This is a genomic window from Mucilaginibacter sp. P5_A4 (assembly GCF_056400605.1).
The window spans coordinates 1-57,671 of record NZ_JBFUKX010000028.1 but is presented as its reverse complement, the minus strand read 5'-3'; the positions used below and the strand labels follow the sequence as shown (position 1 = coordinate 57,671).

At 41.3% G+C, this 57,671-nt stretch carries 51 protein-coding genes (1 of these 51 running past the window's edge); 21 read left to right on the top strand and 30 right to left on the bottom strand.

The window, feature by feature from the left end; genetic code table 11:
- From AC1DQW_RS16945 to AC1DQW_RS16910, 8 genes are all read left to right on the top strand, one after another.
- Nucleotides 1–442 carry the final stretch of a FecR family protein gene (locus tag AC1DQW_RS16945; protein ID WP_477455167.1) on the top strand. Its footprint begins 758 nt before the window's first position, so the window shows 442 of its 1,200 coding nt (coding positions 759–1,200); its start codon lies beyond the left edge, outside the window; the stop codon is at nucleotides 440–442.
- Between the two features lie 220 nt (nucleotides 443–662).
- Entirely contained in the window at nucleotides 663–4,136 is a 3,474-nt protein-coding gene (locus tag AC1DQW_RS16940; RefSeq protein ID WP_477455166.1) for a TonB-dependent receptor, read from the top strand.
- A gap of 30 nt (nucleotides 4,137–4,166) precedes the next feature.
- Nucleotides 4,167–6,140 (top strand): RagB/SusD family nutrient uptake outer membrane protein, encoded by a 1,974-nt coding sequence (locus AC1DQW_RS16935; protein WP_477455165.1) that lies wholly within the window; start codon nucleotides 4,167–4,169, stop codon nucleotides 6,138–6,140.
- Between the two features lie 184 nt (nucleotides 6,141–6,324).
- Nucleotides 6,325–7,725 carry a glycoside hydrolase family 88/105 protein gene (locus AC1DQW_RS16930; protein WP_477455164.1) on the top strand — a complete coding sequence of 467 codons (1,401 nt, stop codon included), beginning with the start codon at nucleotides 6,325–6,327 and terminating at the stop codon, nucleotides 7,723–7,725.
- A 198-nt stretch (nucleotides 7,726–7,923) separates the two neighbouring features.
- Entirely contained in the window at nucleotides 7,924–9,348 is a 1,425-nt protein-coding gene (locus AC1DQW_RS16925; protein ID WP_477455163.1) for an inorganic phosphate transporter, read from the top strand.
- 20 nt (nucleotides 9,349–9,368) lie between these two features.
- On the top strand, nucleotides 9,369–10,190 hold the full coding sequence (locus AC1DQW_RS16920; protein ID WP_477455162.1) for a universal stress protein: 822 nt from the start codon (nucleotides 9,369–9,371) through the stop codon (nucleotides 10,188–10,190).
- A gap of 351 nt (nucleotides 10,191–10,541) precedes the next feature.
- Nucleotides 10,542–11,873, top strand: coding sequence for an L-lysine 6-transaminase (gene lat, locus AC1DQW_RS16915; protein WP_477455161.1), 1,332 nt, complete (start codon nucleotides 10,542–10,544; stop codon nucleotides 11,871–11,873).
- Nucleotides 11,874–12,071: 198 nt separating this feature from the next.
- On the top strand, nucleotides 12,072–12,509 hold the full coding sequence (locus AC1DQW_RS16910; RefSeq protein WP_477418935.1) for a hypothetical protein: 438 nt from the start codon (nucleotides 12,072–12,074) through the stop codon (nucleotides 12,507–12,509).
- Between the two features lie 79 nt (nucleotides 12,510–12,588).
- Here AC1DQW_RS16910 and bshB1 read toward each other — a convergent pair whose 3' ends face one another.
- Genes bshB1 through AC1DQW_RS16895 form a run of 3 tightly spaced genes read right to left on the bottom strand, consistent with a single transcriptional unit; the run spans nucleotide 12,589 to nucleotide 14,443 of the window.
- Nucleotides 12,589–13,311 (bottom strand): bacillithiol biosynthesis deacetylase BshB1, encoded by a 723-nt coding sequence (gene bshB1 / locus AC1DQW_RS16905; RefSeq protein WP_477455160.1) that lies wholly within the window; start codon nucleotides 13,309–13,311, stop codon nucleotides 12,589–12,591.
- Between the two features lie 14 nt (nucleotides 13,312–13,325).
- Nucleotides 13,326–13,826: a glutathione peroxidase gene (locus AC1DQW_RS16900; RefSeq protein ID WP_477455159.1), complete on the bottom strand. Its 501-nt coding sequence runs from the start codon at nucleotides 13,824–13,826 to the stop codon at nucleotides 13,326–13,328.
- A 2-nt stretch (nucleotides 13,827–13,828) separates the two neighbouring features.
- Entirely contained in the window at nucleotides 13,829–14,443 is a 615-nt protein-coding gene (locus tag AC1DQW_RS16895) for a DUF4294 domain-containing protein (RefSeq protein WP_477455158.1), read from the bottom strand.
- A gap of 110 nt (nucleotides 14,444–14,553) precedes the next feature.
- Between AC1DQW_RS16895 and AC1DQW_RS16890 the strand changes: the two genes are divergently transcribed.
- From AC1DQW_RS16890 to AC1DQW_RS16865, 6 genes are all read left to right on the top strand, one after another.
- Nucleotides 14,554–16,776, top strand: coding sequence for a RelA/SpoT family protein (locus tag AC1DQW_RS16890; protein ID WP_477418943.1), 2,223 nt, complete (start codon nucleotides 14,554–14,556; stop codon nucleotides 16,774–16,776).
- Between the two features lie 110 nt (nucleotides 16,777–16,886).
- Nucleotides 16,887–17,354, top strand: a complete 468-nt coding sequence (locus tag AC1DQW_RS16885) for a Fur family transcriptional regulator (protein ID WP_477418945.1) — start codon at nucleotides 16,887–16,889, stop codon at nucleotides 17,352–17,354.
- 45 nt (nucleotides 17,355–17,399) lie between these two features.
- A complete protein-coding gene (locus AC1DQW_RS16880; RefSeq protein ID WP_477455157.1) occupies nucleotides 17,400–18,677 on the top strand; it encodes an adenylosuccinate synthase in 1,278 nt (425 codons plus the stop codon).
- A gap of 102 nt (nucleotides 18,678–18,779) precedes the next feature.
- Entirely contained in the window at nucleotides 18,780–20,042 is a 1,263-nt protein-coding gene (locus AC1DQW_RS16875) for an anthranilate synthase component I family protein (protein ID WP_477455156.1), read from the top strand.
- Nucleotides 20,043–20,112: 70 nt separating this feature from the next.
- A complete protein-coding gene (locus AC1DQW_RS16870; protein ID WP_477455155.1) occupies nucleotides 20,113–20,349 on the top strand; it encodes a hypothetical protein in 237 nt (78 codons plus the stop codon).
- The gene (locus tag AC1DQW_RS16865; RefSeq protein WP_477455154.1) at nucleotides 20,331–20,708 is read left to right on the top strand and encodes a type II toxin-antitoxin system VapC family toxin; all 378 of its coding nucleotides are present in this window, start codon (nucleotides 20,331–20,333) and stop codon (nucleotides 20,706–20,708) included. The genes AC1DQW_RS16870 and AC1DQW_RS16865 overlap by 19 nt, the downstream gene beginning before the upstream one ends.
- Nucleotides 20,709–20,721: 13 nt before the next feature.
- Here AC1DQW_RS16865 and AC1DQW_RS16860 read toward each other — a convergent pair whose 3' ends face one another.
- The 6 genes from AC1DQW_RS16860 to AC1DQW_RS16835 all read right to left on the bottom strand — a co-directional run bounded on the left by AC1DQW_RS16860 (nucleotide 20,722) and on the right by AC1DQW_RS16835 (nucleotide 24,636).
- Complete coding sequence (locus AC1DQW_RS16860) at nucleotides 20,722–21,168, bottom strand: DUF2071 domain-containing protein (RefSeq protein WP_477455153.1); 447 nt, start codon at nucleotides 21,166–21,168, stop codon at nucleotides 20,722–20,724.
- Between the two features lie 4 nt (nucleotides 21,169–21,172).
- A complete protein-coding gene (locus tag AC1DQW_RS16855) occupies nucleotides 21,173–21,454 on the bottom strand; it encodes a DUF2071 domain-containing protein (RefSeq protein ID WP_477455152.1) in 282 nt (93 codons plus the stop codon).
- Between the two features lie 78 nt (nucleotides 21,455–21,532).
- Nucleotides 21,533–22,333, bottom strand: coding sequence for a M48 family metallopeptidase (locus AC1DQW_RS16850; RefSeq protein ID WP_477455151.1), 801 nt, complete (start codon nucleotides 22,331–22,333; stop codon nucleotides 21,533–21,535).
- A 5-nt stretch (nucleotides 22,334–22,338) separates the two neighbouring features.
- Entirely contained in the window at nucleotides 22,339–22,986 is a 648-nt protein-coding gene (plsY, locus tag AC1DQW_RS16845; RefSeq protein ID WP_477418959.1) for a glycerol-3-phosphate 1-O-acyltransferase PlsY, read from the bottom strand.
- Nucleotides 22,987–23,115: 129 nt separating this feature from the next.
- Nucleotides 23,116–23,961, bottom strand: a complete 846-nt coding sequence (gene nadC, locus AC1DQW_RS16840; protein ID WP_477455150.1) for a carboxylating nicotinate-nucleotide diphosphorylase — start codon at nucleotides 23,959–23,961, stop codon at nucleotides 23,116–23,118.
- A 276-nt stretch (nucleotides 23,962–24,237) separates the two neighbouring features.
- Nucleotides 24,238–24,636: a DUF4783 domain-containing protein gene (locus tag AC1DQW_RS16835; RefSeq protein WP_477455149.1), complete on the bottom strand. Its 399-nt coding sequence runs from the start codon at nucleotides 24,634–24,636 to the stop codon at nucleotides 24,238–24,240.
- Between the two features lie 192 nt (nucleotides 24,637–24,828).
- On the opposite strand from AC1DQW_RS16835, the gene gpmI reads away from it, so the two are divergent.
- Together gpmI and AC1DQW_RS16825 are read left to right on the top strand one after the other, a co-directional pair.
- Entirely contained in the window at nucleotides 24,829–26,352 is a 1,524-nt protein-coding gene (gene gpmI / locus AC1DQW_RS16830; RefSeq protein ID WP_477455148.1) for a 2,3-bisphosphoglycerate-independent phosphoglycerate mutase, read from the top strand.
- A 40-nt stretch (nucleotides 26,353–26,392) separates the two neighbouring features.
- The gene (locus AC1DQW_RS16825) at nucleotides 26,393–26,899 is read left to right on the top strand and encodes a hypothetical protein (protein WP_477455147.1); all 507 of its coding nucleotides are present in this window, start codon (nucleotides 26,393–26,395) and stop codon (nucleotides 26,897–26,899) included.
- A 37-nt stretch (nucleotides 26,900–26,936) separates the two neighbouring features.
- Here AC1DQW_RS16825 and AC1DQW_RS16820 read toward each other — a convergent pair whose 3' ends face one another.
- Nucleotides 26,937–27,578, bottom strand: coding sequence for a tetratricopeptide repeat protein (locus AC1DQW_RS16820; protein ID WP_477455146.1), 642 nt, complete (start codon nucleotides 27,576–27,578; stop codon nucleotides 26,937–26,939).
- 366 nt (nucleotides 27,579–27,944) lie between these two features.
- Between AC1DQW_RS16820 and lon the strand changes: the two genes are divergently transcribed.
- The 3 genes from lon (at nucleotide 27,945) to AC1DQW_RS16805 (ending at nucleotide 32,388) form a co-directional block, all read left to right on the top strand.
- Nucleotides 27,945–30,422, top strand: a complete 2,478-nt coding sequence (gene lon / locus AC1DQW_RS16815) for an endopeptidase La (RefSeq protein WP_477455145.1) — start codon at nucleotides 27,945–27,947, stop codon at nucleotides 30,420–30,422.
- Between the two features lie 273 nt (nucleotides 30,423–30,695).
- Complete coding sequence (locus AC1DQW_RS16810; RefSeq protein WP_477455144.1) at nucleotides 30,696–31,298, top strand: hypothetical protein; 603 nt, start codon at nucleotides 30,696–30,698, stop codon at nucleotides 31,296–31,298.
- 136 nt (nucleotides 31,299–31,434) lie between these two features.
- Nucleotides 31,435–32,388, top strand: a complete 954-nt coding sequence (locus tag AC1DQW_RS16805) for a lipid A deacylase LpxR family protein (protein WP_477455143.1) — start codon at nucleotides 31,435–31,437, stop codon at nucleotides 32,386–32,388.
- A gap of 173 nt (nucleotides 32,389–32,561) precedes the next feature.
- Here AC1DQW_RS16805 and arfB read toward each other — a convergent pair whose 3' ends face one another.
- Nucleotides 32,562–32,972 carry an alternative ribosome rescue aminoacyl-tRNA hydrolase ArfB gene (gene arfB, locus AC1DQW_RS16800; protein WP_477455142.1) on the bottom strand — a complete coding sequence of 137 codons (411 nt, stop codon included), beginning with the start codon at nucleotides 32,970–32,972 and terminating at the stop codon, nucleotides 32,562–32,564.
- 165 nt (nucleotides 32,973–33,137) lie between these two features.
- On the opposite strand from arfB, the gene cmk reads away from it, so the two are divergent.
- On the top strand, nucleotides 33,138–33,827 hold the full coding sequence (cmk, locus tag AC1DQW_RS16795; RefSeq protein ID WP_477455141.1) for a (d)CMP kinase: 690 nt from the start codon (nucleotides 33,138–33,140) through the stop codon (nucleotides 33,825–33,827).
- Nucleotides 33,828–33,894: 67 nt separating this feature from the next.
- Here cmk and AC1DQW_RS16790 read toward each other — a convergent pair whose 3' ends face one another.
- Together AC1DQW_RS16790 and AC1DQW_RS16785 are read right to left on the bottom strand one after the other, a co-directional pair.
- The gene (locus AC1DQW_RS16790; RefSeq protein WP_477455140.1) at nucleotides 33,895–34,317 is read right to left on the bottom strand and encodes a deoxycytidylate deaminase; all 423 of its coding nucleotides are present in this window, start codon (nucleotides 34,315–34,317) and stop codon (nucleotides 33,895–33,897) included.
- A 114-nt stretch (nucleotides 34,318–34,431) separates the two neighbouring features.
- Nucleotides 34,432–36,105, bottom strand: a complete 1,674-nt coding sequence (locus AC1DQW_RS16785; protein WP_477455139.1) for an MFS transporter — start codon at nucleotides 36,103–36,105, stop codon at nucleotides 34,432–34,434.
- A 168-nt stretch (nucleotides 36,106–36,273) separates the two neighbouring features.
- On the opposite strand from AC1DQW_RS16785, the gene AC1DQW_RS16780 reads away from it, so the two are divergent.
- The gene (locus tag AC1DQW_RS16780) at nucleotides 36,274–36,930 is read left to right on the top strand and encodes a LysE family translocator (RefSeq protein ID WP_477455138.1); all 657 of its coding nucleotides are present in this window, start codon (nucleotides 36,274–36,276) and stop codon (nucleotides 36,928–36,930) included.
- Nucleotides 36,931–37,107: 177 nt separating this feature from the next.
- On the opposite strand, the gene AC1DQW_RS16775 is transcribed toward AC1DQW_RS16780, so the two are convergent.
- The 17 genes from AC1DQW_RS16775 to AC1DQW_RS16695 form a co-directional block, all read right to left on the bottom strand.
- Nucleotides 37,108–39,015: an amidophosphoribosyltransferase gene (locus AC1DQW_RS16775; protein ID WP_477455137.1), complete on the bottom strand. Its 1,908-nt coding sequence runs from the start codon at nucleotides 39,013–39,015 to the stop codon at nucleotides 37,108–37,110.
- A 238-nt stretch (nucleotides 39,016–39,253) separates the two neighbouring features.
- Nucleotides 39,254–41,230: an amidohydrolase family protein gene (locus AC1DQW_RS16770; protein ID WP_477455136.1), complete on the bottom strand. Its 1,977-nt coding sequence runs from the start codon at nucleotides 41,228–41,230 to the stop codon at nucleotides 39,254–39,256.
- Between the two features lie 72 nt (nucleotides 41,231–41,302).
- Nucleotides 41,303–41,668, bottom strand: coding sequence for a hypothetical protein (locus AC1DQW_RS16765; protein WP_477455135.1), 366 nt, complete (start codon nucleotides 41,666–41,668; stop codon nucleotides 41,303–41,305).
- A 165-nt stretch (nucleotides 41,669–41,833) separates the two neighbouring features.
- Complete coding sequence (locus AC1DQW_RS16760; RefSeq protein WP_477455134.1) at nucleotides 41,834–42,460, bottom strand: alpha-ketoglutarate-dependent dioxygenase AlkB family protein; 627 nt, start codon at nucleotides 42,458–42,460, stop codon at nucleotides 41,834–41,836.
- Between the two features lie 261 nt (nucleotides 42,461–42,721).
- The gene (locus tag AC1DQW_RS16755) at nucleotides 42,722–44,029 is read right to left on the bottom strand and encodes an ammonium transporter (protein ID WP_477455133.1); all 1,308 of its coding nucleotides are present in this window, start codon (nucleotides 44,027–44,029) and stop codon (nucleotides 42,722–42,724) included.
- 106 nt (nucleotides 44,030–44,135) lie between these two features.
- The gene (locus AC1DQW_RS16750; protein WP_477455132.1) at nucleotides 44,136–45,635 is read right to left on the bottom strand and encodes an NADH-quinone oxidoreductase subunit N; all 1,500 of its coding nucleotides are present in this window, start codon (nucleotides 45,633–45,635) and stop codon (nucleotides 44,136–44,138) included.
- Entirely contained in the window at nucleotides 45,635–47,239 is a 1,605-nt protein-coding gene (locus AC1DQW_RS16745; RefSeq protein ID WP_477455131.1) for a complex I subunit 4 family protein, read from the bottom strand. The genes AC1DQW_RS16750 and AC1DQW_RS16745 overlap by 1 nt, the downstream gene beginning before the upstream one ends.
- A gap of 5 nt (nucleotides 47,240–47,244) precedes the next feature.
- Nucleotides 47,245–49,356 carry an NADH-quinone oxidoreductase subunit 5 family protein gene (locus AC1DQW_RS16740; protein ID WP_477455130.1) on the bottom strand — a complete coding sequence of 704 codons (2,112 nt, stop codon included), beginning with the start codon at nucleotides 49,354–49,356 and terminating at the stop codon, nucleotides 47,245–47,247.
- Between the two features lie 27 nt (nucleotides 49,357–49,383).
- Nucleotides 49,384–49,689: an NADH-quinone oxidoreductase subunit NuoK gene (nuoK, locus tag AC1DQW_RS16735; protein WP_477401493.1), complete on the bottom strand. Its 306-nt coding sequence runs from the start codon at nucleotides 49,687–49,689 to the stop codon at nucleotides 49,384–49,386.
- Nucleotides 49,686–50,234, bottom strand: coding sequence for an NADH-quinone oxidoreductase subunit J family protein (locus AC1DQW_RS16730; RefSeq protein WP_477455129.1), 549 nt, complete (start codon nucleotides 50,232–50,234; stop codon nucleotides 49,686–49,688). The genes nuoK and AC1DQW_RS16730 overlap by 4 nt, the downstream gene beginning before the upstream one ends.
- On the bottom strand, nucleotides 50,231–50,821 hold the full coding sequence (locus tag AC1DQW_RS16725; protein WP_477401495.1) for a 4Fe-4S binding protein: 591 nt from the start codon (nucleotides 50,819–50,821) through the stop codon (nucleotides 50,231–50,233). Before AC1DQW_RS16725 ends, AC1DQW_RS16730 begins: the two co-directional genes overlap by 4 nt.
- 71 nt (nucleotides 50,822–50,892) lie before the next feature.
- Nucleotides 50,893–51,963, bottom strand: a complete 1,071-nt coding sequence (gene nuoH, locus AC1DQW_RS16720) for an NADH-quinone oxidoreductase subunit NuoH (protein ID WP_477455128.1) — start codon at nucleotides 51,961–51,963, stop codon at nucleotides 50,893–50,895.
- Nucleotides 51,964–52,158: 195 nt separating this feature from the next.
- Entirely contained in the window at nucleotides 52,159–53,001 is an 843-nt protein-coding gene (gene murI, locus AC1DQW_RS16715; protein ID WP_477455127.1) for a glutamate racemase, read from the bottom strand.
- 66 nt (nucleotides 53,002–53,067) lie between these two features.
- A complete protein-coding gene (locus tag AC1DQW_RS16710) occupies nucleotides 53,068–53,580 on the bottom strand; it encodes an OmpH/Skp family outer membrane protein (protein WP_477401498.1) in 513 nt (170 codons plus the stop codon).
- A 55-nt stretch (nucleotides 53,581–53,635) separates the two neighbouring features.
- The gene (locus AC1DQW_RS16705) at nucleotides 53,636–54,166 is read right to left on the bottom strand and encodes an OmpH/Skp family outer membrane protein (protein WP_477401499.1); all 531 of its coding nucleotides are present in this window, start codon (nucleotides 54,164–54,166) and stop codon (nucleotides 53,636–53,638) included.
- Nucleotides 54,167–54,180: 14 nt separating this feature from the next.
- The gene (gene bamA, locus AC1DQW_RS16700; RefSeq protein WP_477455126.1) at nucleotides 54,181–56,733 is read right to left on the bottom strand and encodes an outer membrane protein assembly factor BamA; all 2,553 of its coding nucleotides are present in this window, start codon (nucleotides 56,731–56,733) and stop codon (nucleotides 54,181–54,183) included.
- 63 nt (nucleotides 56,734–56,796) lie between these two features.
- A complete protein-coding gene (locus tag AC1DQW_RS16695) occupies nucleotides 56,797–57,537 on the bottom strand; it encodes an isoprenyl transferase (protein ID WP_477455125.1) in 741 nt (246 codons plus the stop codon).
- Nucleotides 57,538–57,671 lie beyond the last annotated feature (134 nt).

Genomic DNA, 57,671 nt, shown 5'->3' with positions numbered 1-57,671 from the left:
TGCAAACAACACAGTGGTACAGGTACTGGGTACACATTTTAATGTACATGCCTACAACGATGAAGAAGCTGTAAAAACCACTTTACTTGAAGGCTCGGTTAAAATATACCAGGATGGTCATAGTAAAACGATACTGCCCGGACAGCAAGCCTATATCAAACGAAACTCTTCAAAAATTAAAATTCAAGCTATTGATGTTAACGAATCTGTGGCCTGGAAAAATGACCTTTTCATTTTTGACAAAGAAGATATGGAAAGCGTAATGAAGAAAATTGCCAGATGGTACGATGTTGAAGTTGAATACAAAGATGAAATACCTCAAACACATATTTCGGGAAGCATTTCACGCAGGAATAACCTATCACAAATATTAAATATGCTTGAACTGACAGGAGGAGTTCATTTCCGTATTGATGGCCGGAAAATTACTGTAACCAGGTAACGGCATCTCCCCAAATTAAATAGAATAAACAAATAAAAAGCTTTGAACAAAAACCGGGAAGCGTTGGCGCGCCCCCGGCAGATACAGGATCAATAGCTGGCCGTATGCAATTACTAACCAATCGATTATTCAACCTATACAATGCAAAAGTATGAATTTTAATTTTTACTATGAATGTTTTTGCCGGATGCGCAAGCCGGTATTTAAAACACTCCTGATTATGAAATTAACCACTGTTATTTTACTGGTATGTAGTATGCACGTAAGCGCAATTTCGTATTCGCAAACTGTTACGCTGTCAGAAAAAAATGTTTCATTACAGAAGATATTCCAGCAAATTAACAGGCAGGTTAATTATAAATTTTTATATGCCGATGAGCTGCTTCAAAAAACAAAAAAGATTTCCATTAACGTGAAAGATGTTCCGTTGGAAACAGTACTGAAGGACTGTTTTGCGGGCCAGCCGTTTACTTACCAGATTTTTGATAAAACCATTATTTTAAAGCCTAAGGCAGATGTTATGGATAATGCCCCGCCGTTGCCTCCTGTGGTTATAACCGGTAAAGTTACTGATGAAACCGGCCAGCCATTACCGGGTGTAAGTGTCAAACTAAAAGGGACAAACGCTGCTACCGTTACTGATGGCAATGGTTCATATAGCCTGCACGCTCCAGATGGTAATGTTCAGGGCAGTGTTCTGATATTTAGTTTTATAGGCTTCAAAACAGAGGAAGTTACCGTAGGCGCCGGCCTTGTTGTGAATGTTAAATTAATACCCGAATCAAAATCATTAAGCGAAGTGGTGGTAATTGGCTATGGTACACAAAAAAGGGGCGATGTATCAAGCGCTATAGCATCGGTTAATGTGGAAAAAATGGATAAAGTACCGGCAGCTAACCTGAGCACTGCTTTACAGGGACAAGCACCGGGCCTGGTTGTACGGCCAAGTTCCTATCGTCCTGGTGCAGGTTCTGCTATCCGCATCAGGGGCAACCGCTCATTAAATGCTACTAACGACCCATTATTTGTGGTAGATGGTGTTCCTGTATCTTACAGTATTGATGATATTAATCCCCTGGATATCGAATCTGTCGATATATTAAAGGATGCTTCGGCTACAGCAATTTATGGCTCAAGAGGCGCCAACGGGGTTATACAGATTACTACAAAAAAAGGAAAAGCAGGTAAGGTAACGGTTAACTACAGTGGCAGCACATCATTTGATAATATATTAAGAAAGTTAAACGTATTTAATGGGCCCGATTATGCGCAGTTTAAAAGGGATGCTTATGTAGGGGGCAAATCATATAATCCGGGATTAAGTACCACAAGCAGCAGCCAGCGGTATTTTCCGGATCCTGCATCAGATTATAAACTTTTTGGTGCAGATCCCAACGTATTAGGTAAGGTTTTGGCCGGATATACCTTTACCAAGTATGATCCTGCAAACGGCGTATTTGATGTAGCTACAAGGCCCACTACAGATGCCGAAAAGGCCTTGCTTTCAAGTTTGGGTTATCCCATACTGGATAACGTTGCTATTTATGATGCTTCCAAAGTATCTACCTATGACTGGCAGAAAAAGGCATTAAGAACAGGTTCAACACAAAACCACAACTTTTCCATATCAGGTGGTTCAGAAAAACTCAGCAATGCTTTTTCATTGGGATATTTAAAACAGAAGGGAATTATACCGGGGCAGGATTATACCAGGTATAGCATATCAAATAGTGCAAGTTTCAGGCCGATAAGCTATTTTTCTGCAGGTAGTAATATCACTTACGCCAATGCTATACAAAATACAGGTTCTGATATATATAGTGCTGCCTCGGGGCAATTACCTTTGGCCGAACCTTATGACAGCAACGGCAATTTTGTGCTGTTTCCGGGTAATGATAGTAACATTCTTAATCCTCTTAATGATGTTACCAATATCATTAATGAAAATCGCATAAGCCATTTTTTAGCCAACGTATACGTACAAGCTAATATTTTTAAGGGATTAACATTGAAAAGCACTTTTGGTGCCGATGTAACGAGTGTAAGAAACGGCACATTCAATGGTTCCATTTCCTCGTCGAGGGCTGGCGGCGCGGCAAACGCCTCTTTTAACACAAGTTCAAACCTAACCTGGACACTGCAAAACCAATTGTCATACAGTACTACTGTTGCAAAAAAACATGACATCAGTATAACCGCGGTACAAGAATTGGTGAAAGACCGAAGAGACTCCACCAATGCTTCGGCCGCCGGCCTTAACTATGAATCGCAAAAATGGTACTCCTTACAAAACAATGCCACGGGGGTGGTAACCTATAAAGGAGGCTATTCGCAATATCAGTTAGCATCATTTTTAGGAAGGATAATTTATGCATATAACGGTAAGTACATTTTAACTTTAGCAGAAAGGTATGACGGATCTTCTGTACTATCTGAACAGCATAAGGGTAAAGCTTTCCCATCAGGTTCTGTAGCCTGGCGTATCGACCAGGAAAATTTCATGAGAGCGGTGAACTTTGTTGATCAGCTAAAGTTACGTGGTGGTATAGGTTCTGTAGGTAACTCAGGTATCCGGCCATATTTAACCAATGGTACTTTAAATTTATCCTACTATAATTTTGGTGTCAGCCCGGCCCAGGGTTACGCACCCAATGGTTTACCACTCCCCGATTTAACCTGGGAAAAAACCGTAACCAAAAATATAGGCCTGGACTACGGTTTATTTAAAGGTCGGATTTCGGGTTCAATTGATGTTTATGAATCTAATTCAAATGAAATTCAACCTCAGAAATTACCTGACGCATCGGGTTATAGTAACATAACTGTTAATCTGGGCAAAGTAAGAAACCGTGGTATTGAGGTAGCCCTTTCTACTGTCAATATTAACCATGGTGGATTTAAATGGACAACCGACTTTGTATTCTCTAAAAATAAAGAGGCTATTACATCGCTTGATGGTTCAGGTAATAATAACATTTCGAGCCAGTGGTTCTTAGGTGCCCCCATCAGGTCATATTACGATTATAAAAGGCAGGGCATATTCCAGAACAGCGATGCGCAGCCAGGTGGTATTTTATATGACTATTACTGGAAAAAAGCCGGAAACAAGGCCAATACCGCATTGCAACCCGGCAGGATTCGCGTACAGGATATGAATGGTGATACTACTATTACCGAAGCCGATAAAATGCTGCTGGGTTCGCCAAACCCGCAGTGGACCGGTAGTATTAATAATACAATTAGTTATAAAGGTTTTGAATTATCAGCCTTTGTGTATATCAGCCATGGCGGATTGGTGCGCGATCCACGCCCTTCGCTTGTTGGCCGTTATCAGTCAATACAGTTAAATTATTGGACACCAACCAACCCATCAAATGATTATCCTCAGCCTAACCTCACCAGTGATATACCGCTTTACTGGCAGGCAAATGGTTTCAGAGACGGATCATTTGTACGGGTAAGGAGTATTTTGCTTTCGTACCAGCTACCGGCTTCTATACTTAATAAAATAAAGATGCGGAGTTTATCATTCTCAGTTAATGCGGTTAATCCCTTCTTATTCAGCAAATATAAAACCTACGATCCTGAAACAATGCCATATTCGAGCTCATATCCATCAAGCAGTACCAATAACCCCGGTCCTACATCATACAGTTACAGAAGTTTAGTATTTGGGATAAAAGCGGGCTTATAAGCAATTGGTTATAATTAAAAGATAATAAAAATGAAAAAATATATCATTCCGGTTATTGTATTCGTGATGAGTTTAGGCATCACATCGTGTAAGAAGTACCTTAAAGAAGATTTGGTAAGTACCCTTACGCAGGAGCATTATAATACTGACCAGGGTTTAGAGGACCTGGTACGGTCAGCTTACACTCCTCTTCGTAACAAATTTGAAGGTGAGCAGGCTTATGCTTTATATAATTTTGGCACTGATGAGTTTATAGAAGGCGATCAGTTTAACTATGAATACTATAACAGTTATGCTGCAAGCCTTAACCCTGCCGAAGGTTTATTAAATGGTTTATGGGTAAATAATTACCAGGGTATCGGGCGTTGTAACCTGGGGATCCAGCAGCTACCGCTTTTCAAAAGCACAACATCAAAAACATTGAGTACGCCGGCACAGGTTACCCAGCGAATGGCCGAGTTAAGGTTTCTGAGAGGGTATTATTATTTTCAGCTGGTACAGCAGTTTGCCGGCGTGCCCTTAGTATTGCAGCCGATTACAGGTAAGCAAACTGATTTTACGCGTGCATCTGCCGCCGATGTGTATAAACAAATTATTAATGATCTTCGCTATGCGGCAGATAATCTTACTCCAACCACAACAGATCAGGGTAGGGCTACCCAGGGTGCAGCGCAACATTTCCTGGCCAAGGTGTACTTAACCCGCGGCAGCGCGGTTACCGATGCCCGGGGTCAAAAGCCAACGGATATGGATAGCGCGGCCTATTACGCCACACAGGTAATTAACAGTCCATACTACGCCCTTGAGAACGATTATATGAATATCTGGAACGGTGTTTATCCTGCAGGCTATCCAAAAGTAGTTACACCGGCTGTTGGTCAAAATGGGTCTGCGCCCTCCGGAGACATCAGCAGGTTCCAGACAGCACAAGCCAGTAAAGAGATCATTTTTGCGGTTCAGTTCATCAAAGACCTTACATTGAATGGCAGCAGCGGTAACCGTACACATGAGTATTACATTTGCCAGTATGATGTTGGCATCCCCGGTATGGCCCGGAATGCCGATAATTTTAACGGCAGGCCTTTTCGCCGTTTAGGCCCTTCAGATTATACCATAGATCTGTTTGACCGTAAAAACGATTCCCGTTTTTATAAAAGCTTCCGTACAGCGTTTTACTCTAACACAAACGCGGGGACGCCTAAATTTACAGCTGCTAATGCACCTAACCCATCATTGGCAGGGGCTTACAAATTTGGTATTGGCGATACTGCCGCGTTATTTATCGTAAATACCAAAAGCAATCCATTAACTACAGCACAATTGGCTAAATACAGGTATACCGTTTATGCCCGGTATTATACTACTGCGCCAGGCGGGGCTATACAACAGGGCTTTAACAACAACAAGTACCTTACTTTGGTAAAAATGCTGGATCCGGTACGTGTAACGAGCGATTATAATGAAGAAAGAGGGATACGTAACGGTATAGTTGCCCGCTTAGCCGAGACTTACCTTATTGCTGCCGAAGCCTATGGGCGAAAGGGTGACTATACCACCGCGCTAAATTATATTAATAAGATACGGCAAAGGGCTGCGTATCATTCCGGTGAATTCAGAAATCCGCAAACTTATATATTTGACGGCGGCACACCCGGCGACGTATCCGATACGTATCCGCAATTGATGGCTACAACTGATTTATTTACAACTAACGCGGCAAGTGAAAATTATCCGCCTACCGCTGTCGGTGCATCTGATCGTTTTATCCATTTTATGCTAAATGAGCGTACACGTGAACTATGTGGTGAGTTTTACAGGTGGGAGGACCTGGCGCGTACGGAAACATTATATGACAGAACAAAGCTATTTAACAAGGATGCTACAAGTATTGCGCCCAGGGATAAGTTAAGACCTATACCTCAGATACAGATTGATGCCACAACCGTAAATGGCCAGCCCATGTCGCCCAGCCAAAAAAGTGGCTACCAAAACCCGGGGTGGTAGACACTACCCACCTAAAACACCTCAGACAGGAACATGCTGTTTGAGGTGTTGTGGTTTTCTTACTATCACACCATAAAGCTTTTTGAATTTTGACTTTTGAATTTTGACTTAATGTTGCCTTGGAAACATCTGATACCATAACTTTACAACCGATATATCAACCATGCCACTAATTACCGATTTAATGCTCCGATCTGACGYCATGCCAGGCAGTTGCAGGCCTTTGCGGCTTGCTTTAAATTGCTGTATTGTTACACTGTTATTACAAACTATCCCACATGCATCCTACAGCCAAAATATTTCTTCAAAAAATAATGATGCAACTTCGCCATTACATTTGCTTAAGCCGGCTTATATAACCCCTTATGGGGAAACTAAACACGCCGATGTTAAAGCTGTTCTGGATAAGGTATACCATTATTTGAATGAAGTTACACCTTATCAACTAATTGACAAATCAAGCAGGCAGGCAATCAATAATTTCGACAACGTAAACTCCAATAGTGTTTTTGCAGCCGGCGAGTTCAGACTAATAAGCTATGAATGGGGCGTAACCTATACGGGTATGCTGGAGGCAGGAGCTGCAACCGGGGATAAAAAATTTACAGATTATACGCTAAACCGGGTAAGTTATATTGGTAACGCAGTTGCCGGCTTTAAAAATTACCTCAAAACCTCGCCACAGGCAACAACACCGGTAAAGTCTGTAATTACGCCCGAGGCACTCGACGATGCGGGGTCAATGGCTGCGGCCATGATCAAAGCCGTAAGAACAGGGGCCGTAAAGCCGGATCTGCGACCGATAATTGATAACTATATCAGTTATATCCTGACAAAGCAATTTCGCCTGGCCGATGGTACGCTGGCGCGTAACCGCCCTCACCCAAATACACTATGGCTCGATGATTTGTACATGAGCCTTCCAGCACTTGTACAAATGGGCGCACTTACCGGCAATGGCAAGTATTTTAATGAAGCAGTAAAGCAATACCAATTGTTCAGTAAACGAATGTTTAACCCCGAACGCGGATTGTATATGCATGGTTGGGTTCAGGATATGGATCCGCACCCTCAGTTTCATTGGGCCAGGGCAAATGGCTGGGCTATTTTAACAAGTATTGAATTACTTGATGCGCTGCCACAGGGCCATCCGGGAAGAGCCGCGTTGATAGCAATGTTAAACAAACATGCTGCCGGCCTTGCGCAACGCCAGGATGCAACCGGTTTCTGGCACCAGTTGCTTGACCGCAATGATTCGTACCTCGAAACTTCGGCAACAGCAATTTACGCCTATTGCTTTGCAAGAGCTATTAACAAGGGCTGGCTGGATGCCAAAGCTTATGGACCGGCGGCGCTCCTTGCCTGGAATGCGGTAAGTACAAAGGTAAATGATAAGGGCCAGGTTGAAGGTACCTGCGTGGGTACAGGTATGGGTTTCGATCCTGCTTTTTATTACTACCGGCCGGTAAATAACTATGTCGCACATGGTTACGGTCCTGTTTTACTGGCAGGGGCCGAAATTTATCGCATGCTGCAAAACCATCCATTTGTAATTAATGACAGTTCAGTACAGGTACCAAAATAATATGGCCGGTTTAACCTAACTGGCTATTGAACAATATGGTAAATGAGCTTCCGTATAGGGAGATTTTACTATTAGTTTACTTGTTTAAACAATAAGGTAATGATATATTAATCTGAATTTTGCATTAAGGCAACTTAAGAAGCGGTTATTTGAATAAAAGGCGACAAGTATAATTCCTTTTTTCAGAAACGCTGTTCTATGCATTATTCACTCATCGCAGTTATCCTTCCTTTACTTGGCCAGGTTGATTTAAGCGGTTACATTTTAATCGTTTTTTTTCTGTGTATAATAGCAGTAATAGGCTTTGAATTTGTAAACGGATTTCACGACACAGCCAACGCGGTAGCCACGGTGATCTACACCAAAGCCCTGAAACCTGTTTACGCCATACCCTGGTCGGGAACGTGGAATTTTTTAGGTGTAATGCTTGGCGGCGTAACAGTTGCTATGGGCATTTTAAAATTGGTACCATTGGATACACTAATGACACTACCCGTCAGTGTAGGGGCCTGTCTGGTGCTATCAGTACTATTGGCATCCATCATTTGGAACCTGGGCACGTGGTACCTTGGTATTCCCTGCTCCAGTTCACATACCATGATCGGTGCAATGATCGGTGGCGGCCTCGCTTTCACCTGGTACCACAACGGCCCGGGTGTTAACTGGGATAAGGCTGGTGAAATCGGATCGTCGTTGATATTATCACCCATTATCGGTTTTGGCGCTGCCGCGTTGTTGATGCTTTTCCTGAAGCATGTCACCAAATCGCATGCTTTGTTTCATATCCCTTCCGGAGAAAATGACCGCCCCCCTATCCACATCAGGCTGATGTTAATAACTACCTGCACGCTCGTTAGCTTTTTTCACGGCAGTAATGACGGGCAGAAGGGCGTGGGCCTGTTTATGCTGATCCTGATTGCTTTTATGCCCGCAAGGTTTGCAGTAAACCATAGCATTCCGAACGCTAAAGTATTAACGGCACTCAACCAAACGGAACAGGTAATTACCAAAACAGTTTCTGCAGATCCCGTTCAAAAGGCCCCCCTGATAAAACTTAACGAAGCTATAAACCAAACCAGGGCTTTACTGGCTACAAAAAGTGAAAAAGATGTGGCAAAAACCTATAGCTACCGGAAACAGGTAGAAAGCGTAATTAAAGATATCAGGGCAGTTATCAAAGATGAAAACATTAAATTTTCTCAGAAAGATAGAGATACACTTACAGGCGCTTCTACAGAGATAGAACACGTTACAGACTTTGCCCCGATCTGGGTTATTGCCACGATCTCGTTATCACTTGGACTCGGCACTATGATCGGTTGGAAAAGGATTGTTGTCACTATAGGTGAAAAAATTGGCAATGAACATCTGAATTATGCGCAGGGGGCCACCTCTGAAATTGTCGCAGCTTCTACTATCGGGCTGAGCACTGCTTTTGGTCTGCCAGTCAGTACAACCCACGTGTTGTCGAGCGGTATTGCAGGTGCGATGGTTGCCTCAGGCGGTAAAGGCAACCTCAATAACAATACTTTAAAAAACATAGCACTGGCCTGGGTATTGACACTGCCTGTGTCTATTACCTTAGCCGCGTTATTGTTTATGTTATTCCATTTGTTCATATAGTTTTTGTAAATTATTAAAAAATGAAACAGATCCTGGTTGCCACCGATTTTTCTCCCAGCGCGGCTAACGCGATGGAATATGCTATGGGGCTGGCTGCGCTGCTCGGGTTAGAAGTATGTGCCATCCACGCTATTCATCCTACTGAAGGTATTGATAACAACATCTATAATGCTATTTATATTGAAGACTATTACTACAACAAAAGAGCGGCATTAAAAGAATGGGCTGATGCTTATGTTAAAAAAGATGCTTTTAAGGACGTTAAGGTTACCTCCCTTTGCGATGTCGGGTTTTTAAAAGCCGTTATCACCAAATTTATCGACAAGCACCAGGTAGAATTACTGGTTATGGGAATCACCGGAGCTACGGGTCTGAGTGGCATTGTAGGCAGCAATGCCAGTATGGTGGTTACCAGAGTGAAGATTCCGACACTGATCATTCCATTGGACAGTAAATTTCCAGGCATTCCGGCAATCACACTGGCTACAGACTACGAGACCAAACTATCATCAACAGATGTAGCAGCACTTAATGAAATAGTCAAAGCATTCGGACTGGCTGCAATGGAAGTTTTATACGTAGAAGAAAAATCGGATATCAAACACATTCAAACCGGGGAAGCGAGACTCAAAGAACTCATTCCGCAAACCATACTTAATTTTAATTATCTGAAAGATAGCAGCCCGCTCAACGGAATCATAGATTTTATCGAAAAGAACGAGGTGGATATTTTATGCCTGGTGAAACACCATCATAACATCATTTATCGCCTGTTTAACCGCAGCACGGTTAACCAGATCATGAACCGTTCTGTAAAGGCTATCCTTGTATTGCACGAATAGTGAATTACAAAACGCCGGTTTTTTCGGTGATTATTTCACTCTGTATAAATCTCTCTTGAAACATTAGTATTGCCAACATACATAGATGCTTCCACCCTGGTTAAAAAAGAGAAATGAACTTCAACTTTGTTGTTTTCAATAATTTCTTTTAATAGATAATTGGTGATACAAAAAGAAACTTTTTCGATATAATTCCAAAGATTCCATCTTAAAATTTGGTGTACCAGTTTTGGCTTTGGTACAAAAAGTAACTTTAAACAATTTAAAGTTACTTTTTTACCAATCGGTTCAAAAACCGCCTAAATTTTGTTTTTTGGGGCTTTTTAGTAAATTTGTGTAAATCAAAAATATATGTACAACTTACTTATTTCACCACAAAACGTTCAGGCTTCTTTACGGAAGCATGTACTTGCCGATGGCTTCGATCTCACTTTTGACATGGAAAAAAGTAAGGGTGTTTATATTTATGATTCGAAGAACGACCGGACCCTGCTCGACTTTTTTACCTGCTTTGCTTCGGTACCATTAGGATATAATCACCCAAAAATGCTGAACGATGAGGAATTTAAAAAAAACCTGATGCTGGCAGCTTTAACTAACCCGTCAAACTCGGATATTTATACTACACAATACGCACAATTCCTTGAAACTTTTTCGCGGGTGGGTATTCCCGATTATTTGCCCCATGCCTTTTTTATAGCCGGTGGTTCATTAGCCATTGAAAACGCGCTTAAAACCGCCATGGACTGGAAAGTTCAAAAAAACTTTGCCAAAGGCTATACCAAAGAGCGGGGGTTTAAAGTGATCCACTTTGAGCATGCTTTTCACGGCCGTTCGGGTTATACATTAAGTTTAACCAATACCGTTCCCAATAAAACCAAGTGGTTTGCCAAGTTCGACTGGCCCCGCGTATCTGTACCCTACATGAATTTCCCTTACAGTGATAGTAACCACGAAGACCTGCTACAACGGGAACAACTTTCCGTGGCGCAGATCAGGAAAGCTTTTGAAGATAATAAGGATGATGTTTGTGCCATTATAATAGAGCCCGTACAATCCGAAGGCGGTGATAACCACGTACGTAAAGAGTTTTTAGAGAAACTAAGAGAACTTGCCGATGAATATGAAGCTATGCTGATATACGATGAAGTACAAACAGGTGTAGGTCTCACAGGTAAATTCTGGTGCCATGAACATTTTGGCGAAAAAGCAAGACCAGATATTTTAGCCTTTGGGAAAAAAATGCAGGTTTGCGGCATACTTTGCAGTAACCGGGTTGATGAGGTAGAAAACAATGTTTTTCACATTTCGTCACGTATTAACTCCACCTGGGGTGGCAGTTTGGTTGATATGGTTCGTTCATCAAAGATCATGGAAATAATAGAAGAAGATAACCTTTGTAACAATGCGGCTCAAATGGGCGATTACCTGCAAAACCAATTAAGCGATATTGCATACAGACTTCCTGTTATAAGCAATGTGCGAGGAAAAGGCTTACTTACAGCCTTTGATTTCCCAGATCAAAGCAAGCGCGATAGCTTCATTAATAAGGGATTAGCTAATAATATTATGTACTTAGGCTGTGGTGAAAAGAGCATCCGTTTCAGGCCCGCCCTTATTATTGAAAAAAATCATATAGATACTGGTTTAGAAATGCTGGAGAAAATATCCAAAACACTGTAAATAGCTGTAATAACGCCCTGTCTGTCAGTTATTCCACAAAAAAAAGCTTAATATTTAATATATGTTTTAATGACATCAATAGCCTTAACAGGGCTTAATTAATAATATAGCCTATTTTTTTACCAAAATAGGCTATATTTTTAATTATTATTCCCCTTAGATTTGTACTATCCTCATTCGTATTAAATCTAATTCATCATGAGCAAACATATCGAGAAATTAAAAAAACAACTTGTTGAGGTAGCAGAAGTTGTTAACTCATTTCAATCAGAAGCTGTACAGGTACGAATTATCGACAGGCTACTGGATGTTATGATTGAGTCGGAAAAAGCAGATGCCGACGGGTCTGAGATTTTTAGCAAAAAAGGCCGTAAAATACGCTCAGACGATGAAAACCCTACAATGCCTGGTCGTAAAAAGCCGGGAGCGACTAAAATATTGAACCAATTGCTAAGTACCGATTTCTTTGATATCCAGCGTTCAATATCATCAATAGCCAATTATTGCAAAGATCAGTTTGACTCCGATTTTAAAACTTCTGAATTGTCAGGTATCCTTTTAAAGCTTGCGAATGAAAATAAACTGAGACGAGAAAGAAGTAATGAAAATAATCGCTTTGAATATATTAAGGCTTAAATATTTAAACTGATATTAAAAAATAAGTCGCTATCCTATTAAAGATTAGCGACTTATTTATTTATAGTTAAATAATATATTATTTTAAAGAAAATAAATTATCTATTCCTAAAATTTTTCTACTTGTGTAGCCTTCTGCATATTTAACACCTATGCTTTTACCAAATTCGYTGGCTCGCGCGGCTACTCCATTAATAAATTCGGGGGATGATATATAGGTTTGAGGCTCATCGCCCCATTCCGGATTAAAAAATTGCGAACCATAAGCACGTATGCTTTCTATTTTTTTGTCCCAATACTCGGTAACATCTATCAAAATATCAGGCCTGATGTAATTATCCTGTATAAAATGTAGCACCAAATCAGGTCGCCATGGCTGCTGGGATTCACCATTTTTATCAAACGTTTCTATTTTACGCAAACCTGATAAAAACGCAGAATGCTCCACCAATTCATTGGCCCGGCCATGATCGGGATGTCTGTCATGATAAGCATTGGTTATTATAATTCGGGGCTGATAATTACGGATAGCGGAAATAACTTTCAACTGGTACTCTTTTGTATTTTCAAAAAAGCCATCAGGAATACCTAAATTATCTCTTACCGAAAGGCCCAATATGTTTGCCGCTGCCGCAGCTTCCTGTTCACGAATATCTGCAGTACCACGGGTCCCTAACTCGCCACGAGTAAGATCAACTATGCCTGCTTTATGGCCCATAGCTATATGCTTTAAAATAGTGCCCGAGCATCCAAGTTCGGCATCATCAGGATGTACCGATAAAACTAAAATATCTAATTTCATTATTGTATTTATGTTTAGTGAGCTGTCGATAAAAGACGCTCTATTCTCTTCCGAATCTTTGAAGATGTTGGTTTGGTAAAAGGGTAATAAAAATCAGTAACATGACCGTCTCTATTGATCAAAAACTTATGAAAGTTCCATCTTGGAATCGATTTAAGGTTACCGTTCTGTTTTTTATCAGCAAAAAACTGGTATAAGGGATGAGCAAATGGCCCACGCACCCGTATTTTATCAAACACGGGGTAATTTACTCCGGAATTTTCACAAAAAGTGGTAATAGCAGCGCCTTCCAAAGGCTCCTGCCCGCCAAAATCATTTGAGGGAAATGCAAGTATTTCAAAATCCGCATCACCAAAAATTTCTTTTAATGATACAAGATCTTTAAGCTGAGGGGTAAAACCGCATTGAGAAGCGGTGTTAACTATTAAAAGTACTTTATTTTTATAAACCGATAGACTGATGTCATCACCGTTTAACTTTTGAACGTTAAACTTGTAGACGCTTGTGTTATCCATTATTAGAAGTTAGTGGAATTATATCCGGCCTGGGTAAGAATGGCCTCGATATCTTTCTGCTCATCAGGGTCATATGTTTCTTTAAGGTTATGACCAAATATGCTGGCTACAGATTGAAACATAAATGCTTTAAAACCACCTTTAAGCTCTTTAACCATAGTATAACTGGTTGTGCCGGTTTCCCGGTCAATCAACTTAATCAAAACTTCGCCCTGACTAATTGTCAGATTTTTAATTTCCTTATTAAACAATGTTTTTATCTCTGTTTCGCACGTACCAATCAGTTCTTTCTGCTTCTTTTTATCTCCGGTAAGTGCAAGGTCGCGCTGCAGTTTTGCGTACCGCTGGCCCGCAAAACGTGCATAAGGTAACACCTTCATAACATTATACCTTAAACGGCGGTAATTATCTCTGTCGGCATCACTGGCAAATATGCGGGTATCAACAATTCTTACAGGAGGGCATACTACCCAAGGAACCAATTCTCCGTCAATACTTGTAACGGCAACCCGAATGGTATCATTTTTGCCCAGAATCATAGGTACAGGTTTATCTGTTTGGGCTTTTACTTCGCCCATAATGCAACAAAACATCAACAGAAAACCAATAAATTTCATATTTTTACTTAATACAAAATTAAAGCAAATTTTTGTGGTATTTTAATATAATCTGTAATAATAATTTTTTAGTTACAGGTTGATCCATTTTTTACCACTAATATTCATATATGAAAGAGATAGTGATTGATCTGGAAGCTGAAAAAAATGAGATCCTAAAAAGATATCGTGCTTTGCTGCGTGCCTGTAAATCAACCCTGCAAAAGGGCGATAAGCGAATGATTCGCAAGGCATTTGACATGGCCCTTGAAAGCCACAAGGATATGCGCCGCAAAAGCGGCGAACCCTATATATACCACCCTATTGCTGTTGCCCAGATAGCTGCCGAGGAAATTGGCCTTGGTACAACTTCAATTGTCTGCGCCCTGCTGCATGATGTGGTTGAAGACACCAACATGACGCTTGACGAAATTGAGATGGAGTTTGGTAAAAAGGTAGCCAAGATTATTGATGGCTTAACCAAAATATCGGGCGTATTTGATACCAACAGTTCTTTACAGGCCGAAAACTTCCGCAAAATGTTGCTTACCCTGGCAGATGATGTGAGGGTGATACTGATAAAACTGGCCGATAGGTTGCATAACATGCGTACTATGGAGTTTATGCCACGTGATAAGCAGCTTAAACTATCATCAGAGACGGTTTATTTGTACGCCCCACTTGCGCACAGATTGGGCTTATATACTATAAAATCTGAATTGGAAGACCTGTCTATGAAATACATGGAGCGGGAAACTTACCAGTTTATTAAAAAGAAGCTGAATGAAAAAAAGGCCGAGCGTGAAAGATTTATCCGCGATTTTATTGAACCGGTAAACAAAGTGCTTGAGGGCCAGGGATTACATGCAGATGTTTTTGGTCGCCCAAAATCTATCCACTCCATTTGGAATAAGATGAAGAAAAAGTCTATCCCTTTTGAAGAGGTATATGATCTTTTCGCTATCAGGATAATTTTGGATAGTGCTCCCGACCAGGAAAAAGCAGATTGCTGGAAGGCATATAGCATAGTTACCGACCAATACCGACCAAATCCCGACAGGTTACGGGATTGGATCTCGTCACCCAAAGCAAACGGTTACGAATCATTGCACACTACAGTTATGGGCCCCCGCGGTCAATGGGTTGAAGTACAGATCCGTACCAAACGAATGAACGAGATTGCTGAAAAAGGATTTGCCGCGCACTGGAAATACAAGGAGTCATCAACCGATAGCGGCCTTGATCAGTGGGTGCAAAAGGTTAGGGATATGCTTAAAAATCCTGATTCAAATGCACTCGACTTCCTGGATGATTTTAAAATGAATTTGTTCAGCGATGAGATCTTCATTTTTACGCCGAAAGGCGCACTTATCCAGTTACCACTGAACGCTACCGCGCTGGATTTTGCCTTCGAGATCCACACCGATGTTGGCGCCAGCTGTATTGGTGCCAAGGTAAACCATAAACTGGTACCATTAAGCTACAAATTACAGAATGGCGACCAGGTAGAGATCATTACATCCGGCAAGCAAACGCCCAAGGAAGACTGGCTTAACTTTGTGGTTACCGCAAAGGCTAAGGCCAAAATAAAGTCGGCCCTAAAAGAAGAGAAACGGAAAATTGCTGAGGATGGCAAGGAGATATTGGAGCGTAAAATGAAATCGCTCAAGATCACTTACAATTCTGAAAATATACATAAACTGAGCTATTTTTTCAAGCTACAATCAACCCAGGACCTATTTTATAACATTGCCAAGGGTGTTATTGATATGAAGGACCTGAAAGAATATCAGGCATTTGAAAAAATTGTTGAAAACAAGCCACAGGATAAAATAGAACAGGAACAGGTTCAAAGCCTTATCCGCAACCTTAAATCGAAAGACAGCGATATGCTGCTGATTGGTGAGGATATGCAGAAAATTGACTATAAGCTGGCCAATTGCTGTAACCCTATCCCCGGCGATGACGTGTTTGGCTTTGTTACCGTAAGCGATGGCATCAAAATTCACCGTACCAATTGCCCTAATGCTGCCAAACTGATGGCAAATTACGGCTATCGTATAGTAAAAGCACGGTGGACTAATCAACAGGAACTGGCATTTTTAACCGGACTCAGGATAACCGGTATTGACGAAGTTGGTCTCATTAACAAGCTAACCACGGTTATTTCAACTGATTTTAAGGTAAATATCCGCTCTATTACTGTTGATAGTGATAACGGAATTTTTGAAGGATCGATCATGGTATACGTTAATGATACCGATCACCTTGAAAACCTGATCAAGAAAATAAAACAGGTTAAAGGCGTTACAGGCGTAAACCGGTTTGACTCGGCTATTGAAAAAGTGTCGTGAAAGAGAATCAAGAGTCAAGAAAAAACACAGTGAAGCTAAAATCCTGATTCTTGACTCTTGTCTCTTGATTCTATTTTTTATTAATAACTTTGCCTGCTTAACAGACTATTATGCCCCAACCGGATACTATAGCATTGGTTAAAAAAATTTTTGAGGCCTACCTTGAAAATAAAAACCTGCGCAAAACGCCAGAGCGTTTTGCTATACTCGAAGAAATTTACTCTCGCTCAGATCACTTTGATGTGGAATCATTATACATCCACATGAAAAATAAAAAATACCGCGTTAGTCGTGCCACTGTTTATAACACGCTTGAACTACTGGTATCATGCGACCTGGTTACCAAGCACCAGTTTGGTAAAAACATGGCGCAGTTCGAAAAATCATACGGCTATAAGCAGCATGACCACATCATTTGCATTGACTGTGGCAAGGTAGTTGAGTTTTGCGATCCACGCATACAACAGATCCAGAGCATGATGGGCGATTTGTTAAAATTCGAGATCAAACACCACTCTTTAAATCTTTATGGTAACTGCGAGAAATTAAGAGCAGGTTTTTGTGACAGAAAAATATAACTTTGCCACCTTTCTTATTTAAGTATTGAATTTACAATAACATAAATGGCTGTTGACGTATTATTAGGCCTCCAATGGGGCGATGAAGGTAAAGGAAAAATTGTTGATGTACTTAGCGCAGGTTATGACCTGATTGCACGTTTTCAGGGCGGCCCTAATGCCGGGCACACTTTGGAATTCGACGGTAAAAAATTCGTTTTGAATACCATTCCTTCAGGTATATTTTTTGAGAATACCATGAACCTTATCGGTAATGGTGTAGTGATTGATCCTATCACCCTAAAAAAGGAAATAGATAAGCTGAAAGATGCAGGACATGATCTTTTAGCTAAAAAGAACCTGCTGATAGCTAAAAAGGCACATTTGATCCTGCCTACTCACCAACTACTGGATGCTGCATCTGAAAAGAAAATGGGCGAAGGTAAAATTGGTTCAACCTTAAAAGGTATAGGTCCAACTTATATGGACAAAACCGGCAGGAATGGTTTGCGCATCGGCGATATAACCCTTCCTGACTTTAAAGAGAGGTATCAGAAGCTTGTTGATAAACATACAGCTATGCTACAGGCTATGTATGGCGAGGTTGCAGATTTTTCTGAACGTGAGCAGGCGTTTTTTGAAGCTATTGAATTTATTAAAAAATTTCCGCTGGTTGATTCAGAACACCTGGTAAACGATTATATTAAAAAAGGCAAAAAGGTTTTAGCCGAAGGCGCACAGGGAGCCATGCTGGATATCGATTTTGGATCGTACCCGTTTGTAACTTCATCAAACACAACAGCAGCCGGTGCGTGTACAGGTTTAGGGATAGCACCACAGCAAATTGGTGATGTAATAGGTATCTTTAAAGCTTATTGTACCCGCGTTGGTGGCGGCCCCTTCCCTACCGAACTGGAGGATGAAACAGGTGAAGAACTACGCCGTATCGGCCATGAATTTGGCGCTACTACAGGCAGGCCGCGCCGTACAGGCTGGATTGATCTGCCTGCATTAAAGTATGCTATTATGCTTAACGGTGTTACCCAACTGGTAATGACCAAGGCCGATGTATTAAGTGGTTTCGATAAGATCTACGCTTGTACGCATTATAACTATTTGGGCGAAAAAATAGACTACATGCCTTATGATATCTGTTCGGTGAGTCCCGAGCCAATTTTGAAGGAGATTGATGGCTGGAACGAGGATTTAACCGGTATCACCGAATTAAATGAGATTCCTGCAAAACTGCAATCGTACATTGATTACCTGGAAGCAGAACTGGGCGTTCCGATAAAATATCTGTCAGTGGGACCAGACAGGGTACAGACTTTGGTATTGCACTAGTATGTAAACTCCCGAAGGTTGTGTCCTCACAAGCTTCAAAACAAATATTATTAAAGGTCGGTATAACCGGCCTTTTTTCATTTACTTGGTTATTTTTGCAGGGTGATAGTACAGGTAGATGATCTGCAAAATTTCAAGCGTAAAGCCCTGCAGTGGGCATCGTCATTCAATTCGGTGTGTTACCTCGATTCGAATAATTTTGATGATCCATACGGCAAATTTGATACCCTGATAGCTATTGGAGCCAAGGCAGATGTAACAGCCAATACCGGCAATGCATTTGAAGCGTTACAATCTTTCCGTAAAAGTAATCCGGAATGGCTTTGTGGCTTTTTGGGTTATGATCTGAAGAATGAGGTTGAAAACCTAACATCCCAAAATCCAGATAGACTGCAATTTCCAGACCTGTACTTTTTTGCCCCCGAACATCTTATTATAATTAAAGGGAATGAGGCAGAGATCACCAGCGACGAACCGCAACGGACTTTAAGCACGATAAATCAGCAGGAATTAACTCGTACCGCAATTCAGCCACCTATAAGTTTACAAAGCAGGTTTAGCAAACATGAATACGTTGATGCTGTAACAGCCATACAGGAACATATTACCCGGGGCGATATTTATGTGACCAATTTTTGCCAGGAGTTTTATGCCGAGGATGTGAACATCAATCCACCAACCATTTTTTTGCAATTAAATAACATCTCCCCTAACCCATTCTCTACCTTCTTTAAATGGAAGGACAATTTCATATTAGGGGCCTCTCCCGAACGTTTTTTGGCTAAGCGTGGCAGTAAATTGGTATCGCAGCCTATTAAAGGGACAGTTAAAAGAGAAACGGAGCTGCAAGCCGATGAGCTGGCTAAACAGGAACTGCGCAATCACCCAAAAGAATTACAGGAAAACGTTATGATTGTAGACCTGGTACGCAACGATCTTACCAAATCAGCTAAACCAGGTACTGTAAAAACCGAAGATTTATTTGGCATTTACAGTTTCCGCCATGTGCATCAAATGATCTCGACCGTTGTATGCGAATTACAGGACGAATTATCGGCCATACAGGCCGTCAAAAACACTTTCCCTATGGGAAGCATGACTGGAGCACCCAAAATAAGTGCAATGCAACTGATGGAACAATACGAGCGTAGCAGGCGTGGCGTTTACTCTGGTGCAGTAGGTTATTTTAGCACTGACGATGATTTTGATTTTAATGTGGTAATAAGATCGTTGCTATATAATGCTGCAAACGGATACCTTTCTTTTCATGCTGGCAGCGCTATTACTTACCATGCCGATCCGGAGAAGGAGTATGAAGAATGTTTATTGAAAGCAAAGGCTGTTTTAGAGGTATTGGGAGGATAGATCCGTTCTAAAAAGCTTTGATTGTATATTAAGCGCATTTTTCGTATTTTTACTTTAGAATTTCAAAATCATGGCATTACAGTTTATTTCTGATAATTCTGGCAATCATACAGCAGTAGTTATTCCAATTGATGAATGGAATAACATTACTACCTTACACCAGGATCTGAAAAAACTGGAGAAAGATAATAAACCAGTTCATAATCGTAAGCCTTCTGATTTTATAGGTATTTTATCCAAAGAAACAGCCCTGGAGATGTTAAAGGATATTGAGCAAAGCCGTGAAGAATGGGAAAGAAATTCTTAATCGACACAAATATTTTATTGGAATACCTCGGCAATCAACTTGCTACTGATGCCCAAAACTATGTAAACAAAATCATTGCAAATGATTTCAACATATCTGTAATAAACCGGATTGAAATATTAGGCCACCCCTCAGCAACCAATCAGCTATTAGATTTTTTAAATCTGGCTAATCAATATGAACTTACGCAAGAAATAGTAAATCAAACAATTGAGCTCCGTAAGGTTAATAAAATAAAATTGCCCGATGCCGTGATTGCTGCTACTGCATTGGTTTATCAACTCACCATCATAAGCAGAAACGCCAAAGACTTTGATAGAATTAATGGCTTGAAAGTGATTGATCCACATAAGCAATAGATTTTGAGAAAGATTACTTCTTTACCACAATCTTATCTCCCATCCTCACCTTGATATCCGATCCTACGGCAAAAAATGCCGAAACAGGCTCTTTCTCTAAGTATGGTTTAAACGCTTCACTATAAAGCCCGGTTATATCGGCATCAAAAACATAGTCTTTTACCTTTCCGGTTTGCCATGGTATATGCTCCACCTGGTACTCCATGGTACTAATGGTTGTGAGCTTGTTGTACCCCCAATAATGTTCAAAAATAAACTCTTCGGCGCTGCCAGGTTTAATATCAAGCAATTCATTACTGGCAGTAGCACCCAGTTTGTTCCATTTACCATTAAACTTCCACTCGTATAAAAACTGCGTATGGTTATCCGTAGTTTGCGTTATAGAACTGCGCATCGGCATAGCGCTGTAATGTTCTTTGTATAAATTATTCGCTATAAGTGCTATTATTGGCTTAGGCACAATTTCACTTACAAAAAACAGCTCCGCGCTTCCATTCTGTCCCCTTAAAATACCTCACATAAAAGCGCAGGTTTACTTCTTCGAAATTTACATGCCAGGGCCATTTGATGCCCAGTACTTTAGTATCCAGAAACATAAACCCGACCATACTTACCAAGGCCTTTCCCCGCCACAGATCAAGTTCTGTTCCGGGCGGTAAATACATATCCAATACTTTGGCATCAACTTCGTAATTGAGCATTACAAGGTTTTTCCACTGCGCTTTTAAAAACTCGGGTTTTGCCATAGGGCGAATGGTTACATAGTCAACAAAAAATTAATTGCAAAATAGCAGAAAACCACTCACCATTCACCCCTCACTAATTTATTTTTTATAATACTTCATAGCCTCTGGTATAAGGTTTTGAATATTGGCAATACGGGTAGCATCGGCAGGGTGAGTACTTAAAAGCTCAGGCGGAGCCTCTCCTTTACTCTGTGCAGCCATTCGTTGCCAGAAAGCTATTGCGGCATGAGGATCATAACCGGCCATGGCCATAAAAGTTAACCCCAGGCGGTCGGCTTCTGATTCCTGGTTGCGTGAATACTTTAACAATACCAATTGTCCGCCTACACCGTAAAGTTGCCCTATAATGGCTTGTGTAGTTCCCGATTTATTGCTTGTAGCAGCGCCAACTGCCGCACCGCCAAGCTGCGCGGCCTGTTGCTGTGAAATTCTTTCAGCGGCATGCCGGGCAATGGCGTGGCCAATTTCGTGCCCCATAACAACTGCCAGATAGGCATCGGTATTGGCAACGGGTAACAGGCCGCTATAAACAGCTACCTTACCGCCGGGCATACACCAGGCATTAACCTCGCTGCTTTGTATCAGGTTAAATTCCCATTGAAAACTGTACTGGTCGCCATAACCATTATCTTTTAAGTAGCGCTCAATAGCCACGGCCAGGTTATTACCAATTCGCTTAATGCGTTGTGCATCGGTACCACTTGATACAACTTTGGTTTTAGGATCGGATAGGAGTTGTTTGTAACTGGCAGCAGCAGATTGATTTACTTCGGCGTCGCCAACCAAACTTAATTGCCGGCGACCAGTTAATGGTACAGTTGAACAAGAGAACAGGGCAATGATCATAATCATTGCCAATGCAGGTTTAAAATTTTTCATGATGATCAGGCAGCTTTTTTCTTTAAAAAATTAACTTTCGATTCGGTCCCCTTTAGTAAGCGTTCGATATTTTTTTGGTGGGTTACCAGTATCAGCATGCATATACACATGCCATAAATTACAACCGACCGAATGGATGTAGGGAAAATAAACGAGACCCCTATCGGGTATGTAAACGCTGCTGCAATTGAGCTAAGCGATACATACTTTGTAATTAAAAGCACCACCACAAATACCAGCACACATAATAAAGCGGCATGTAAATGAATAGCTAAAATCATTCCAAAGAGTGTGGCAACGCCCTTGCCGCCCCTAAAACCGGCAAATACCGGGAACAAGTGCCCCATAACAGCAGCTACTCCTAAGGCCAGTGCATAGTTCATGTAAGATGACGAATTGTAGGCTCCTGTGGTAGAAACCCCTATAAAGAAGGCAAGGTTGGTAGCTGTCCACCCTTTTAAAATATCAAGAAGCATTACAGGGATACCTGCTTGTTTACCAAGTACCCTGAAAGTGTTTGTAGCCCCGGCATTACCACTGCCATATTCCCTTACGTCGATATCGTAAAATGCCAGCCCTATCCAAACAGCAGTTGGTATGGACCCGCAGAGATAGGCCAGAATGAGAGCCGAAACGGAGTATACGTTGATCATTTCCCTGCAATATTACAAAATTGATGTCGTACTAAAGCTTTAATCATAATTTGAACGCCATGCGTTAAACTCCAAATTTCAATAACTAAACCTTAGGTTAAATCCTAAAAACAAGGTTCCAGGATAAATTTACTTTACAGCCTTTAAGCTAAGATCGAGGCTTTTTACCGAATGCGTTAGCGCACCAACAGATATATAATCAACCCCACAATCAGCATACTCCCGTATATTATCAATGGTTATACCGCCGGACGCCTCGGTTATAAACCGTCCGTTAACGATATTAACCGCCTGCCTCAGTTCGGCAAACTGAAAGTTGTCTAACAAGATACGATTTATGTTGCCTGTTTGCAAAACCTGTTCTAATTCTTCCAGGTTTCGTACCTCAACTTCAATGGCCAGTTTTTTATTGTTATCTATAAGATATTGATTAGCACTTTCAATGGCCTGCCTTATGCCGCCGGCATAATCAACATGATTATCCTTTATCAATATCATATCATATAAGCCAAAACGATGATTAGTGCCTCCGCCTATTTTTACCGCCCATTTTTCGAGGTATCTTAAACCCGGGGTTGTTTTACGGGTATCTAAAACTTTTGCATTGGTGCCTTCCAGCAGATCGACAATTTCACGGGTTTTTGTAGCAATTCCCGACATTCGCTGCATACAATTCAATACCAGGCGCTCGGCCTTTAAAATGCTTTGCACATCTCCCTCAACCTCAAAAGCAACATCTTTATGCTTTACCGCAGCACCATCCTGCAAAAACACGGTGAGTTTAAGTCCGCCATCAATTACTTTAAAAATTTCGGCGGCGAGTTCAACACCAGCCAAAATACCTTCATCCTTTACCAAAAGCTTTGCCTTACCAATGGTACCGGCAGGAATTGTTGATAACGAGGTATGATCACCATCGCCCACATCTTCCTTTAAAGCATTAATTATAAATTGATCTACAAGTTCCTTATCCAAGCCTGTTATTTTAAGCCCCAAAAGTAATGATTTTTTTGATTTACAGATGGGGAGCAGATGTGCAGATTTTAAGATTTGCAGACATGCAGATTTTTTTTGGCCGGATATTTTTTGGTTAAACCGGGATTTATTGAATTAAAAGAGTGACAGGATTTCATTTGCGCATTTGAAATCTGCATATCTGCACTTCCATCTTTTATCTTTTCATATGCAAAATCTGCATATCTGCACATCTATCCTTTCATCTGCATATCTGAAATCTGCATATCTGCACATCTACTTCACTTTCTCATCCTCAATCCTAAACTCAATAATGCTCATGGTGCCGCCCTCCTCTTTAAGGGTAAAGGCTATGCGGTATTCCTGCTTATCGGTGGTGGTTAAAATATAAACTCCAAGATGAAAGCTGGCCCTTGAATTTATTTTGTGCAGTAATTTGATACTTTGAGGTTTATTTTTGGCGAAAAACCTGTCGAGTAATTGCACAGCCTGCCCCCTTGAATATGTATTCTCATCATCCATGATGTTCATATCAACGCTGGCTGCAAATAATTTGGCCAATTCTTTTGTATTACCCTGCTTTACAAGGTTGGCTACATTATCCAGCGGATCGGCCAAAACTATATTCGGGATTAAAAGCAAAAACATTAACGATGATATGTAAAATAACTTCATACAATAGATACGTTATAAAACAACTTTATGTTACATTTTGCAAAAACAGGCGGGTAAAATACCTTATTAGGCGATGTTAACATATAACTGTTTTTACTTTAAATTATTACCTTAATAATCAACCCCGTATAAGTATAAATCTAAATTCAAAATTTATACCCATAAGTTGAACGTTGCATTTATATTTGCAATGTGGAAAATAAAAAAAAACTCGCATTAATTATCCTCGATGGCTGGGGTTATGGCCGTAATGATCAATCGAACGCTATTTTGGCGGCCAACACTCCATTTGTTGATTCAATGCTGCAAAAATACCCGAATTCTAAACTGGAAGCATCCGGAACCGCTGTGGGTTTACCTGCCGGCCAAATGGGTAACTCGGAAGTCGGACACATGAATTTGGGGGCCGGTCGCGTGGTTTACCAGGAACTGGGCCGCATACATAAAGCTGTTGACGATAATGAACTGCCAACAATCCCGGTATTAAAAGATGCTTTTGAGTATGCTAAACAAAACAATAAAGATGTTCACCTTATTGGATTGGTATCAGACGGAGGTGTTCACTCGCATATCAGGCATGTAAAAGGCTTATGCGATGCAGCCAGGCAATTGGATGTAAATAACGTATTTATTCATGCTTTTTTAGATGGCCGTGATACCGACCCAAAATCCGGGTTAGGTTTCGTTACCGAATTGGAACAATATATAGAAGGCACATCTGCAAAAATAGCAACAGCCATTGGTCGTTATTACGCCATGGACCGTGATAACCGCTGGGAACGTGTTAAACTGGCTTATGACCTTATGGTTAAAGGCGAGGGCGAAGCCACTCAGCATATTACCGACCTGATCAAAAAATCATACGAAGCCGATGTTACCGATGAGTTTATTAAGCCTATTATAAGGGTAGATGCTGATGGCAAACCGCTGGCTGTTATAAAAAACGGCGATGTGGTTATCTGTTTTAATTTCCGTACCGATAGGGGCCGCGAGATTAGCGTTGCATTAACACAAAAATCTTTTCCTGAATATAACCTGCACCCTTTAAATGTACGTTACATCACGATGGTGCCATATGATGAAACATTTAAAAATGTACAGGTGGTATTCAACAAAGAAGATTTGACGAAAACATTGGGCGAGATATTACAAAATGCGGGCAAAACTCAAATTCGTATTGCTGAAACCGAAAAGTATCCGCACGTTACCTTCTTTTTTTCGGGCGGACGTGAGCGCGAATTTGTTAACGAAAAGCGCCTGTTAGTACCGTCGCCAAAGGTTGCTACTTATGATTTGCAGCCCGAAATGAGCGCGGCTGGAATCCGTGATGCTATCATCCCCGAATTGGAAAGCGGCTGGCCTGATTTTGTTTGCTTAAACTTTGCCAATACCGATATGGTTGGTCATACAGGTGTTTTCAGCGCGGTTGTAAAAGCCGCCGAAACCGCCGATAGCTGTACAAAAGCCGTTGTTGAGGCTGGCCTGGCCAATGGCTATTCCTTCATCATCATAGCCGACCATGGTAATGCCGATTATATGATCAATGAAGATGGTACGCCAAACACAGCACACACTACCAATTTGGTGCCCTGCATTGTGATAGACAAGGATGTTACTCATGTAAATGATGGCAAACTCGGCGACATTGCACCAACCATTTTAAAAATACTGGGTGTAGCAATCCCTGCCGAAATGACCGGTAATGTATTGGTGTAAGCTAAAATCAATACACTTAGCTGCCCTCTTATGCAGTACAATGCTATTATCCGGCTTGCAATCATGCAGGCCGGATAACACGCAATCAAACGGTAGCTTAAAGTATTTTGATGTAGCCGGGTATTTTAAAGCAGATACAGCGAGGCTCAGAACGCTTAATCCTAAGGTTGATAAAACAGTAACACATAACGGTGTAATCGAAAATAAAACTGTACATATTCCAAATTGGGGCCAGGAACTTAACCTGTTCATCCAATCGGACATTAACCGGCCGGCCTGGAAAAATAGCTATAATATTTTAAACACTGATTCCCTGGTCATTTACAGGGCAAAAACTCCCGATCTTAGAACAACCGAGATCATGATCAGGAAAGACAAAGATAAAGTGAAATGGATAGTGATATTTAACCATACCAAAAACCTGCTTTACGAAACAAATGAAAAACTAAGCTATTTCCCAGATTCGGTTTACCAGATAGAAAAATCGCAGCGTGTTAAATTGATGGGGAAAAATCTTTATAGGATAAAGGGATTTTTAAAAAAGTAGAATTACTCCTAAATTCTTAATACTTTTTCCGAAAATCTTAATGTCTCGCTACAACTGCCGAAGTAGCCTGGCCAAGTTTTTCCTTTGATTGATCTATCAGCACAGCAATATCGTTTCTCCCCGGGTTGTTATTCAATATTTTTTCAAGATCGGCAATAGATGCCTTCAGGGAATTAATACCGCGGCCTCTATCATAAAAATGCGAGTTGGTTTGCAGTTTAAAAATACCGTAATCACGGTAAGCTATGCCCCTGTTTTGGTAGTATTTACTGTCGCTTGGGTCGTTGTTGATAGATATGGCTTTTGTAAGGTCAACTATCGCTCCCAATAAATACAATTCCTTATCGGCGTCTTTTGTCTGGTTATCCTTACCCAAATAGCTTTTTGCCCTGGCTCTATAATAATAAGCGGTTGCATCGGCTGGTTTTATAGCAATTACGCGGGTGTAAGCAGCAATTGATTTTTTGTAGTTATCACTGTGATAATATGAATAACCCAGCATCCACAAAGCATTGGCGTTAGTAGAATCGGTGATGCAGGCTTTTTCAAGGTGTGTTACTGCCGATCTGAAATCACCATCCATCACGGCCTGCTGCCCCATTTTTACATAGGCATTTTGGGCCAATGTGGTTTCAATGGACGACAACAGCAGGAAGGGTAATATAACTGAAAGCCTCATCAACGGATCAATGGTAAACAGAATTGTATATCATTAACTAACTTTACTTCAAAATATTATGCCAAAATCTTCAATTGTTAAAAAAGATTTGCCGGCTTAAACATTGAGGAAGCGATACTATGACTTTTTTTCATCTTTAACAACAAAACCCAGGTTATTTAATAAATAGCTGATAAATTTACAATCGACACAAGATCAAAACATTACAAAGCCAAATTGATTGTTATTAATTAATACCATAACTTGGCACAGCTCTTGAAACATAATGTTGCACAGGTTTTAACTATCATTTGCCTGTATTTTACAAGCCCTAAAGTTTTATGGGCTGACAACATGACGTTATTTTCTACACAAAAAATATAATTAATGAGTTTTGACCCTTTTGATTTTAAAAACGCGTTACCGGTTATAAACGAAGATTCTGAGTTTTTTCCCCTTATGTCTACTGAGGATGAGGAGGAAATGAACAACGAACAGCTGCCCGATGTACTGGCGATACTGCCTTTGCGCAATACTGTGCTATTTCCCGGCGTAGTTATCCCGATAACAGTTGGCAGGGATAAATCAATTAAACTGATACGGGACGCCAATAAGGGCAACCGCATGATTGGGGTAGTTGCGCAACAGGATGTGGGGATTGAAGACCCCAATTTTAGCCAATTGAATAAAGTAGGTACCATTGCGCTCATCATTAAAATGCTGCAAATGCCCGATGGTAACACTACCGTTATACTACAAGGCAAAAAGCGTTTTGTATTAAAGGATGAAGTGCAATCCGACCCTTACATAAAAGCCACCGTTGAGCCTTTTAAAGAAACCAAACTAAAAGAGGATAAAGAATTTAAGGCTATGGTATCGTCCATAAAGGATATGGCCATGAATATTATCCAGCTATCGCCAAATATTCCAAGTGAGGCAGGTATAGCTATCCGTAACATTGAAAGCACTTCGTTTTTGGTCAATTTTATATCATCAAATATGAATGCCGATATGGCGGCCAAACAGCGTTTATTAGAGGTTGCCAGCCTGCGCGAAAGAATAAACCTGTTATTGGAGCACTTAACGCTTGATTTGCAAATGCTGGAGCTTAAAAACCAAATCCAAAGCAAAGTACGTGTTGACCTGGATAAGCAGCAAAGAGATTATTTTTTAAATCAACAGCTAAAAACCATACAGGAAGAGTTGGGTGGCAACTCCCCCGATTTGGAAATTGACAGCCTGCGCCAGCGTGCAATTAAAAAGAAATGGGCAAAAGAGGTTAAAGATCATTTTTCAAAAGAACTTGAAAAACTGGCGCGTACCAACCCTGCCGCGGCAGATTATTCGGTGCAGATAAATTACCTTGAGTTATTGCTTGAATTGCCATGGAACGAATTCACAAAAGATAACTTCGACCTTAAACGGGCCCAAAAAGTTTTAGATAAAGATCATTTTGGTTTAGATAAGGTTAAACAACGTATTATTGAATACCTGGCTGTGCTTAAATTAAAGCATAATATGAAAGCCCCTATCCTTTGCCTGGTAGGCCCTCCGGGAGTAGGTAAAACTTCGTTGGGTAAATCTATCGCAAAAGCATTAGGACGCAAATACGTTCGTATGGCCCTGGGAGGCATCCGCGATGAGGCCGAGATAAGAGGTCACCGTAAAACTTATATTGGCGCCATGCCGGGCCGTATCATACAATCAGTTAAAAAAGCCGGAGCCGCCAACCCTGTGTTTATTTTAGATGAGATAGATAAAGTGGGTAATGATTTTCGTGGAGATCCGTCATCAGCTTTATTAGAAGTACTTGATCCTGAACAAAACAGCACCTTTTATGATCATTATGTCGAGATGGATTTCGACCTATCCAACGTGATGTTTATTGCCACGTCAAACTCCCTGAGCAGCATCCAGCCCGCTTTGTTAGACAGGATGGAAATCATTGAGGTGAACGGATATACGATTGAAGAAAAGATAGAAATAGCAAAGCAACACCTGGTACCAAAACAACGTGAGGCACACGGCTTAAAACTGAAAGATGTGACCCTTAAAAACGACATTTTGGAGAAGATCATCGTTGACTATACCCGCGAATCGGGTGTGCGTGCTTTGGAAAAGAAAATTGGTTCTGTTGTACGCGGCCTCGCAAAAAATATCGCATTAGAAGAACCCTACAACCCGGTGATAAATAAAAAAGAAGTAGAGAAAATACTGGGTGCGCCTATTTTCGACAAAGACCTGTACGAGGGCAATGATGTAGCAGGTGTTGTAACAGGCCTGGCCTGGACATCAGTTGGCGGCGACATCTTGTTCATCGAAGCAAGTTTAAGCCCGGGTAAAGGCCGGTTAACACTTACAGGCAGCCTTGGCGATGTAATGAAAGAATCTGTTACCATTGCGCTGGCATATTTAAGGGCTCATGCGGGCTACTTTAGCATCAACCCCAAACTATTTGATCTATGGGATGTACACGTTCACGTACCAGCCGGCGCTACCCCTAAGGATGGCCCATCGGCAGGTATCACCATGCTTACAGCATTGGTTTCGGCATTTACCCAGCGTAAAGTAAAACCCAACCTGGCCATGACTGGCGAAATTACACTACGCGGCAGGGTTTTAGCTGTAGGTGGTATCAAGGAAAAAATATTGGCGGCCAAACGTGCCAATATTAAGGAGGTAATCCTCTGTAAATCCAATCAGAAAGATATCCTCGAGATCAAAGAAGATTATATAACAGATCTTAACTTTCATTATGTAACCGACATGCGCGATGTTATTAAACTCGCCTTGTTGGATGAAAGGGTAAGCGAACCTCTTGATCTTACTGTTAATGAAGAGGAAACGAAAGCAGTTTTAAATTAAATAACAAAGGCACTAATCAGGTGCCTTTGTTATTTGCATAAAATATTAATCGGCCCTGACCTACTGTTCCCCGGCAGGTATTTGGGGTGGCGTTGTACGGAGGTGTCAGAGGTAGTGGGAGGGCGTTCCTATGGGCTCGAAATGGGGTTCGCAGGATACTCAAAAAAAAGCTCTGGAGTGCATCTAAAAGTGAGAAAACAGTGCTTTGAAACCTTTTGTGACCCATCAGCGTAATACGAGGTGAATTGTATATTAATTCAATACACCTAAAGAATGAAGAAAACTTTTACGCTAACTATCACTATCTTATCTCTACTCCTATTATCTGGTTTTAACTCCTCAGCACAGATTGTGGAACCTAACATGCAGGACACAGTAAAAAAGGCACATCGCCCAGCTACAAATGCCGCTACAGTTGATTCTGCCAGGATGGATTCAGCTACCGAACAAAATGGCGAAAAAACTCAAAGTGTTTATTTTGAGGTAGGCGGTCCGGGCCTTGCGCTCACCGTTAATTATGATGCACGTTTTGGGCACAAACGCAATGGTTTTGGTTACCGGGTTGGCGCGGGCTATTTCGCATCGGGGGGTAATAGCGTATTTACTATTCCAATACAAGTAAACTACCTGGCAGGTAATGGCAGCAGTTTGCTGGAACTTGGTGGCGGCACCACCTTCTTAAACTCTTACGGAGACAATAAAGGCAAAACTTTTATTTTTGACAGGGTTACCGGCTTTATTGGCACTGCCACAATAGGTTACCGATACCAACCCAAAGAAGGAGGTATTAACTTAAGAATAGGCTTTGTGCCGATATTTTATGATGAAGGCATTATTGCTGCAGGCGGCGTAAGCGTGGGCTACACGTTTAAATAATTCATACAAACCTTATCCTATAAAAAGGGTTCCGGGCGGATAAACGCACCCGGAAACCCTTTAATTTTATATGGTTGATGACAGCGATTCATAATTCAATTTTTTTATATTAGTCGCTGATATATTTTATACCTAAATGTTAAATAAGCTATTTATAACGCTGGTATGCCTGTTGGGTAGTATTGGTTTATTTGCCCAAACGCGCGGCCACGAATTTGGGATCCAATCAGACAACGACTCGTATTTGGGACAAGGATCTGACAGGTATTACACAAATGGAATTTTTTTTTACTACCGTAAGGCTTTAAAAACAGGTGAAGGAAACAATCTTCGAAATAAAGTTTTAGGGATAGAACTGGGACAAAAAATGTTCAACCCGCAATCGGGTTATGTACGGGACGCTGCTGACGTTGACAGGCCCTTTGCCGCGTATACTTATTTAGGTACAACCCTTAATTTGTTGTATAAAAACGAAAGTACCCTTAAGCTGGGCGTACAGCTTGGTTTAGTTGGCCCTGCAGCGGGTGGCGAACCAGTTCAAAAACTTATCCACGATACATTTGGTTTTTACACATTAAACGGCTGGCAGTATCAGATAAGGAATGATGTTGAACTAAACTTATCTGCCGAATACAATAGACTTCTTGCCCGCGCATCATGGGTTGATTTAAGTCTTACCAGCTATGCCAATTTAGGAACAGGCTTTACAGGTGTTGGGGCCGGACCACTAATACGTATAGGTAACTTCAACCAGCTATTTAATTCGGCGAGTACTCAAAGCACAGTGTCGGCGGTTGAACAAACAGGTTTATTGCATAAGCATGAAATATTTTTTTACTATAAGCCTCAATTAAATGCGGTTGTTTATGATGCTACTATTCAAGGAGGTTTGTTTAACAGCAAAGACCCAAATAGCCTGGAGATAACACAAACTAAAAAGCCTTTTGTATTTAGCCAACAATTGGGTGTGGCTTTTACCACCAGCCGTTTTACATTTGATGTGGCAGCTATTTTTCACACCCGCGAGGTTAAAACAATGCATCGCTCCCACCAGTGGGGAGCTATAACGGGCGCTTACAGGTTTAAATGATAGATTTCAAACGCGCAGATGATCGAAACGGGGAATTCAGATTAACAGAATCTATGGATGCCTCTAAAATTAAAATTCCGCAGGCTTAGTAAATCTGCTTCATTTCCGTTCAACCAATAATCTGCAGATCTGAAATTAGAAATTTGCACGTCTAAAAGAACATCTGCACACCGTTAATCATCAAGATTGGTCCGCCGGTTTTCCTTTTTTGCAGATTGCTTCTTTTTGCTTTCTAAACGGGCCGCTTTAATGGCTTTACTGATTTTGGTAGGTTTTCGTACCTTTTGTACTTGTAAAGCTCTCCCTAAAAGCGTTATGAGCCTTTCAATTGCTTTTTCTTTATTGAGGTACTGGCTGCGCTCTTCGTCGCAAATTACCTGAACAAAACCTTCCTTGTTGAGGCGGTTATGCAACTTGCTGGCAAGTAATGATTTTTCATCATCAGTAAACAGTTCAGAACCCGCCACATCAAACAAAAGTTCTACCTTACTTGATACCTTATTTACATTTTGGCCTCCCTTTCCACCGCTCCTTGATGTTTTATAGGTTATTACTTTTTGCAGATCGGCTTTAGTCAGATTCATTTTCCAAAAGTAGTGTTTTTGGTGAATGGTTAAGTAGTAGATTGGGTTAAGTTAAGTGGTTGGCTTATGTATATCATAATTATCTAAGTTCAATTTAACCAAAGCAATCACTTAATCAAGGCTCACAACTAATAAAACACAAAAATTCGTACTTTAGTAGCTCTTATGAACAAGAATATCGTTGTAGCAATTGATGGTTATTCATCTTGTGGTAAAAGTACATTAGCAAAAGCTTTAGCAAAAAAGCTTCATTTTATTTATGTAGATAGCGGTGCAATGTACCGTGCTGTGGCCCTGTACTTTTTACGTAATAATATTGATCTGCAAAATCACGATCAAATTGCAGAAGCATTAACAAACATCCACCTTAACTTTCATTCGCGTGATTATCAAACCCATATTACACTTAATGATGAGGAAGTATCTGACGAGATCCGCCAGATGCACGTGGCCGACAAGGTAAGTGCTATAGCCGCCATACACGAAGTACGCGTTGCACTGGTTAAGCAGCAGCAGCGTTTAGGCAAATCAAAAAACGTTGTTATGGATGGACGCGATATTGGTACGGTGGTGTTCCCAAATGCGCAGTTGAAAATTTTCATGACTGCCGATCCTAAAATACGGGCAGAGAGACGTTATAAAGAACTACTTCCTCAAAACCCGAACATAACTTTAGAAGAGGTATTTGATAACCTTGCCCACCGGGATTACCAGGATACCACACGAAAGGAAAGTCCCCTGATACGTGCCGAAGATGCTGTTATTTTAGACAATACCGACCTAAGCCCTGCCGAGCAATTACTATTTGCCCTAAGCCATATTGAGCCTTTTATGGCCGATTCAAGTCAGAATTAATTGAATCGGGATTTTGAGCCTGAATCAAAGGTTCGGTACAGATCTATCTTATTTTGCTAATTGGGGTTCAGGCCATCTTTACTGTATTTACTCCAAACCTGTTTAAAAAGTCGACCCCTTCATCACTGTCGAGGCCTTTGAATTCAGCGTATGACTTATCAAAATAAACTTGCGTTATACCTGCCGAAAAAATAAGCCTTGCACAAGCTATACACGGCGATAGTGTGGTATATAATGTGGCACCTTCAAGCCTGGCCCCATTTTTAACAGCGTATAGTATGGCATTTTCTTCTGCATGCAGGGCAAGGGAACAACTCCCCTTTGAATCACGTGCGCAGCCCCTCTCCGGCCATTCTTCATCGCAGTTATGTGTGCCCGCCGGCGGCCCGTTATAACCTATGGATATAATACGGGTATCCCGGGTTAAAACAGCCCCTACATGGGCTTTAACGCAGTGAGAGCGCTTAGCCAGGTCGGTTGCCAGGTTCATAAAAATTGAATTAAAACTTGGTTTCATATCATCTGTCATTGTCATTAAAAGTCATTGGGTCATCACTTCATTTTTAAATGACTTAATGACCCAATAACCTAATGAGAAAAAAAATTAGTGGCCTGCTGCCAGTTCCACGTGGTCAAGGTCAATGCCCTGGCTGCGCAGTTCGCGGCTTACTTTCCACGCAAAATAAGCAAGGTATGCAAAGCCCAACACCGGTACGATGTAGGAGAAGTGAATACCACTCATACCCGCTATAACATTGTTACTGCCATCGGCAACTTTACCCTGCAATGGAGGTATGATAGATCCACCAAGAATCATCATAATTAAGAAAGCTGAACCCTGGCTGGTATATTTTCCCAAACCCGTGATAGATAAAGAGAAAATTGACGGCCACATAATAGAGCAGCATAGGCCCCCACTGATAAAAGAAAATGTAGCAACTTTACCCGTAGTTGCAAGTCCTGTTAACATAAAGGCAACACCCAATAAGCCTAAAACAGCTAATGTGCGTGTAGGTTTTTGCTGCCCTATAAAGAATGCTACAATAAGGATACCAACGCATACGGCATACCCGTAAAGGTTGCTCACATTTACACCAGTAGCAGCGTTTACAAGCAATACGATACCAAAGGCCACAAATGGCACAAGGACATATAATATATATTTAACAGTTTTTGAAAGATTAAATGCACCTATTGCGCCTGCAAAACGGCCAATCATTAAACTACCCCAATACAAAGAAATGTATGGCGCAATATCCGATTCGTTATAGGAACCAAATTCCGGAGTTTTTAATAAAGAGCCCATATTACTTTGAATAGTTACCTCAGTACCCACATAAGTAAATATGGCCAGCATACCTAAAATCAGTTGAGGGTACTGCATGGCCCCCCAGCCTTCCTTGCTTTTTTTGGCGGCAAATATGGTACCTACCAACGTAAGTACAATAATTGCCAGGGATGCATAAACAAAGTACTGACTTTTTACGATATCAACTATTTTGTTTGCATCCGAAGATAACAACTTGTTAAGATAAGCGCTCAACGGGTCTGCAGCCAGGATTAGCAGAAACGCCAAAAACATAATTAAAAGCGGGGTATTCGCTTTATTACTCGACTCTATTTTCTCATCGCTGGTAACCTTTGGTAAATTAGAGAACCAGAAGAATATAGCAACTGCAATAAATAAACCAGCAAGCATGTAATAAAGGTTGTTTACGGATGATATCTGAACATCTTTTGCGTCTATTTTAGCTGAAGCCGAACCGAATAAAATAATCCCTACAACTACCGGACCTAACAAACCACCTATATTATTAATGCTACCTGCAAAATTCAAACGGTTTGAACCAGTCTCCGGCGGACCTAAAGCAACCACGAAAGGATTTGCCGCTGTTTGTTGAAGTGAAAAGCCTATTGCTATAATAAAAAATACTGTTAATATTAAACCAAATGAACCCGATGCTATTGCAGGGATCATACCTATAGCGCCAATTGCCGAAACTATTAGGCCTAATATGATACCATTTTTATAACCCATTTTATTCATGATATCAACTTTGCTGATAGACGAAGCAAAATACAGGATCAATGAACCTATGAAATAACCACCATAGAATGTAAAATCAATCAGCTGGGATTCAAATTGAGTTAGATGAAAATGTCCTTTACAAAAAGGTATAAATACGCCATTTGAAGCGGCTAAAAAGCCCCAGAAGAAAAATACAGTGATTAGCGTATAAAGTGCCGAGCTGTAACTTTTAGCATTTTTTTGTTCCATTTTTAAATTAGGTTATACAGAGTTATTTTTTCAGTCAATAAACATAAATCAAATTTTGTAAAACTGGCTATATTATTTTTAATTAAATAAATCACAATTTTAAGTTTCGTTGTTTAAGAGATAAAATTGCATATTCGCAGTGTTCAAAAATGAACACTGCCTAAATTAATGATAGAAGCCATTATTTCGGGAATTGGGTTTGGATTAGTGTTGACGTTTATTACTGGCCCGGTCTTTTTTGCTCTTATAAAAACCAGCATTGAAAAAGGTTTTCATGCCGGTGTTGCCCTTGCCCTTGGTGTAGTATGCAGCGATGTGGTTTTTGTAGGCGGTATATTATTTGGTTCTCAATATGTCGACATATCTGAGCACACCAAAACTATAGCCGGGATAGGTGGAGCTATCATTCTTTTTACCGTAGGTGTGTATTATATGTTTAAAAAAGCCGAGATCAATTACGGCAACAAAGTACCATCAGGTATTGATAAAGCGGGCTACTTTTTCAAGGGATTTCTGATGTGTATTTTCAATCCTACTCTCTTAATCCACTGGACAGTTGTAATAGGTGCGGCCAGCACTACTTTCCATGTTGGTGCACCTCACCGTTCCCTCAATATAGCAATAATGTTTTTAACCATCCTTATTGTACAGTTTGGGATGGATACCATTAAGGCTTTTTATGCCAATAAACTTCGGGATAAAATTTCTGTTAAACTGGTACACCGCCTTAACGAGTTAGCCGGTGTCGCTCTTATTATTGCATCATTGGTATTGATAGATAAACTGGTTACCCACTTTGTATTTGCTGCTCCTGCGGCATCGTAGCCCCCAGCCCCTAAAGAGGGGCCCTTGATTAACTATAGCGAAAAACTATTCTGCAATACCGACCGGTAATTTCTTTTTCTTACAACTACAGATGCAACTTATTAAACACAAAAAAGGCGATAAGTATAAACTCATCGCCGCTATATTTCATTCCCATTTTAGGGGATTAAGGTGCTATTACATATAGGCTCTTTGATTCTTTCCTTCCATCCAGTTAACAAAGGCGCGGTTTACTACTTTGTTACCCCCCGGGGTTGGGTAATCACCACTGAAATACCAGTCGCCGGTATGATCGGGGCAGGCAATATGCAGGTTATCTAAGGTTTGATAAATCACTTGAACCTTACATTTTATTTCTTTTGGAGTGATGATCTGTGCTATACGGTCTGATACCTGCTGATCGGTAAACAGTTCATATATCGCTTTTACGTGGTTTTGTACCTTCTCTTTCGGCAGTTTAATACTATCCTTACATTTCTGGTAAACATCAAGAATAATGTCTTCCCTGTCCATTTCTTTTAACAGGCTGATGGCCGCTTCAAAAGCAACAAACTCACCCATACGCGACATATCGATACCATAACAATCGGGATACCGGATCTGTGGTGCCGATGATACCACAACAACCTTTGTAGGCCCAAGCCTGTCCAGGATCTTGAGGATGCTTTGTTTAAGTGTAGTGCCACGTACAATGGAATCATCAAGTACAACCAGTGTATCAGTGCCTTTTTTAATTAAGCCATAAGTGGTATCATAAACGTGAGCTACCATCTCGCTGCGGTCGGCATCCTGGGTGATAAAGGTACGCAGTTTTACATCCTTAATGGCTATCTTCTCAACCCTTGGAGCCATCTGCAACACCTCTGTCAACTCCTCTTCACTTATCTTATCCTCCCTGTTAAGTAACCTATCGCGCTGGTATTTTTTAACGTACTTGTGAACCCCCTCAACCATGCCATAAAAGGCGACTTCGGCAGTATTGGGAATATATGAAAATACGGTGTTTTTAATATCATGGTCAACCGCGTTCAATATCTGAGGGCATAGCAGCCTGCCCAATTGTTTACGTTCACGGTAAATGGCCGAATCGCTACCGCGTGAAAAGTAGATCCGCTCAAATGAACAGGCTTTCTTTTCCTTTGGCTCGCTAAACATATCCTCGGTTATCTTACCATTCTTTTTAACAATAAGCGCATGACCGGGTCTTATCTCCCTGATTTCTTCAATAGGAACATTAAATGCTGTTTGAATAGCAGGGCGCTCGGAAGCGGCAACAACTATCTCATCATTGTAGTAGTAAAATGCCGGCCTTATACCAACCGGATCGCGCATTACAAAGGCATCACCGTGGCCCAATATCCCGGCAATGGTATAACCACCATCCCAGTTTTTGGCCGATTTGGTTAAAATTTTGGCTACATCCATATCGTTGGCTATCAGCTTGCTAATCTCAACGTTATCATTCAGCCCTTCGCGTTTATATTGATCAAACAAGCCCTGGTTTTCGGTATCAATAAAGTGGCCCATTTTTTCGAGCACTGTAATAGTATCCGCCTGCTCCTTGGGGTGCTGACCAAGGTCATACAATTGCTGCAATAACTCATCAACATTGGTCATGTTGAAGTTACCTGCAATAACCAAATTCCTGGTTTGCCAGTTGTTTTGCCTCAAAAACGGGTGACAGCTTTCAATGCTGTTTTTACCATGGGTTCCATAACGCAGGTGCCCCAATAAAACTTCGCCGGTAAAGCTCACATGTTCTTTAAGCCAATCGGCATCAAGCATTTTTTCGGGGGTTTCTTTCTGAATATCCGCGAATTTCTTCTGAATATATTCAAAAATATCAGCAACAGCATTTGACGCCATTGAACGGTGACGACTGATGTACCGCTTGCCCGGAGCTATATCTAATTTAATGGTTGCAACACCCGCGCCATCCTGGCCCCGGTTATGTTGTTTCTCCATTAAAAGGTAAAGCTTGTTCAGGCCGTACAGCGCAGTTCCGTACTTTTTCTGATAATAAGACAGTGGCTTTAGTAAGCGGATAAACGCCACACCGCATTCATGTTTAATCTGATCGCTCATGATTTGGAATGAGGCTGCAAAGGTATCATTTTTAATGGATTCTTTGTAAAATCATTTGTCATTAAATAGTAGTTTAAACACGGGTTTGATATACAGGTAAAAAAAATGTGCAGATATTGTCTGAACCGGAATTTACCGAATTAATGAATTAACAGATTGGCGTTTATAATTCTGCTTATTCTTAAAATTCGGGTTCAGAAAAAACGCGATTCAGAAAAAAAATCTACACATCTTAAATCTACTTGGTAAAACCAACCATCTGGTGCAATTTTACCGGATCATAAACCTTACCACTTTTAATCACTACCGATACTTTACGAATCTCACTGATATTTTTTAATGGGTCGCCATCTACAATAATTATATCTGCCTGTTTACCCGCATCTATGGAGCCGGTCATGTTATCTGTGTGCATTACCGTTGCAGGTATTATGGTGGCGGTTTTAATGGCTTCTGCAGGGGTAAGTCCGGCGGCTACATAAAGCTCCAGTTCGCGGTCAAGGCTATACCCGGGGAAACCCATATCGGTACCGGCAACAATAGGTACTCCGGCATCATAAAGTTTTTTCACAAGCATCTGCATACCATTTACCAGCGGCTTATATTTTGCCGCCTGCGCCGGCTCCATTCCCATATTTTTAAACAAAGCCTGTAATGGCAGGGGCAGATTATAAAATGCAGGCTCAAGTTGGGTAACATCATCTTTAACGTTCCTGAACGCCATTTCAAAAACTCCAATAGTTGGATCGATAACCACATGATGCTGTTTGATAAAGTTTATAGCAGCTATACTTACCGAATCATTTATATCAATCGAGCGGTCATCATTGCGCTTCATCATAGCATACACGTATTGCATATGGTTTACCATGTTCATACCCGAATCAACTCCCTGCTGCAGCGTCATACCATTTGGAATATGACCGGTAACTGTAAGACCTAAACGGTGCGCCTCGTTGCAGATGGCCTTTACAATAGCTGGCTTTGCCGAACTGTAGATCTTTATTTGCTGAAAACCATTCTGCTGGTAACGGTCAACCGCTTTAATGGCTTCTTCTTTAGTATCCGCCTGGATGATGCCTAAAGCATACTGACCTTTACCATCAATAATACCTGCTTTTATAATATTAGGACCAACACCTTTGCCCCCATCAATAGCTGCTTTTATGGCATTGATGTACCCAAACTCATTACCGCAATCGCGCACGGTGGTTACGCCGGCTGCAAGATACGCCGGCCCCCATTCGGCCTGTTCAAAGTGCGAATGCATATCCCATAGCCCCGGTAAAATAGTTTTACCCTGCGCGCTGATGATCTTAGCATTTGCAGGAATTTTAATAGTGCCGGCTTTGCCTGTACTTTTAATCAGGCCATTCTCAATTAAAACTACAGCGTCTGTTATAGCGGTGCCGGTTTTTACATCTACCAGTGTACCGCCGGTTATCGCTATCAGTTTATCAACCGGCCCGGATGGCGCAGCGGCTTTGGCAAATATCTGCATGCCATATACAGCTGCCCTGCTGATGAGTTGGGGTAACAATTCTTCATATTGCGCACGCATCATTTCCAGCTTATCACCTTCGGCATCGTTGGTGATAAGGCAAATGAGGTTATCTTTACTATCTGTCCAAACCAATTCGTTACCCCAAACCAGTCCGCTTATCATAAAGCGATCTAACTTTAAGGGTTTACCTTTAAAAACCAGTTCATCAACACCATCTTTTATTATTTGTACCGATCCAAACGGCAGTGTGTTAATGCTTTTTGGCTGCTTATGTTGTTTCCAATACTGAACTAATGCCTGCTGGACCGTACCCGGCGAATACCCGGCAACCGGGAAACTTAAAGGCAATAGCTTTTGCGTATATGATGAATCATTAACCCTGATAGCTACATCATTACCTTTGATTGTAACTTTATCATCAACTGTTGAAAACCGGGAGGTGCTGCCTTTAATGGTGAGTTCCAACGGATCAGCAGCCGGGTTTACCTTTAATTCCGCTTTCAACGGCACCGGCGAACCCCGGTCAACAAACTTAAAATCGATGGTATAATGAACCGCGTCTTTATACTTATGCACCGTGTAGGTTTCTTTACCTATGTGCTGCTCAAACTTATGTAAAAAGAAAGTTCCGCTATCGGCAGGTAAATCAGTTTGTGCGTTGGCAGCTATGCAAATTGTGGAAAAGCACAGGCATAATAGATATTTTTTCATAAGGTATTTGATAAGATGAAGATATTACTTAAAAAAGGATTTTTACGATATCAGCATACAAATAGGGTTAAATCACCCTTTTTGCTCGGGGTAAAATGAATGGGTAATTTCAATAAACCCGATAATGTTATTGTTAAATTCTTCCAGTTCTTCCGCAGGCACCCAAAGCTCGTCATGAATAATTCCCCCTACGTTTTGAACCTGGTATTTTTTTAAATAGCTGGCAGGCAAGTTAAACTTGGTAACAAAGCCCGATCCGGAGGCGGGAATATTCCAGTCATGGGCTATCTGGATGGCATAAGCTTCATTCATCACCGGATAAAAAATAGGCTGTTGAGCCAATCTTTTAGGAAATTTTTTAAAACCCGACTCCTCTATCAGCTTTAACTCCTCAGGTCCAACCGGACGCCATAACGTTATAAGTTCATTTGCCTGCATGGAGGCAATTTATGGAAAATGTCTGAATTTTTTCTGAACCCGAATTCACCGAATTAAAGAATTAACAGAATAAAGCTCCAAATCCGGGCCATTCCCAAATTCGAAAAATTCAGGGCCACACAATCACCTGCACATCTAAAATCTGCACATCTGAAATCTGCACATCTAATACTTTATATCCCTAAACGTAATATTTATCCTCGGTCCAGACTCCTTACCAGTTTTGGGGACCTGGTGCAGCCAATGATGCTGGGTTTGGCCTTGCATAATCAGCAGGCTGCCATTGTTCAATGCCAACGATACTTTGGCATTTTTTTGCTCTTTATGTTTAAACTGGAAGGCACGTGTTGCCCCAAATGAGACAGAAGCGATAACCGGGTTGCCACACAGTTCCGTTTCATCATCGCTGTGCCAGCCCATGCTATCGCCGCCATGGCGATAATAATTGAGCAGGGCAGAGTTAAACTGTTTGCCGCAGCGCTGTTCGGCAGCCTCCTTTATCTTTATTAGCAAAGGCGTAAAAGGGATGGGTGTATTTATGACGCCCGAGTAGGTGTAGATTTGATCGCCATCGGCATACCAGGAAGTGAGCCGTGGAAAGTTCACCATTTTATTGTAGATCTTCATTTTATCCTGTTTCCAGAGGATAGTATGTTTCAGCTGCTCAAAGATATCATAAACTCCTTCCTCCTCATAAAAATTAGGATACAGGAAAACCTCACCATCAAAAGGTAATATATTTTGATGGGCGGTATTAAACATACCTAACTGGTTATCTGCAAAAAGATCCATGTTAAAAAGAGTCAAGAAATAACAGCCGGAAAACAAGACAAACGAAAAATTGACATGCTTCTTGTTTCCATTTAAAAAATTAGACAAAATAAAATGAAAACCGTTTAACCAATATAGCAAAACTCAGCACATTTTTCTGTATTGTCCGAACATTTTAGTCATTTCTCCTTCTATCCTCGCTCCATCAACCTTTACTCCAAAAAAAAATCCGGCTTTTCAGCCGGACTTTCAGGTTTATTGATTTGGTATGAAATTCGATAATTAAAGTTTTTCGCCATGCTGGCTAATATCCAACCCAAGCTCTTCATCCTCTGCCGATACCCTTAAAGGCGATATCATATCTGTTATTCTTAACAATAACAATGAGCCGAAGAACGAAAATATGGATACCCCGATAAGCGCGATAAGCTGCACCAAAAACAGGTGGGTTTCGCCAAAAAACAAGCCGTTACCTGTACTATTAGCCGCATTTACATGCTGATTGGCAAATACCCCTGTAAGCAGCATACCCACCATACCACCAACCCCATGGCAAGGGAACACATCGAGGGTATCATCAATGGTAGTGCGCGTGCGCCACTCCACAACCAGGTTGCTCACCACGGCCGATATGATACCAATAGCCAGCGAATGCGGTACAGTTACATAACCTGCAGCCGGAGTAATAGCCACTAAACCTACCACAGCACCAATACAGGTACCCATAGCAGATGGCTTACGGCCACGCAGCATATCAAAAAATATCCAGGTGATACCACCGGCAGCCGAAGCCGTTGTACTGGTTGCCAGTGCAGTAACTGCCAAAGCATTGGCGCCAAAGGCCGAACCTGCATTAAACCCAAACCAGCCAAACCATAAAAGCCCCGTACCTATCATCACGTAAGTGATACGGGCCGGTGAATGATTGGCTTCGTTACGTCGTTTTAAGTATAAAGCGGAGGCTAAAGCAGCCCAACCTGCCGACATGTGCACTACCGTTCCACCGGCAAAATCAAGTACGCCCAATTTGGCCAAAATGCCATCGGGGTGCCAGGTACAATGCGCCAATGGCGAAAATATAAAGATGGAGAACAGTACAAGAAAAATAATGTAGGAGTTAAAACGGATCCGCTCGGCAAAAGCACCGGTAATAAGCGCCGGGGTTATTATCGCAAATTTTAACTGGTACATGGCAAACAGTAGTAAAGGTATAGTTGGGGCTGCCTTCCACGTAGCATTACCCAGCATTCTCTTCATCATAAAATAGGTGGCCGGGTTACCAATAAAACCATGGAAACTTTCGCCAAAGGCCAAACTAAAACCAAATATGCCCCAAAAAACAGTAATAATAACCATGCAAACAATACTTTGCAACATGGTTGAAATCACGTTCTTTTTATTAACCATACCACCGTAAAAAAACGCAAGGCCGGGAGTCATGATCAAAACAAGAGCTGTCGACATCAGCATCCATGCAATATCACCGGTATTAAAATGAGGATCCCCGGAATTCTTAAACTCAACAGATGGAAAAATAAATGTCAGCGTTAGAATTGTAAGTATAATTAAGAAAGGAATATACCGCTTCATGTGAGAATATAGAACTGATTTTAAAACGGCCTGAAATTAATACTTTTCCGGTAATAAATCTACAATTTGGCCAGTTTTTTATTAAATAGGTAATAAAAAAACAGCATTATAGGTATTTAAGTACAAAATCAGGAAAAATCCCTAACAAAATCAATATAAAACTTACAACTACAGCCAAAATCAACAAATTATAGGATTTTTTGTAGATAATCTCCTGATTTTCTGATCGTTTTAAAAACAAGTTTAGCGGTATTTTTATGTAGTAAAACAAGGAGACAACAGTAGTTAAAGCGCCGGTAGCCATCAGCAGCATCAGCCAGATACTATGGCTTTGCTGGTAAACACTATACACTGCCGAAAACACAAATATTTTACCTGTAAACCCCGCCGAAACAGGCAAACCCGTAAGGGATATGAGTATAATGGTGAAGCAAACAGACGCGATGGGATATTTTAAACCAAGCCCTTTATAACCATCCAAGTTCTCTGCATCGGCAACATTACTAAAGTAAGAGGCCAGCGCCAACGCGCCAATATTTGCCAGCGCGTAAACCAGCAGGTAATAAGTTAATGCAGCCAGGCCCTGCAAATTTAGGATCACTACGGCCATTAATGCAAAACCCGTATGCCCTATGCTTGAGTAGGCCAGCATACGTTTAACATTGCTTTGCATTACTGCTGCAAAATTACCAGCTATCATGCTGATAATACCTGCAATAGATAATATGATAGCAAGATCAAAACCTGTTTCTTTACCCAAAACCATTACCGGCGCCAAAAAATTAACCAATAAGGCAAAGGCGGCTATTTTGGGCAGCGTTGACAGGTACGCTGTAATGGGTGTAGGCGCCCCTTCGTATACATCAGGTACCCAAAAATGAACCGGAACAAAAGAGAGTTTGAATCCTATGCCCACCAATACCAACATAATGGCGAAGGATGAGCTCAAAGGATTTACCTTTAAAAGTTCTGCAATGGTCGACTGAAAAACTATATCTAAAGAGCCGCTGAAACCATACAGTAACGAGATTCCGTACAACATAATTGCCGAAGACGCGGCCCCAAACAACACATACTTTAACCCGGCCTCGGTGCTGAAAGCATTCTCAGACCGGTAGGCTACCATCAGGTACGATGCTATGGAAACCATTTCGATAGCAAGATAAATAGATAGCAGGTTTACTGCCATCACCATTAAATGCAGCCCTAATATAGAAGCAATGGCTATAGAATATAAATCAGACAATCCTTTTTGATGACTATTCAGCTTTTCATCCCAGGTAAAATACAACAGGATAATGAATGCCAGTATATCAATAAAAAGTTTAAACCACACACCGGTATGACTAAGCAACAGCATGTTGCTAAATATAAAATGCTGCACGCCCAGTGTCATTCCCACTTGCTGCAAATCTTTAAACAGCACAAACAACAGCCCGGCGCAAGCCACTGCACGGCAAAGGCCGGTTGATCTTTTACCAAATAACAAATCGGTTATCATAACCACCAGGAACAGCAGGCCAAGATAAACCTCGGGCACAAAATAGGTTACGCTGCCAAAAACATCGTTTAACTGATCGGATATATGGGTTAGCAGATCGTGCATTATTTTGCTTGTAAAAATTGTATCAATGCAAGCACCGAATCGTTGATCTTATCAAAAACCAACGATGGCATAATACCTAATACCAGGGCTATTAAAGCCAACGGCGCAAGGGTTAACTTTTCGCGCAGATTCAAGTCGGTAAGGGCCGTTTTCCAAACGCTGCCCCCTTTTAACGATTCCTGGCCAAAGAACATGCGCTGCAATGTCCATAAGAAGTAGGCAGCACTTAAAAGTATCCCTAATGTACCGCAAACAGCCATCCAGTAAGGTAACAAACCGTTAACCGAATGCGATTTGAACACCCCGGCTAAAGTAAAAGCCTCGGCCACAAATGCCGAAAAACCCGGCAACCCCAGCGATGCAAAAAACGCGATCATTACAAAAGCGGTATACTTTGGCATCATAGTACCTAATCCACGGAAATGGTAAATATCCCTGTCATGAACCCGGTTGTAAATAACCCCTACCAGGAAGAACAGCATGGTTGATAAAAATCCGTGACTTACCATTTGCATTACCGACCCACTGATGCCTTCGGCAGTTTGGGAGGCGATGCCCAACAGTACAAAACCCATGTGAGATACCGACGAATAAGCTATCATCCGTTTCAGGTCGCGTTGAGCAAGAGCGTTAAGGGCACCATATAAAATAGAGATCACCCCAAGTAAACCAAGCCAGAACGCATGCGTGGTGGCCACATCAGGGAAAATCCCGATACAAATACGGATGATACCGTAACCACCAATTTTTAGCAGGATACCAGCCAGTATAATAGATACTGGCGTTGGTGCTTCCACGTGCGCATCGGGCAGCCAGGTATGCAATGGCACTACCGGCACTTTAATAGCAAAAGCGATAAACAGCACCACAAAACCAACTGTACGCGCAGGCATACCCAATATGGTTTGATGCCCGGCTATAGAGAATACTGATTGGGCGCTGTAATTGGCCGGGTTCATCATTTGCACCATGTTAAAGGTATGATTGCCCGTGGCAGGGTCGGTAACGGATAGGTATAACCCAACCATCACCAACAACATAAATACCGAACCAAACAGCGTGTAAAGAAAAAATTTGATGGCCGCGTACTCCCTGCGCGCGCCACCCCACATCCCGATAAGGAAATATAATGGCAACAGCATCAGCTCATAAAACATGTAGAACAGGAAAAAATCCAGCGCGCAAAACACGCCGATAACCGCCATATCCAATAATAAAAACAACAGGAAGAAGCCTTTAAGGTTGCTTTTAATCTCCCACGAGGCCAAAGTTGCAATCACCAATACCAGCGAAGTCATAACCAGCAGCGTGATAGAGATCCCATCGATACCTACAAAATAATCTATCTGCATTTTCCCCATGCTGCCCAGGTTAAGCGCTATCCAGGGTAGCTTTTGAACAAACTGAAACTGGTTTTCATGATTAATGCCACCATAAGTTGCCCCCGTTTTAAAGTGCAGGTATATCCAAACGCTGATACCTAATTGTACCAGGGTAGCCAGCAATGTAATATATTTAAAACTGCCCCGCATAGATGAAGGCAGCAGCATGATGATAAAGCCGAACAGTACAGGTATAAATATGAGTAAGGTTAATATATTCATCAGGTTTACATCAGTATTTTTAAAATAAACAGCGTTAGTACAATTATCAACATGCTAAACAAATAGTACTGTACTTTACCACTTTGGAAGCTACGTGCAAAATTGCCAATACTTTGCACAATGGCCGCTATTAAATGCAAAAAGCCATCTACAATGTACTTATCGGCCCAGGCGGTTAACAGCGCAGCGCAGCCACTTATTTTAGTTAGCAAATGGATAAAGCCATCAATAATATTTTTATCGAACCAAAAACATGCTTTGCCAAAACCAAGTACCGGTTTCACAAAAGCACGTTTATATATTTTATCAATATACCATTGGTTGTAGGACAGACGATATAAAAAGCCCGTTTGCGGGAGCGAGAAGCTGTTTTGCTTTACATAGATGGCATAAGCCGCATAGAGCACAAACAAGCTTAATACGTTTACCCCTGCCGGAATAATTGTGTGGTATATATTTTCGCGAACGAGGTAATTAGATGGTGACAGGCCGTTAAATACCCAGGCATGCTCATACAGCAGGGGATGGAGCGAGAACAACGGGAACAAACTGCAAATGGCTAATAAAGCCAATGGCAATTTATATTGCCAGCCCCCATCGCCGATGTGCAGCTTAATATCCGGGTTTATCTTCAATAACCTAAATTCGCCAAAAAAAACTCTAACGATAAGCCTGGCTACATAAAAAGCGGTAAGCCAGGTAGTAAGCAAAGCTGTAACCGGAATAATTTTGAACCATGCACTCCTGCTATCGCTCCATTCAAATGTCTGGATCAAAATACCATCTTTAGATAAGTAGCCCGAGGTTAGCGGTAAACCAATCAAAGCCAAACCGCCAATAATGGCAGCTATAAAAGTAAATGGCAGCTTTTTACGCAGGCCACCCATGTACAGGATGCTCTGCGGATCTATGTCCAGGTTGTTATCTTCCTTAATGTGCTGCACCTGGTGAATGACTATACCTGCCACCAAAAACAACAGGCATTTAAAGAACGCATGCGTAGCCAAATGGAAAAGCGATGAGGCATATGCCCCAACTCCCATTGCCAGTATCATAAAGCCTAATTGCGATATAGTGGAATAAGCGAGGATCCGTTTCAGATCGTTTTGAGTGAGGGCTATAGTGGCCGCCATAAAAGCCGTAAAGCAACCGATACAGGCCAGTATGGTGAGCTCGGTTTCTGTAAACACAGGGTACACCCTACCCAATAAAAACACGCCTGCGGCAACCATAGTAGCTGCATGGATCAACGCAGAAACCGAAGTAGGGCCCTCCATGGCATCGGGAAGCCAGGTATGCAGCGGAAACTGGGCAGATTTGGCAGCGACGGCCAGGAAGATGCCGGCGACAGCAATGTATTGCCAGATGGCAGGTAATGAGCCTTTGGCGCCGTCAGCCAGCCAAACTGAGCCCATAGATTTTGGCAGCAGATCCGGAGTAACAACCCACAGCCCATCATGAACTGAAGTAAAACTTACAATTCCTTGCGGCCCAAATAGTGAATTGATATCAAAAGTGCCATACATGGTAAAAATGATGATAATTGCGCTAAGCAAGCCAATATCGCCAATACGGTTCATGATAAAGGCTTTTTTATTGGCCTGTACCGCTTTGTCCCTGGTAAACCAAAACCCTATCAGCAGGTACGATGAAAAGCCCACCAACTCCCAAAAAGCATAAAACAATACCAGGTTATCAACCACTACCAAAGCCAGCATGCTGAAGCAAAAGAAGCTGAGGTAAGTAAAGTATCTGCTGTACCGCCCATCATACTTCATGTAAGCGGTAGAATAAATATGCACCGGCAAAGCGATAACCGATACCAGCAACAGCATCAACACCGATAGGTTATTCAATAATATCCCGGCGTAAACCCTGGTATGGCCTATAGTGAACCAAACCTGTTTTACATGGACCTGAGGGTTATTCCAAACCCCGGCAAATACTTTAGCTGCCAAAACACAACTCAACAAAATCCCCAAAGTTGATATCCAACCTGCCGCCTTACTTTTTTCCGGCAGGCAAAAGTTTAGCAAACCGGCAAGCAGCGGTGAGGCCACAGCCGCGATGGTGCAGGTGATGAGGGTGAGATCCTGGTATGGTAAAGTGTTATTCAAGTTTTAATTTTAATATTCTACGATTTATCAATCCTTCAAATTATTTATCTTACCCGGATCAATGGTTTTATATTTTCGGTACACATTCAGGATAATGGCCAACGCTACCGCCGTTGTTGCGGCAGCCAGTACAATGGCAAACAGGGCGAAGATCTGCCCGCTGTTGCTTATGCTATCGTGTTTGCCAAAAGCCACCAGGTTTAATATGGCGGCATTCAATATCAATTCAATACCGATAAGGATCTGGATAGCATTACGCTTTGATACGATCATGTACAATCCTATGCAAAAAAGTGCTGCACTTACCACCAAAAAATCGGTTAATGTGATCATGCGCTGCCCTCCTTTCGTGACAAATGCGCCGCGCCAACCAAAGCCATCAGCAATAAAATAGAGATGGCCTCAAAGGGCAGCAAATACCGGGTCATTAAGTTAACACCAATGTTATCTATCATCACCGCATTTGGTGTGATGGTGTTGTTATAAGCGATAGAATCCTTTACCCAGGCCAGGTTATCGGTATCGGCCTTTAACACTACGTTGATCATCACTATAAAGAACAATGCTGCCAGCAATATGGCAGGCAGTTTCCCCAGGCTAAAAAATTTCCCTTTCTGTTGTTGTATCACGTTTAAAGTTTCTTTACCCGATAGCATAAAGGCAAAAATGATTAGCACCAATATACCTCCTACGTAAATTACCACCTGGGTTACGGCCACAAAATCGGCCAGGGCCAAAACGTATAATCCGGCCAGGGCAAACAGCGTTACAAAAAACACAAAGATGCTGCGTACTAAATTTTTGGTTGATGCCGCGTACAATGCCGAAGCAATGGCAATAGCACTCATAAAGTAAAATAGCACACGGATTAAACTCATGCCCCACCCTCCTTTTTTTGCATAGCGGCCAGTTTAGCAGCCTGCTTTTCGGCCTGCTGCTTATCAAACAGGGCGCGCTTCTCGGCGGCAACCTCTGGCGGCATATCCGAGAACTGGTAGGTAAGGTCGCTTAGCTCAAATACGGTTTTGTCATATTGGTTGGTCATCACAATGCACTCGGTTGGGCATACAATAGTGCACAGGCCGCAATACATGCATTTGGCCATGTCAATATCAAACTTAGCGGCATACAGGCGTTTTGTTGTACCATCTGATGTTTGCCCGATGGCTTCCGTAGCCTTAATGGCTTCAATATCTATGCAATCAACCGGGCATACTTTGGCACATAAATCGCATACAATACAATCGTCCATCTCCACATCCAGCTGGTAGCGGCCTATTTCGGGAACGGGCAGCTGTTGTTTGGGGTATTGGATGGTGTTGGTACCTTTTTCCAGTTGTTTAAAGTAATTACTGTCGCTTACGGTAATAATTTTCCTGGCTGAATTAGACGCAAAGAGATGCCTTATGGTAAGACTTAAACCTTTCCATGCCGTTGCAAAACCGTTGATTACTCTTTTGAACACTAATTATTAAATTCTAAATTTAAATCCTCTCAAATTCGAAATCGAACATTCTAAATCCGAAATTATATTCGCTACATCAGCCACAATCTCCATACTCCCGATACCAATATACAGACAAAGGCCAGTGGGGTTAGCACTTTCCAGCAGAGATTCATGAGCTGGTCTACCCGGAAACGGGGTAGTGTCCACCTGATCCACATTTGTACGGCTACTAATCCTAATGTTTTTATTGTCACCCACAAAATGCCCCATGCCATGTTGGTTGTCCAGTCGGCTAAATGAACCCGGCCTATGTTTGGCAATGGTGTGTTCCATGYGCCTAAAAATAGGATAACCCCTATCATGGATACCAGGAACATCATGGAATATTCGGCCAGGAAAACCAGCGCGAAGCGGATGCCCGTAAATTCGGTATGGAAGCCTGCCACCAGCTCCGACTCCGCTTCGGGAATATCAAATGGGGCACGATTACTCTCGGCCAGCGAAGCTATAAAATAGATCACAAAGGCGATAATGAGGTGCGGGGCGCGGAATATGTTCCAGCTAAGCAAGCCTCCCGACGTTGTTACGTCCCAAAAACCAATAAACTTTATTTTCTCTGGTGATAATATCCCTTGCTGCATAGCTATTGCCTGCAGATCGAGGGTTTGGGCTATCATCACTACAGATATGATGGCAAAACCAGCCGGAATCTCGTACGAGATGATCTGTGCGGCCGAGCGCATAGCCCCCAATATAGAATATTTGTTATTTGATCCCCAGCCGGCCATCAGGATACCCAATGTTTCGATAGAGATAATGGCAAAAATATAATAGATACCAAGATTGATTTTTGAGGGGATAAGCCCGGGGGCCCAGGGCAACGCGGCAAAGCCCATATAAACAGCAATAAAGATTACAGCAGGAGCCAACATGAAAAGCCATTTATCGGCGGCAGCGGGGATAATGAGTTCCTTTTGGAGCATCTTCATGATATCGGCAAGCGTTTGCAGCGAGCCGAATTTACCTGTCTCAGTGGGGCCAAGCCTGTCTTGTATAAATGCAGAGATCTTTCGCTCGGCATATACACCAAACAAAGCAAAAAAGGCCGAAAAGCTAAACAACCCTACCGCAACAATAAAATATGTGATATAATAATTCAAGTACCTTTTTGCTTAAGCTGCAAACTTACTAAATGTTGAACTATTTTAGACGACAAGTTTAGTATATTAAATTGGTGAGTGGTTGATTGGGTTAGCAGTTGATTAAGTTGGATTGAGTTGAGCGGTTTTAGAAGTTTTTTTTGATGGAATATGAAAGTGCCTGGCTTTATATTTTAAACTTTATTCAGCCACTCACTAACACCTCACCAAATCATTCGCCGATATAAACTTTGATTGTACCGGTGATGAAAAAAACAGCGAGGCGTGATGATCAAAATCGGTGGTATCGTCTGTGGTAGTATAAAACTGGTTGGTACCGTTTTTGGTTAATTTATTCTCCATTTCGGGATGGCGTTGCAGGTAATCAACCAGGCTTTTGGCAACTATATCTCCCTGGGCAACCACTTTCACATGGGCAGGCAGGGCAGCCTCTATTTTATCTTTTATGATGGGATAATGCGTACAGGCCAATAAAAGGGTATCAATATCGGGCGATTGGGCCATAATCTCATCCAGGTACAATTTCACAAAATAATCAGCGCCGGGCTTGTCGTACTCGCCATTCTCTATCAGCGGCACCCATAGGGGGCATGCCTGCTGGTAAACTTTTACACCCGGAAAAAAATGCTGGATCTCGAGAAGGTATGACCCGGATTGTACCGTGCCTTTTGTACCCAGTACCCCTATTTGTTTGGTTTTGGTAAAATCGCCAATGATCTCGGCAGTTGGCCTTATCACCCCGAGTACCCGTTTTGTAGGATCGCCATTTATAAGATCCTGCTGTTGTATGGTGCGCAAAGCTTTGGCCGATGCTGTATTACAAGCTAATACTACCAGTGGGCACCCTTGCTCAAACATCCATTGCACACACTCCCAGGTATACTCGTGTATGGTTTTAAACGACCGGTTTCCGTAGGGTGCACGGGCATTATCACCCAGGTATATATAATCGTAACCCGGCAATTGCTCAATAATAGATTTAAAAACCGTTAGGCCGCCAAAGCCCGAATCAAAAATACCGATGGGTTTATTTTGCATATACAAACATAAAAAAAGCGCCCCGTAAATACAGGGCGCTCTTTTATAAATGACTAATAGTTGATATTATTTTAAACCTAATTTTAATTTTACCGCAGCCATCAGGTCGTCAGCATCCGGAGATACCAGCAGGCTAACCTGTGAAGAATCCAATACATAAGCGTATCCTTTTTCTTTTGCAACTGCTTGTACTGCAGCTGTAGCTTTATCAAAAAGTGGTTTACCTAATTCATTTTTCTTTGCTTCAACCTGTTGCTGAGCATTAGTTTGATAATCAGTCATACGTTTTTGTATATCCTGAAGCTCGTTACCTTTTGCTGTACGTACAGCATCGGTCATGGTAGCCTGATCTTTTTGAAAAGCCTGGCCTTTTGTTGTGTACTCATTATTCATGGTAGTAAGTACATCAATAAAGGTTTTTTGGTAAGCCTGGATCTGAGTTGAAACAGTTTTAGTTTCTGGCATTAAGTCAATCAGCTGGTTAAAATTAATATGGCCAATTTTGGTCTGCGCATTGGCAAAGTTGCCGGCAAATATCATTCCTACTGCAACTAAAGCAACTTTAAATAGTTTTTTCATTTTTCTTGTTCTGTGTTTAATAATAGTTTTGTTCTGTTTTTATTTATTCAAAAAGTTATTTGGCAAGTACTCCGGGTTTAAGCCCTAATTTGGTTATTACTTCTGCACTTTTGTCGAGCCTTGGGCTTGCATACAGCATAATTACTTCACTGTTTTTATCAAAAATCATATCCAGATCGTTACCCTCGGCTACCGCCTGTACGGCTTTAGACACCCGATCCTGAATTGGTTTAATCAAAGAAGTGCTCTTTTGTGAAAGTTCACCGTCCGGGCCAAATTTTTGACGTTGAAAATCCTTTGCGGCCTTTTCTTTGTCTACAATCTCGGCCTCGCGGCGTTTTTTCATATCGGGCGTCATCAGTATCTGGTCGGCCTGGTAAGCTTTGTACAAACGGTCAATTTCCTGGAAACGCCCGTCAACTTCTTTTTGCCATTGATCGGATAACGCGGCAAGTTGCTTTTGCGAAGAAGCATACTCGGGCATGTGCTTCAATATATAATCCGAGTCAACATAAGCAAAACGTTGTGCATAAGCTCCTGCAAATGCTGTAAACGTTAAAATTGCTATTAAAATTATCTTCTTCATATTCGGTTCGCAAATTAATTAAATCCGCCGGATAAACTCTGAGAAATTGTAAAATGGAATTGCCCTTTATTTGCATCAGGGGCACCCGGTATTTTATCAAACCCGTAACCATAATCTAATCCAAGCAAGCCAAATATAGGTAAAAATATTCTTGCGCCCACACCTACCGAACGTCTAACGTTAAACGGATTGAACTGGTTAAAATTGTTCCAAACGTTTCCACCCTCAGCAAATGCTAATAAAAATATAGTTGCCGATTGGCTGGCGATAACCGGATGGCGCAATTCCAAGGTGTATTTGTTGTAGATGGTGCTACCAGTATTATTGGTTTGGTTTTCATTTGAACCTTCGGGCACTATGGAGAAGTTTTGGTAACCCCTTAAGCCGATGATTTCACTACCCTGTAAAAACTGGTAACTCTGCATACCATCACCACCTAACTTAAAGCGTTCAAACGGCGATGGACCAACTTCTTTGTTGTACATACCCAGGAAACCAAACCTCACCTGCGACATCAGTACAAATTTACCAACCAGTTTGGAAAACCATTGCGCATCGTATTTAAATTTATAGTATTCTACAAAATGGTAACGTTCCTGTGGAGTGGCCACCTTGTAGTTAACATTATTGAACAACGAATAAGGAGGTGTTGCCTGTACTGTAAATTTAATATTTGAACCTTGTGTTGGGAAAATAGGTGCGTCGATTGAGTTACGGGTTAATTCCTGTGTTAACTTGATGTTGAATGATGTACCATTTTGAAAAAGGTAGCCTTGATAATTATCAAGATTATAGTGGTCAAAGTTAAGGGAGTAGTTCAGCTGGAAATAGTTATCAGGCCATTTTAAGCGTTTACCCAAAGTAATTCCAATACCATTAATACGCAGGTTATTGTAGTTCGGACTGGTTTTTGCATAATACTGACCTGTTGAACTTCCTTGTGTATATGCTGATAATGCAAAGTAAATAGGTTTTTTACCACCCAACCATGGTTCGGAGAAAGTGAACGAAAAGTTTTGATAGGTACGACCGCTTGACTGGCCTCTTAAGCTTAGTTTTTGTCCATCGCCTTTTGGCAGTGGTTTGTAAGCTTTAAGGTTAAATATATTCCTTAACGAAAAGTTGTTAAAGGTAAGCCCCAGTGTACCCACCAGCTGCCCGCCACCAAAACCGCCCGAAAGTTCTATCTGATCTGAAGGTTTTTCAACAACGTTGTAAATAATATCTACAGTACCATCCTGCGGGTTAATGTTGGTTGGCTTGGGTTCGGTTTTTTGTTCGTCAAAGTTACCAAGCTGACCAATTTCACGTGCACTGCGTATTAATAACTCTTTGTTGAATTTTTGGCCTGGCTTAGTCTGGATCTCGCGCAATACAACCTTATCGTTGGTTACATCATTACCTTTAAGACTTACGCGGTTAATAGTGTATTGCGGGCCTTCATAAATACGGATGTCCAGATCCACAGTATCATTATAAACCCTTGTTTGTACAGGGTCGGCATTGAAAGTTAAATAACCATCATTTAAGTAAAGCGACGAAACATCATCATTACTTGGTGTTGGCCCGCTTAACCTTTTATTTAATTCATCTTCGCTAAATACATCGCCTTTTTTAACGTGTAATATTCTTTCCAATAACTCGGTAGTATATTTCGCATTGCCAGACCAACTTACTTTACCGAAGTAATATTTGGGGCCTTCGTAAACTTTTATCTTTACGTTAACCGTCTGATCGTCGTGTTTCCAAACAGAATCGCTTATCAATGCAGCATCACGATAGCCTTTACCCTGCATTTTTTCAATAAGGTTTAACTTATCCTCTTCGTACTTATCCTGTTTGAATTTTTTTGATCCAAAAACATTATACCATCTTCTTTTACGGGTTTTGCTTAAATACCCCCTCAGATCACCTTGCGAAAAAGCTTTGTTACCCTCAAAGGTAACATCGTTAATTTTCACTTTGGTTTTCTTGTCAATTTTTACATCGAGTATAACACTGTTGGCATCTCCCGGATCTTTACGCTGTGACATAGTAACGGTGGTATTCATAAACCCCTTCTCGTTAAAATGCTTTCTAATAATAGCCGATGTAGTGCTTAATAAATTCTCGTTTACAATTTTACCGGTCTTATCGGTTAATTTTTTCTGTATATCTTCAACTTCGCCTTTACGGATACCTGTTATATGCAGGCGGGATAAACGCGGGCGCTCCACTACTACAATTTCAAGGTAAACGGTATCAAGGTTAATTTTAGTAATGTTTAACTGTACATCATCAAACAAGCCTTGCTCGTATAATTTCTTTATTACTTCGGCATTACGTTCGCCCGGTAAATTAATACGATCGCCTTTTGTTAATTTTGAAAGCAATATCAAATTATCCTTATCAAGATATTTTACTCCACTTACGGTAATACCACCTATGATATAATCGCGCGGATTAAGGTAACTTAAACTATCAGCCGGTATCTGTTTTGTGAGTGGTTGCCTCGGTGGATTGGAAACCTGGGCCAGTGCAGCGGTACCAAAAACAGAGAAAAGAATAGCAAAAAGAAATTTATACATTCGAATATTTTAGTGGGCTAAAATTAATTTATACAGTTGTTAAAAAGTGTTAAAAGAAAAAATTTAGTTAAGCTGCTCACTTGTCATACCAAAACGACGTTCGCGTTTTTGGTAATCAAGTATGGCTTCGTACAAATCTTCCTTCCTGAAATCGGGCCATAGCTTTGCCGTAAAATACAACTCTGCATAGGCAATTTGCCATAATAAATAGTTACTTATCCGATATTCGCCGCCGGTTCTGATCAGTAATTCAGGATCGKGCATATCGTTGGTGAATAAATTTCTTTCAAAAACATCTTCATTAATATCTTCCACTTGCAGGTCTCCGCTTTTTACCTGCAGGGCTATGTTTTTTGCAGCGTGTAAAATTTCGCGTCTTGAGCCATAGCTTAAAGCCAGGGTAAGTACCACTCCCGTATTTAACGAGGTTTTTTGCATGGCAGCATTAAGTTCCTTTAAGCATTTTGGAGGTAGCATGTCCAAATCGCCAATGGCATTTAGCTTAATATTGTTTTTCATGAAGCCGGCTATTTCCTTATGGATGGTGCTTACCATAAGTTCCATTATAGCCATAACCTCAAATTTGGGTCTGTTCCAGTTTTCTGATGAGAAGGTATATAGTGTAATATATTTTATACCCAGTTTATCTGCGCCCTCAACAACGTCCCTAACAGATACTACACCATTATGATGACCAAATACCCTTAATTTGCCTTTTCCTTTTGCCCAACGGCCGTTGCCATCCATAATGATAGCTACATGCTTAGGGAGTTTTAACAAATCAATCTGATCCAAATATTCCATATTACTCATTATCAAAAACCGTGTAATGGTTTAAAAGACATGCCTTTGTTTTTAAATTCTATCAACGCTATGTCTAATAAATATTTGTTTTTAGACTAATCAACCTTAAAAATTAACCGGTTACAGCTTACAGC

Coding starts and splice junctions, on each gene's coding strand:
- AC1DQW_RS16940 (WP_477455166.1), top strand. CDS start 663: ATGAAATTAACCACTGTTATTTTACTGGTATGTAGTATGCACGTAAGC.
- AC1DQW_RS16935 (WP_477455165.1), top strand. CDS start 4,167: ATGAAAAAATATATCATTCCGGTTATTGTATTCGTGATGAGTTTAGGC.
- AC1DQW_RS16925 (WP_477455163.1), top strand. CDS start 7,924: ATGCATTATTCACTCATCGCAGTTATCCTTCCTTTACTTGGCCAGGTT.
- AC1DQW_RS16920 (WP_477455162.1), top strand. CDS start 9,369: ATGAAACAGATCCTGGTTGCCACCGATTTTTCTCCCAGCGCGGCTAAC.
- lat (WP_477455161.1), top strand. CDS start 10,542: ATGTACAACTTACTTATTTCACCACAAAACGTTCAGGCTTCTTTACGG.
- AC1DQW_RS16910 (WP_477418935.1), top strand. CDS start 12,072: ATGAGCAAACATATCGAGAAATTAAAAAAACAACTTGTTGAGGTAGCA.
- AC1DQW_RS16900 (WP_477455159.1), bottom strand. CDS start 13,826: ATGGATAACACAAGCGTCTACAAGTTTAACGTTCAAAAGTTAAACGGT.
- AC1DQW_RS16895 (WP_477455158.1), bottom strand. CDS start 14,443: ATGAAATTTATTGGTTTTCTGTTGATGTTTTGTTGCATTATGGGCGAA.
- AC1DQW_RS16890 (WP_477418943.1), top strand. CDS start 14,554: ATGAAAGAGATAGTGATTGATCTGGAAGCTGAAAAAAATGAGATCCTA.
- AC1DQW_RS16885 (WP_477418945.1), top strand. CDS start 16,887: ATGCCCCAACCGGATACTATAGCATTGGTTAAAAAAATTTTTGAGGCC.
- AC1DQW_RS16880 (WP_477455157.1), top strand. CDS start 17,400: ATGGCTGTTGACGTATTATTAGGCCTCCAATGGGGCGATGAAGGTAAA.
- AC1DQW_RS16870 (WP_477455155.1), top strand. CDS start 20,113: ATGGCATTACAGTTTATTTCTGATAATTCTGGCAATCATACAGCAGTA.
- AC1DQW_RS16865 (WP_477455154.1), top strand. CDS start 20,331: ATGGGAAAGAAATTCTTAATCGACACAAATATTTTATTGGAATACCTC.
- AC1DQW_RS16855 (WP_477455152.1), bottom strand. CDS start 21,454: ATGGCAAAACCCGAGTTTTTAAAAGCGCAGTGGAAAAACCTTGTAATG.
- AC1DQW_RS16850 (WP_477455151.1), bottom strand. CDS start 22,333: ATGAAAAATTTTAAACCTGCATTGGCAATGATTATGATCATTGCCCTG.
- plsY (WP_477418959.1), bottom strand. CDS start 22,986: ATGATCAACGTATACTCCGTTTCGGCTCTCATTCTGGCCTATCTCTGC.
- AC1DQW_RS16835 (WP_477455149.1), bottom strand. CDS start 24,636: ATGAAGTTATTTTACATATCATCGTTAATGTTTTTGCTTTTAATCCCG.
- AC1DQW_RS16825 (WP_477455147.1), top strand. CDS start 26,393: ATGCTATTATCCGGCTTGCAATCATGCAGGCCGGATAACACGCAATCA.
- AC1DQW_RS16820 (WP_477455146.1), bottom strand. CDS start 27,578: ATGAGGCTTTCAGTTATATTACCCTTCCTGCTGTTGTCGTCCATTGAA.
- lon (WP_477455145.1), top strand. CDS start 27,945: ATGAGTTTTGACCCTTTTGATTTTAAAAACGCGTTACCGGTTATAAAC.
- AC1DQW_RS16810 (WP_477455144.1), top strand. CDS start 30,696: ATGAAGAAAACTTTTACGCTAACTATCACTATCTTATCTCTACTCCTA.
- AC1DQW_RS16805 (WP_477455143.1), top strand. CDS start 31,435: ATGTTAAATAAGCTATTTATAACGCTGGTATGCCTGTTGGGTAGTATT.
- arfB (WP_477455142.1), bottom strand. CDS start 32,972: ATGAATCTGACTAAAGCCGATCTGCAAAAAGTAATAACCTATAAAACA.
- cmk (WP_477455141.1), top strand. CDS start 33,138: ATGAACAAGAATATCGTTGTAGCAATTGATGGTTATTCATCTTGTGGT.
- AC1DQW_RS16790 (WP_477455140.1), bottom strand. CDS start 34,317: ATGAACCTGGCAACCGACCTGGCTAAGCGCTCTCACTGCGTTAAAGCC.
- AC1DQW_RS16785 (WP_477455139.1), bottom strand. CDS start 36,105: ATGGAACAAAAAAATGCTAAAAGTTACAGCTCGGCACTTTATACGCTA.
- AC1DQW_RS16780 (WP_477455138.1), top strand. CDS start 36,274: ATGATAGAAGCCATTATTTCGGGAATTGGGTTTGGATTAGTGTTGACG.
- AC1DQW_RS16775 (WP_477455137.1), bottom strand. CDS start 39,015: ATGAGCGATCAGATTAAACATGAATGCGGTGTGGCGTTTATCCGCTTA.
- AC1DQW_RS16770 (WP_477455136.1), bottom strand. CDS start 41,230: ATGAAAAAATATCTATTATGCCTGTGCTTTTCCACAATTTGCATAGCT.
- AC1DQW_RS16765 (WP_477455135.1), bottom strand. CDS start 41,668: ATGCAGGCAAATGAACTTATAACGTTATGGCGTCCGGTTGGACCTGAG.
- AC1DQW_RS16760 (WP_477455134.1), bottom strand. CDS start 42,460: ATGGATCTTTTTGCAGATAACCAGTTAGGTATGTTTAATACCGCCCAT.
- AC1DQW_RS16755 (WP_477455133.1), bottom strand. CDS start 44,029: ATGAAGCGGTATATTCCTTTCTTAATTATACTTACAATTCTAACGCTG.
- AC1DQW_RS16750 (WP_477455132.1), bottom strand. CDS start 45,635: ATGCACGATCTGCTAACCCATATATCCGATCAGTTAAACGATGTTTTT.
- AC1DQW_RS16745 (WP_477455131.1), bottom strand. CDS start 47,239: ATGAATATATTAACCTTACTCATATTTATACCTGTACTGTTCGGCTTT.
- nuoK (WP_477401493.1), bottom strand. CDS start 49,689: ATGATCACATTAACCGATTTTTTGGTGGTAAGTGCAGCACTTTTTTGC.
- AC1DQW_RS16730 (WP_477455129.1), bottom strand. CDS start 50,234: ATGAGTTTAATCCGTGTGCTATTTTACTTTATGAGTGCTATTGCCATT.
- murI (WP_477455127.1), bottom strand. CDS start 53,001: ATGCAAAATAAACCCATCGGTATTTTTGATTCGGGCTTTGGCGGCCTA.
- AC1DQW_RS16710 (WP_477401498.1), bottom strand. CDS start 53,580: ATGAAAAAACTATTTAAAGTTGCTTTAGTTGCAGTAGGAATGATATTT.
- AC1DQW_RS16705 (WP_477401499.1), bottom strand. CDS start 54,166: ATGAAGAAGATAATTTTAATAGCAATTTTAACGTTTACAGCATTTGCA.
- bamA (WP_477455126.1), bottom strand. CDS start 56,733: ATGTATAAATTTCTTTTTGCTATTCTTTTCTCTGTTTTTGGTACCGCT.